Annotated in this window: 66 protein-coding genes, 8 tRNA genes and 2 pseudogenes (1 of these 76 cut by a window edge); 71 read left to right on the forward strand and 5 right to left on the reverse strand. The window is 68.4% G+C overall.

The window, feature by feature from the left end:
* Together VMS22_23385 and VMS22_23390 are read left to right on the forward strand one after the other, a co-directional pair.
* The coding region (locus VMS22_23385) for a hypothetical protein (protein ID HXJ36990.1) at positions 1–360 on the forward strand (360 nt) is incomplete at its 5' end.
* Between the two features lie 70 nt (positions 361–430).
* Complete coding sequence (locus VMS22_23390) at positions 431–754, forward strand: hypothetical protein (GenBank protein HXJ36991.1); 324 nt, start codon at positions 431–433, stop codon at positions 752–754.
* 227 nt (positions 755–981) lie between these two features.
* Here VMS22_23390 and VMS22_23395 read toward each other — a convergent pair whose 3' ends face one another.
* Positions 982–1,773 carry a CHRD domain-containing protein gene (locus tag VMS22_23395; protein ID HXJ36992.1) on the reverse strand — a complete coding sequence of 264 codons (792 nt, stop codon included), beginning with the start codon at positions 1,771–1,773 and terminating at the stop codon, positions 982–984.
* A gap of 188 nt (positions 1,774–1,961) precedes the next feature.
* Here VMS22_23395 and VMS22_23400 point away from each other — a divergent pair, with 188 nt between their 5' ends.
* The 11 genes from VMS22_23400 to VMS22_23450 all read left to right on the forward strand — a co-directional run bounded on the left by VMS22_23400 (position 1,962) and on the right by VMS22_23450 (position 10,211).
* The gene (locus VMS22_23400) at positions 1,962–2,102 is read left to right on the forward strand and encodes a hypothetical protein (GenBank protein HXJ36993.1); all 141 of its coding nucleotides are present in this window, start codon (positions 1,962–1,964) and stop codon (positions 2,100–2,102) included.
* Between the two features lie 9 nt (positions 2,103–2,111).
* Entirely contained in the window at positions 2,112–2,963 is an 852-nt protein-coding gene (locus VMS22_23405) for an ATP-dependent Clp protease proteolytic subunit (GenBank protein HXJ36994.1), read from the forward strand.
* Positions 2,960–3,355 carry a VOC family protein gene (locus tag VMS22_23410; GenBank protein ID HXJ36995.1) on the forward strand — a complete coding sequence of 132 codons (396 nt, stop codon included), beginning with the start codon at positions 2,960–2,962 and terminating at the stop codon, positions 3,353–3,355. Before VMS22_23405 ends, VMS22_23410 begins: the two co-directional genes overlap by 4 nt.
* The gene (locus VMS22_23415) at positions 3,345–3,671 is read left to right on the forward strand and encodes a rhodanese-like domain-containing protein (protein ID HXJ36996.1); all 327 of its coding nucleotides are present in this window, start codon (positions 3,345–3,347) and stop codon (positions 3,669–3,671) included. Before VMS22_23410 ends, VMS22_23415 begins: the two co-directional genes overlap by 11 nt.
* Positions 3,672–3,737: 66 nt before the next feature.
* Positions 3,738–3,820, forward strand: a tRNA-Leu gene (locus VMS22_23420).
* 49 nt (positions 3,821–3,869) lie between these two features.
* Positions 3,870–5,174 (forward strand): trigger factor, encoded by a 1,305-nt coding sequence (gene tig / locus VMS22_23425; GenBank protein HXJ36997.1) that lies wholly within the window; start codon positions 3,870–3,872, stop codon positions 5,172–5,174.
* 44 nt (positions 5,175–5,218) lie between these two features.
* The gene (gene clpP / locus VMS22_23430; GenBank protein HXJ36998.1) at positions 5,219–5,824 is read left to right on the forward strand and encodes an ATP-dependent Clp endopeptidase proteolytic subunit ClpP; all 606 of its coding nucleotides are present in this window, start codon (positions 5,219–5,221) and stop codon (positions 5,822–5,824) included.
* A gap of 10 nt (positions 5,825–5,834) precedes the next feature.
* Entirely contained in the window at positions 5,835–7,088 is a 1,254-nt protein-coding gene (gene clpX / locus VMS22_23435) for an ATP-dependent Clp protease ATP-binding subunit ClpX (protein ID HXJ36999.1), read from the forward strand.
* A gap of 15 nt (positions 7,089–7,103) precedes the next feature.
* Positions 7,104–9,566, forward strand: coding sequence for an endopeptidase La (gene lon / locus VMS22_23440; protein HXJ37000.1), 2,463 nt, complete (start codon positions 7,104–7,106; stop codon positions 9,564–9,566).
* Positions 9,567–9,630: 64 nt separating this feature from the next.
* Positions 9,631–9,903, forward strand: coding sequence for an HU family DNA-binding protein (locus VMS22_23445; protein ID HXJ37001.1), 273 nt, complete (start codon positions 9,631–9,633; stop codon positions 9,901–9,903).
* 236 nt (positions 9,904–10,139) lie between these two features.
* Positions 10,140–10,211: transfer RNA gene (locus VMS22_23450), tRNA-Val, on the forward strand.
* A 27-nt stretch (positions 10,212–10,238) separates the two neighbouring features.
* Here VMS22_23450 and VMS22_23455 read toward each other — a convergent pair.
* Positions 10,239–11,108 (reverse strand): hypothetical protein, encoded by an 870-nt coding sequence (locus tag VMS22_23455; GenBank protein HXJ37002.1) that lies wholly within the window; start codon positions 11,106–11,108, stop codon positions 10,239–10,241.
* A 582-nt stretch (positions 11,109–11,690) separates the two neighbouring features.
* A pseudogene (locus tag VMS22_23460) lies at positions 11,691–11,961 on the reverse strand (IS3 family transposase).
* A gap of 136 nt (positions 11,962–12,097) precedes the next feature.
* Between VMS22_23460 and VMS22_23465 the strand changes: the two are divergent.
* From VMS22_23465 to argC, 6 genes are all read left to right on the forward strand, one after another.
* A complete protein-coding gene (locus tag VMS22_23465) occupies positions 12,098–13,783 on the forward strand; it encodes a hypothetical protein (protein HXJ37003.1) in 1,686 nt (561 codons plus the stop codon).
* A gap of 518 nt (positions 13,784–14,301) precedes the next feature.
* The gene (locus VMS22_23470) at positions 14,302–14,712 is read left to right on the forward strand and encodes a hypothetical protein (GenBank protein ID HXJ37004.1); all 411 of its coding nucleotides are present in this window, start codon (positions 14,302–14,304) and stop codon (positions 14,710–14,712) included.
* Positions 14,713–14,769: 57 nt separating this feature from the next.
* A tRNA-Asp gene (locus VMS22_23475) sits at positions 14,770–14,843 on the forward strand.
* A 27-nt stretch (positions 14,844–14,870) separates the two neighbouring features.
* On the forward strand, positions 14,871–15,320 hold the full coding sequence (gene rplM / locus VMS22_23480; GenBank protein ID HXJ37005.1) for a 50S ribosomal protein L13: 450 nt from the start codon (positions 14,871–14,873) through the stop codon (positions 15,318–15,320).
* Positions 15,321–15,333: 13 nt separating this feature from the next.
* Positions 15,334–15,735 carry a 30S ribosomal protein S9 gene (gene rpsI, locus VMS22_23485; protein HXJ37006.1) on the forward strand — a complete coding sequence of 134 codons (402 nt, stop codon included), beginning with the start codon at positions 15,334–15,336 and terminating at the stop codon, positions 15,733–15,735.
* Between the two features lie 40 nt (positions 15,736–15,775).
* Entirely contained in the window at positions 15,776–16,813 is a 1,038-nt protein-coding gene (gene argC, locus VMS22_23490; GenBank protein ID HXJ37007.1) for an N-acetyl-gamma-glutamyl-phosphate reductase, read from the forward strand.
* Between the two features lie 3 nt (positions 16,814–16,816).
* On the opposite strand, the gene lptG is transcribed toward argC, so the two are convergent.
* Together lptG and lptF are read right to left on the reverse strand one after the other, a co-directional pair.
* On the reverse strand, positions 16,817–17,923 hold the full coding sequence (gene lptG, locus VMS22_23495; GenBank protein HXJ37008.1) for an LPS export ABC transporter permease LptG: 1,107 nt from the start codon (positions 17,921–17,923) through the stop codon (positions 16,817–16,819).
* Positions 17,920–19,110: an LPS export ABC transporter permease LptF gene (lptF, locus tag VMS22_23500; GenBank protein HXJ37009.1), complete on the reverse strand. Its 1,191-nt coding sequence runs from the start codon at positions 19,108–19,110 to the stop codon at positions 17,920–17,922. Before lptF ends, lptG begins: the two co-directional genes overlap by 4 nt.
* Before the next feature lie 34 nt (positions 19,111–19,144).
* Here lptF and rlmB point away from each other — a divergent pair, with 34 nt between their 5' ends.
* The 52 genes and pseudogenes from rlmB to trpE form a co-directional block, all read left to right on the forward strand.
* The gene (gene rlmB, locus VMS22_23505; protein ID HXJ37010.1) at positions 19,145–19,885 is read left to right on the forward strand and encodes a 23S rRNA (guanosine(2251)-2'-O)-methyltransferase RlmB; all 741 of its coding nucleotides are present in this window, start codon (positions 19,145–19,147) and stop codon (positions 19,883–19,885) included.
* Between the two features lie 178 nt (positions 19,886–20,063).
* Positions 20,064–20,139 (forward strand) — tRNA-Thr (locus VMS22_23510).
* Between the two features lie 23 nt (positions 20,140–20,162).
* Positions 20,163–20,245, forward strand: a tRNA-Tyr gene (locus VMS22_23515).
* Between the two features lie 35 nt (positions 20,246–20,280).
* Positions 20,281–20,353 (forward strand) — tRNA-Gly (locus VMS22_23520).
* A gap of 37 nt (positions 20,354–20,390) precedes the next feature.
* Positions 20,391–20,463 (forward strand) — tRNA-Thr (locus VMS22_23525).
* 49 nt (positions 20,464–20,512) lie between these two features.
* The gene (gene rpmG, locus VMS22_23530; GenBank protein HXJ37011.1) at positions 20,513–20,665 is read left to right on the forward strand and encodes a 50S ribosomal protein L33; all 153 of its coding nucleotides are present in this window, start codon (positions 20,513–20,515) and stop codon (positions 20,663–20,665) included.
* A 21-nt stretch (positions 20,666–20,686) separates the two neighbouring features.
* Positions 20,687–20,760 (forward strand) — tRNA-Trp (locus tag VMS22_23535).
* Positions 20,761–20,775: 15 nt separating this feature from the next.
* Positions 20,776–20,985 (forward strand): preprotein translocase subunit SecE, encoded by a 210-nt coding sequence (gene secE / locus VMS22_23540; GenBank protein ID HXJ37012.1) that lies wholly within the window; start codon positions 20,776–20,778, stop codon positions 20,983–20,985.
* Positions 20,985–21,536: a transcription termination/antitermination protein NusG gene (gene nusG / locus VMS22_23545; GenBank protein HXJ37013.1), complete on the forward strand. Its 552-nt coding sequence runs from the start codon at positions 20,985–20,987 to the stop codon at positions 21,534–21,536. The genes secE and nusG overlap by 1 nt, the downstream gene beginning before the upstream one ends.
* 6 nt (positions 21,537–21,542) lie before the next feature.
* Positions 21,543–21,965 carry a 50S ribosomal protein L11 gene (rplK, locus tag VMS22_23550; GenBank protein HXJ37014.1) on the forward strand — a complete coding sequence of 141 codons (423 nt, stop codon included), beginning with the start codon at positions 21,543–21,545 and terminating at the stop codon, positions 21,963–21,965.
* Between the two features lie 8 nt (positions 21,966–21,973).
* Positions 21,974–22,687, forward strand: a complete 714-nt coding sequence (rplA, locus tag VMS22_23555; GenBank protein HXJ37015.1) for a 50S ribosomal protein L1 — start codon at positions 21,974–21,976, stop codon at positions 22,685–22,687.
* Between the two features lie 16 nt (positions 22,688–22,703).
* On the forward strand, positions 22,704–23,231 hold the full coding sequence (rplJ, locus tag VMS22_23560) for a 50S ribosomal protein L10 (protein HXJ37016.1): 528 nt from the start codon (positions 22,704–22,706) through the stop codon (positions 23,229–23,231).
* 38 nt (positions 23,232–23,269) lie between these two features.
* Positions 23,270–23,656 carry a 50S ribosomal protein L7/L12 gene (gene rplL, locus VMS22_23565; protein ID HXJ37017.1) on the forward strand — a complete coding sequence of 129 codons (387 nt, stop codon included), beginning with the start codon at positions 23,270–23,272 and terminating at the stop codon, positions 23,654–23,656.
* Positions 23,657–23,726: 70 nt separating this feature from the next.
* A pseudogene (gene rpoB / locus VMS22_23570) lies at positions 23,727–27,845 on the forward strand (DNA-directed RNA polymerase subunit beta).
* A gap of 46 nt (positions 27,846–27,891) precedes the next feature.
* A complete protein-coding gene (gene rpoC / locus VMS22_23575; GenBank protein HXJ37018.1) occupies positions 27,892–32,034 on the forward strand; it encodes a DNA-directed RNA polymerase subunit beta' in 4,143 nt (1,380 codons plus the stop codon).
* Between the two features lie 79 nt (positions 32,035–32,113).
* Entirely contained in the window at positions 32,114–32,485 is a 372-nt protein-coding gene (rpsL, locus tag VMS22_23580; protein ID HXJ37019.1) for a 30S ribosomal protein S12, read from the forward strand.
* A gap of 70 nt (positions 32,486–32,555) precedes the next feature.
* Positions 32,556–33,026 (forward strand): 30S ribosomal protein S7, encoded by a 471-nt coding sequence (gene rpsG / locus VMS22_23585; protein ID HXJ37020.1) that lies wholly within the window; start codon positions 32,556–32,558, stop codon positions 33,024–33,026.
* Between the two features lie 12 nt (positions 33,027–33,038).
* Positions 33,039–35,144 (forward strand): elongation factor G, encoded by a 2,106-nt coding sequence (gene fusA / locus VMS22_23590; GenBank protein ID HXJ37021.1) that lies wholly within the window; start codon positions 33,039–33,041, stop codon positions 35,142–35,144.
* 24 nt (positions 35,145–35,168) lie between these two features.
* A complete protein-coding gene (tuf, locus tag VMS22_23595) occupies positions 35,169–36,359 on the forward strand; it encodes an elongation factor Tu (GenBank protein HXJ37022.1) in 1,191 nt (396 codons plus the stop codon).
* A gap of 12 nt (positions 36,360–36,371) precedes the next feature.
* The gene (rpsJ, locus tag VMS22_23600; GenBank protein HXJ37023.1) at positions 36,372–36,680 is read left to right on the forward strand and encodes a 30S ribosomal protein S10; all 309 of its coding nucleotides are present in this window, start codon (positions 36,372–36,374) and stop codon (positions 36,678–36,680) included.
* A gap of 2 nt (positions 36,681–36,682) precedes the next feature.
* Entirely contained in the window at positions 36,683–37,351 is a 669-nt protein-coding gene (rplC, locus tag VMS22_23605; GenBank protein ID HXJ37024.1) for a 50S ribosomal protein L3, read from the forward strand.
* Positions 37,348–37,995: a 50S ribosomal protein L4 gene (rplD, locus tag VMS22_23610; protein ID HXJ37025.1), complete on the forward strand. Its 648-nt coding sequence runs from the start codon at positions 37,348–37,350 to the stop codon at positions 37,993–37,995. The genes rplC and rplD overlap by 4 nt, the downstream gene beginning before the upstream one ends.
* A gap of 106 nt (positions 37,996–38,101) precedes the next feature.
* A complete protein-coding gene (locus VMS22_23615) occupies positions 38,102–38,389 on the forward strand; it encodes a 50S ribosomal protein L23 (GenBank protein ID HXJ37026.1) in 288 nt (95 codons plus the stop codon).
* A 4-nt stretch (positions 38,390–38,393) separates the two neighbouring features.
* Positions 38,394–39,218, forward strand: coding sequence for a 50S ribosomal protein L2 (rplB, locus tag VMS22_23620; GenBank protein ID HXJ37027.1), 825 nt, complete (start codon positions 38,394–38,396; stop codon positions 39,216–39,218).
* Positions 39,219–39,231: 13 nt separating this feature from the next.
* A complete protein-coding gene (rpsS, locus tag VMS22_23625) occupies positions 39,232–39,579 on the forward strand; it encodes a 30S ribosomal protein S19 (GenBank protein HXJ37028.1) in 348 nt (115 codons plus the stop codon).
* A 4-nt stretch (positions 39,580–39,583) separates the two neighbouring features.
* A complete protein-coding gene (rplV, locus tag VMS22_23630; GenBank protein ID HXJ37029.1) occupies positions 39,584–39,934 on the forward strand; it encodes a 50S ribosomal protein L22 in 351 nt (116 codons plus the stop codon).
* Positions 39,935–39,936: 2 nt separating this feature from the next.
* Complete coding sequence (rpsC, locus tag VMS22_23635; protein ID HXJ37030.1) at positions 39,937–40,599, forward strand: 30S ribosomal protein S3; 663 nt, start codon at positions 39,937–39,939, stop codon at positions 40,597–40,599.
* Positions 40,600–40,613: 14 nt separating this feature from the next.
* Positions 40,614–41,039 carry a 50S ribosomal protein L16 gene (gene rplP, locus VMS22_23640; protein ID HXJ37031.1) on the forward strand — a complete coding sequence of 142 codons (426 nt, stop codon included), beginning with the start codon at positions 40,614–40,616 and terminating at the stop codon, positions 41,037–41,039.
* Positions 41,036–41,248, forward strand: coding sequence for a 50S ribosomal protein L29 (gene rpmC / locus VMS22_23645; protein HXJ37032.1), 213 nt, complete (start codon positions 41,036–41,038; stop codon positions 41,246–41,248). The genes rplP and rpmC overlap by 4 nt, the downstream gene beginning before the upstream one ends.
* The gene (gene rpsQ, locus VMS22_23650) at positions 41,245–41,577 is read left to right on the forward strand and encodes a 30S ribosomal protein S17 (protein ID HXJ37033.1); all 333 of its coding nucleotides are present in this window, start codon (positions 41,245–41,247) and stop codon (positions 41,575–41,577) included. The genes rpmC and rpsQ overlap by 4 nt, the downstream gene beginning before the upstream one ends.
* Positions 41,574–41,942, forward strand: a complete 369-nt coding sequence (rplN, locus tag VMS22_23655) for a 50S ribosomal protein L14 (GenBank protein HXJ37034.1) — start codon at positions 41,574–41,576, stop codon at positions 41,940–41,942. Before rpsQ ends, rplN begins: the two co-directional genes overlap by 4 nt.
* Complete coding sequence (gene rplX, locus VMS22_23660) at positions 41,942–42,265, forward strand: 50S ribosomal protein L24 (GenBank protein HXJ37035.1); 324 nt, start codon at positions 41,942–41,944, stop codon at positions 42,263–42,265. Before rplN ends, rplX begins: the two co-directional genes overlap by 1 nt.
* Position 42,266: 1 nt before the next feature.
* Positions 42,267–42,809, forward strand: coding sequence for a 50S ribosomal protein L5 (gene rplE / locus VMS22_23665; protein ID HXJ37036.1), 543 nt, complete (start codon positions 42,267–42,269; stop codon positions 42,807–42,809).
* An 11-nt stretch (positions 42,810–42,820) separates the two neighbouring features.
* On the forward strand, positions 42,821–43,006 hold the full coding sequence (locus VMS22_23670) for a type Z 30S ribosomal protein S14 (protein HXJ37037.1): 186 nt from the start codon (positions 42,821–42,823) through the stop codon (positions 43,004–43,006).
* Positions 43,007–43,013: 7 nt separating this feature from the next.
* Complete coding sequence (gene rpsH, locus VMS22_23675) at positions 43,014–43,412, forward strand: 30S ribosomal protein S8 (protein HXJ37038.1); 399 nt, start codon at positions 43,014–43,016, stop codon at positions 43,410–43,412.
* 7 nt (positions 43,413–43,419) lie between these two features.
* Positions 43,420–43,968 carry a 50S ribosomal protein L6 gene (rplF, locus tag VMS22_23680; GenBank protein ID HXJ37039.1) on the forward strand — a complete coding sequence of 183 codons (549 nt, stop codon included), beginning with the start codon at positions 43,420–43,422 and terminating at the stop codon, positions 43,966–43,968.
* Positions 43,968–44,333, forward strand: coding sequence for a 50S ribosomal protein L18 (rplR, locus tag VMS22_23685; protein ID HXJ37040.1), 366 nt, complete (start codon positions 43,968–43,970; stop codon positions 44,331–44,333). Before rplF ends, rplR begins: the two co-directional genes overlap by 1 nt.
* Before the next feature lie 12 nt (positions 44,334–44,345).
* Positions 44,346–44,891: a 30S ribosomal protein S5 gene (gene rpsE / locus VMS22_23690; protein HXJ37041.1), complete on the forward strand. Its 546-nt coding sequence runs from the start codon at positions 44,346–44,348 to the stop codon at positions 44,889–44,891.
* Positions 44,888–45,070 (forward strand): 50S ribosomal protein L30, encoded by a 183-nt coding sequence (rpmD, locus tag VMS22_23695; GenBank protein ID HXJ37042.1) that lies wholly within the window; start codon positions 44,888–44,890, stop codon positions 45,068–45,070. Before rpsE ends, rpmD begins: the two co-directional genes overlap by 4 nt.
* Positions 45,071–45,074: 4 nt before the next feature.
* Positions 45,075–45,515: a 50S ribosomal protein L15 gene (rplO, locus tag VMS22_23700; protein HXJ37043.1), complete on the forward strand. Its 441-nt coding sequence runs from the start codon at positions 45,075–45,077 to the stop codon at positions 45,513–45,515.
* Positions 45,512–46,819, forward strand: coding sequence for a preprotein translocase subunit SecY (gene secY, locus VMS22_23705; GenBank protein ID HXJ37044.1), 1,308 nt, complete (start codon positions 45,512–45,514; stop codon positions 46,817–46,819). The genes rplO and secY overlap by 4 nt, the downstream gene beginning before the upstream one ends.
* An 8-nt stretch (positions 46,820–46,827) precedes the next feature.
* Positions 46,828–47,472, forward strand: a complete 645-nt coding sequence (locus VMS22_23710; protein HXJ37045.1) for an adenylate kinase — start codon at positions 46,828–46,830, stop codon at positions 47,470–47,472.
* Positions 47,469–48,230, forward strand: a complete 762-nt coding sequence (map, locus tag VMS22_23715; protein HXJ37046.1) for a type I methionyl aminopeptidase — start codon at positions 47,469–47,471, stop codon at positions 48,228–48,230. The genes VMS22_23710 and map overlap by 4 nt, the downstream gene beginning before the upstream one ends.
* A gap of 9 nt (positions 48,231–48,239) precedes the next feature.
* Positions 48,240–48,353 carry a 50S ribosomal protein L36 gene (rpmJ, locus tag VMS22_23720; protein ID HXJ37047.1) on the forward strand — a complete coding sequence of 38 codons (114 nt, stop codon included), beginning with the start codon at positions 48,240–48,242 and terminating at the stop codon, positions 48,351–48,353.
* A 21-nt stretch (positions 48,354–48,374) separates the two neighbouring features.
* Entirely contained in the window at positions 48,375–48,758 is a 384-nt protein-coding gene (gene rpsM / locus VMS22_23725) for a 30S ribosomal protein S13 (protein ID HXJ37048.1), read from the forward strand.
* Positions 48,759–48,772: 14 nt separating this feature from the next.
* A complete protein-coding gene (gene rpsK / locus VMS22_23730) occupies positions 48,773–49,204 on the forward strand; it encodes a 30S ribosomal protein S11 (protein ID HXJ37049.1) in 432 nt (143 codons plus the stop codon).
* A gap of 9 nt (positions 49,205–49,213) precedes the next feature.
* Positions 49,214–49,840: a 30S ribosomal protein S4 gene (rpsD, locus tag VMS22_23735; protein HXJ37050.1), complete on the forward strand. Its 627-nt coding sequence runs from the start codon at positions 49,214–49,216 to the stop codon at positions 49,838–49,840.
* Positions 49,841–49,877: 37 nt separating this feature from the next.
* Positions 49,878–50,942: a DNA-directed RNA polymerase subunit alpha gene (locus VMS22_23740; protein ID HXJ37051.1), complete on the forward strand. Its 1,065-nt coding sequence runs from the start codon at positions 49,878–49,880 to the stop codon at positions 50,940–50,942.
* A gap of 3 nt (positions 50,943–50,945) precedes the next feature.
* Positions 50,946–51,422 carry a 50S ribosomal protein L17 gene (gene rplQ, locus VMS22_23745; GenBank protein ID HXJ37052.1) on the forward strand — a complete coding sequence of 159 codons (477 nt, stop codon included), beginning with the start codon at positions 50,946–50,948 and terminating at the stop codon, positions 51,420–51,422.
* A gap of 133 nt (positions 51,423–51,555) precedes the next feature.
* A complete protein-coding gene (locus tag VMS22_23750) occupies positions 51,556–52,674 on the forward strand; it encodes a DALR anticodon-binding domain-containing protein (protein ID HXJ37053.1) in 1,119 nt (372 codons plus the stop codon).
* Positions 52,675–52,682: 8 nt separating this feature from the next.
* Complete coding sequence (locus VMS22_23755) at positions 52,683–53,468, forward strand: SPOR domain-containing protein (protein HXJ37054.1); 786 nt, start codon at positions 52,683–52,685, stop codon at positions 53,466–53,468.
* A gap of 96 nt (positions 53,469–53,564) precedes the next feature.
* On the forward strand, positions 53,565–53,761 hold the beginning of the coding sequence (gene trpE / locus VMS22_23760; protein HXJ37055.1) for an anthranilate synthase component I. It continues 1,237 nt past the right edge of the window; the window shows 197 of its 1,434 coding nt (coding positions 1–197); its start codon is at positions 53,565–53,567; the stop codon falls past the right edge of the window.

Below are 53,761 nucleotides of genomic sequence, written 5' to 3' on the forward strand. Positions count from 1 at the left end.
CGCGCCCACGACGACGACCGCCGCACCGACGACCACGACCGTGGCGCCTACGACGACGACCGCGGCGCCGACGACAACCACGGCGGCGCCCACGACCACGACGGCGGCACCCACGACGACTACTGCCGCGCCGACCACGACGACGGCGGCCCCGACGACCACGACCGCGGCGCCGACCACGACGACCGCCGCGCCGACTACGACGACGGCGGCTCCGACGACGACCACGGCGGCGCCGACGACCACGACCGCGGCACCGACGACCACGACGCTCCCGTCGTCGCCGAGCGGCGCGTACCTCGACTACTGACGCAAGCTAGGGGGCGAAGGCCTGCAAGGGGCCTCGCCCCCGACGTGTAGTCGAGCGTCGTCGCGGGCGCGTATGCCTCGACTCCGCGAGCGGCTCGGCTGATACTGCGCGCCGCGGCGCATGATCATCTCGCTCGTGCTCACGTTGGCGCTGGTGGCTGCCGTCGTCGCGACCATGCGGCGCCGCGGGTATCGCGCCAGGCTTCGCCGCGAGGCGGCCGAGCGGCAAGGCAGCTCGCCGGAGCGGGCCATCTACGTGCGCGGCTTCACCGAGATCGACGATCAGCTCGCCCGCCGCTGGTGCGCGTGCGGGGGCTACCTCGAGCGAATGGGTGAGGGGACGCGGGAGGTGGGGGACCGCCGGTATCGCATCGTGCGGATGCGCTGTCAGGAGTGCGAGGCGGTGGACGAGGTGTTCTTCGATACGACGGAGATCGTGCACTGAGGGGCGGGGGGGCGTGGCCGCGAGGTCGGGGACGAGGCTTCGGCTTCGGCTCCGCGGCGCGACAACACACACGGCTCGTCACGGCCCTTGCATTTCGTCGCGCCGCTTCGCAGGCGCCTCCGCCTCGTCCCCGACCTCGCGTTGCGGCGCGCACGGCACGATCGCGTCGCTCGTTTGAGGCATCCGAGTGCCGCGGCTTTGGCCGCGGCACTCGGTCGGTCGGTTCGCTAGTCGATGAAGGCACCCGACGGCGAAGCCGGTGGGGTGCAGGGGTTGGTCGGGAAGCAGGAGGCGTTGTCCGCGGCGAGGGTGCCGCCGAGCTTCGTGCACTGTGCTTCGGCCTTGACCGGGGCGCAGAGCTTGCCGGAGACGGCGTTCGCGGCCTCGTTGATCGGCAGGCAGCAGGCGAGCGGCTTCTTCTTCGGCGCCTTGGTCTTGCCGCAGGACGATGCGGCGATGGCGCGCTTGAGCGCCTTCACGTCATCGGACTTCTTCTCGGTCTTCGAGAGCTTCTTGATCTCGCCGCGCACGCACTTGAGGAACGTCTTTCGGTCGGAATCGCGGCAGCTGCAGGTTCCGTGGATCGTCTCGAGCCCCGTGATCTGCCCGCGGACCTCGCCAAGACCGTTGGTGCCGGTGTGGACGTTCACGTAGTAGCCACCCGACAGGAGGGTCGTCAGCTGCCCGGGAGTGAGCGGCTCCGTTTCGCCCCGGAAGGTCGTGTCGTCCACCTTGGTGAAGGTGAACACGATCCCGCCCGCCACGCCTGGCGCGCCCTCGTGGATATGGGCTGCCAGGGCGGGGCCGGTCAGATCGTGGACCGTGACCTCGTACTCGATCGCGAGATCGTTGTTGACCTCGATGGTGGCCGTGCCGCCAGTTGCCGCGGTCGTGCCCGTGGGGGCGGGAACCGACTCGGCGGTGGTGAGCGTGATGGTGCCTTCCACCACGTGAGCTCGGGCAGGGGTCGTCGCCGCCAACGCCAGGGCGGCCAGTGAGCAACACACGAACGTGCGCATCGAGGTCCTCCTTCTGCGGTCGACCTATCGGTCGAATCGGGGGGGCGTCAATCCTGGAGTCGACCCGCGCTGGCGCCGATCGTGTTCGCGACGCTGTGGCTGGCGCCAGTGGATCTGCCCACGCCGGCGCATCGGGTCGCCGCGGTGCCTGGTGCGTTGTCGTGCCGTGGGTGACCGAGGCGTTGCCGATGGCGATGACGGCCTTCCTCGGCGTCGCGCTCCTTCGCCGATCCATGATCGTCCTCTTCATCGGCACGTTCATGCTGGCGCAGGCGATCTTCTTCCCGGGCTCGTGCTCGGCAGGTGACAGGAGCGTGTGCGCGCGCTAGCACGGGGTCGTGAGCGGCTTCGACCTGCTCTGGGCCTTCTTCCTCCTGTCGGCGCTCCAGCCCATGGTGCGCCAGCGGATCCTGGACATGAGCCGCGCGCGGTGCCTGCGCGAGCTGGAGGGCAAACGCAAGAGCCGGGTGATCGCGCTCGTCCATCGCCAGGAGACGATGAGCCTGCTCGGCTTTCCGATCGCGCGCTTCATCAACATCGAGGACTCCGAAGCCGTGCTGCGTGCCGTGCAACTCACCGACGCCGACGTGCCGATCGACATGATCCTCCACACGCCGGGCGGGCTCGTGCTCGCGGCCGAGCAGATCGCGAACGCGCTCGTCGCGCACCGCGCGAAGGTGACGGTGTTCGTTCCGCACTACGCGATGTCCGGCGGCACCCTGCTCGCATGCGCCGCCGACGAGATCGTGATGGCACCGCACGCGGTCCTGGGTCCGCTCGATCCGCAGGTGGGCCAGTTCCCGGCCGTGTCGATCCTGCGCGCCGTCGCCCGCAAGGAGCAGACGGGCAAGGACATCGACGACCAGACGCTCATCCTCGCCGACGTCGCGGAGAAGGCCCAGCACCAGGTGCGCGGGCTCGTGGAGCGCATTCTCGTGAGCAACCAGTGGGAGGCGAGCCGGGCGGCGCCGCTCGCGTCCGCGCTCACCGACGGGCGCTGGACGCACGACTACCCGCTCACCGTCGACGAGGCGCGCCAGCTCGGGCTGCCCGTCACGACCGGCGTACCAGACGAAGTCTACCGCTTCATGCAGCTCTTTCCGCAGTCGACGGCACGCCGTCCGAGCGTCGAGTACGTGCCCGTGCCGTACGTGGCCCCGCCGCGTCCGGATGGAGCGTCGAGGACATGAGCAATCCGATCAGGGTCGCCGACCTCGATCACGTGGTGCTCCGCTGCCGTGACCAGGAGCGGATGCTCGACTTCTACACCCGCGTGCTCGGCCTCACCGAGGAGCGCCGACTCGAGGCGATCGGACTCATTCAGCTCCGTGCGGGACGGAGCCTCATCGACCTCGTGCCCGGCACGCCGGCCGGGCTCGAGGGCGCGAACGTCGACCACTTCTGCCTCGCGATCGCGCCGACCGAGATGGACGACGTCGTCCGCTACCTGCACGACCTCGGGGTCGAGACGGTGGGCGATCCCATGATCCGCTACGGGGCATCGGGCTACGGTCTCTCGGTCTACCTGCGCGACCCCGAGGGCAACGTCGTCGAGCTGAAGGTGCCGGGCGATGGGAATTGAGATCGAGCCGCGCGAGCTGGCGGCGCGGCTCGCGGCCGGACAGCCGACGTATCTGGTCGACGTCCGTGAGCCGTGGGAGCACGCGCTCGTGGCGTTGCCTGGGAGTGTGCTCGTACCTTTGGGCGAGCTTCCCGCTCGCCATCGCGAGATCGCGCCGCCGTCCGGTGCGCTCGTCGTCGCCTACTGCCACCACGGCATGCGCAGTCTCGACGCCGCGATGTACCTCGCGTCGAAGGGGATTGCCGACGTCGTCTCGCTCGCGGGCGGCATCGACGCGTGGGCCTGCGAGGTCGAGCCGTCGCTGCCACGCTATTGACGCTGGATTGGCTTGTTTTGGGCAGGGGTGGTTGTTATGGGTGACGCGGTTCTCGAGATGCGCGACGCGAGAGTGGCGGAATTGGCAGACGCACGAGACTTAGGATCTCGCGGGCAACCCCCGTGGGGGTTCGAGTCCCCCCTCTCGCATGCCCACCGCGCGCGGCGCGGTCCCGGCGCGGGACCGGCCTGAGGACGCATGCAGCTCGAGCGCGTCGTCGTCGAGAGCCTATCGCCCGTCCGCAAGCGGGTGGAAGTGGAGGTCGCGGCCAGCGAGGTCGCGGGCGAGCTCGAGCGCGCGTATCAGAGCGTCGGCCGCGAGGCGCGCATCCGCGGCTTCCGGCCGGGGCGGGTGCCGCGCGCGGTCGTCGAGCGCATGTTCGGCGAGCAGATCCGTCGCGACGTGCTGGCGCGCCTGGTCGAGCACTCGTTCCACCACGCGATAGAGGAGCACCGCCTCGACGTCGTCGGCGCGCCCGAGATCGACGCCGATGCCATCACGCCGGGGGCCAACCTCAAGTACTCGGCGACCATCGACGTGCGACCCACGATCACGATCGGGGAGACGAGCGGCATCGAAGTCGGGCGGCCCGACCTCCAGGTGGACGACGAGGACGTGGACCGCGCGCTCGCGTCGCTGCGCGAATCGGTGGCCCAGCTCCGCCCGATCGACGACCGCGCGATCGTCGAATCGGGGGACGTCGTTTCGATCGACGTCACCACGCGCCTCGACGGCGGCGAGCCGCAGCGTCGCGAGGGCGTCCTGGTCGAGGCCGGGAGCGGCACCTTCCCGCTCGCGCTCGAGCGGCAGCTCGTCGGGCAGCACAAGGGCGCCCAGCTGACGCTCGAGGTGCCGTACCCCGCCGACTACGGCAATCCGTCGCTCGCCGGGAAGACCGTCGCCTTCGAGGTCGCCGTCGGCGACCTGAAGGCCAAGGAGCTGCCTCCGCTCGACGACGACTTCGCGCGCGACCACGGTCGCGCCGAGTCGCTCGCCGATCTCCGCGGGCGCATCCGTGCCGACCTCGAGCAGCAGGCGGCCGCCCGTGCCGATGCAGCCGTGCACGATGCGTTGCTCGAGCAGCTCGTCGCGCGCCATCCTTTTGACGTGCCGACGTCGCTCGTCGATCGCCGGTGCGACGCGATGCTCGCCGCGTTCGACGTCCGGCTCCCCGAGGGCCCCGAAGGCGAGCAGGCGCTCCAACAGCTGCGCAACGAGGTGCGACCGCGCGCCGAGCGCGAGGTGCGCGCCGACCTGTTGCTCGACGCCATCGCGACGGCGCGCGGCGTCGAGATCGACGACGACACCTTGGAAGCCGAGATCGGCACGCTGGCCGAGCGGCAGGGTCAAGCGCCTGAACGGATTCGAGCATTCTACGAGCGACCGGAGGCGCGGCGCGCGCTCCGCACGCGTCTCGGGCGTGAGCGGGCGCTTGCCTTGGTGCTCGCGGACGCAAAAGTTGTGCCGCGCGCCGTGCCCAAAGATGTTGCCCGTGCGGAGTAATGCCGGTAGAATCTTTTTCGAGCCCGAGTGGTGAGCCCGCGGCCATGAACGCCAACCTGGTCCCCATTGTCATCGAGCAAACAGGTCGCGGTGAGCGAGCCTACGACATCTATTCCAGGCTCCTCCGCGACCGCATCGTGATCCTCGGCGGAGGGATCAACGACGAGATCTCGAACCTGGTCGTCGCGCAGCTCCTCTTCCTGGAGTCCGAGGACCCTGAGAAGGACATCTTCCTCTACATCAACTCTCCGGGCGGCTCGGTGACCGCCGGTCTCGCGATCTACGACACGATGCAGTACGTGAAGCCCGACGTGTCGACGCTCTGCATCGGGCAGGCCGCCAGCATGGGGGCGTGGCTGCTCGCCTCGGGAGCAAAGGGGAAGCGCTTTGCGCTTCCGCATGCGCGCATCATGATCCACCAGCCGCTCGGCGGAGTGCAGGGCCAGGCGGCGGACATCGACATCCAGGCCCGGGAGATCCTGCGGCTGCGCGAGCAGATGAACAACATCCTCGTGAAGCACACCGGGCAGAGTCTCAAGAAGGTCGAGAAGGACACCGACCGTGACCTCTTCATGACCGGGAAGCAGGCCGCCGAGTACGGCCTCATCGACGAGGTAATCGCGTCGCGACCCGGGAAGGCGAAGGTCTAAGGGGGCAGGTATGGCCAAGCACGGCGACGATCGCACCGGCAACCTGGTGTGCTCTTTCTGTGGCAAGAGCCAGGACGAGGTACGCAAGCTCATCGCCGGACCGACGGTCTACATCTGCGACGAGTGCATCGACCTGTGCAACGACATCATCGCCGAGGAGGTCGATCAGGAAGAGACCCTGTCGGCGACGTCGGCCGTTCCGAAGCCGTCCGAGATCAAGAAGGTCCTCGACCAGTACGTCATCGGTCAGGAGCGCGCGAAGAAGATCCTCGCGGTGGCGGTGCACAACCACTACAAGCGGATCGACTCGCAGCTCGTGACGGGCGACGTCGAGCTGCAGAAGTCGAACATCCTCCTCATCGGCCCGACCGGGTCCGGCAAGACCCTGCTCGCCCAGACGCTCGCGCGCTTCCTGCAGGTGCCGTTCGCCATCGCCGACGCGACGAGCCTCACCGAGGCCGGGTACGTCGGCGAGGACGTCGAGAACATCATCCTGTCGCTCCTCCAGAACGCCGACTACGACGTCGAGAAGTGCCAGCGCGGCATCGTCTACATCGACGAGATCGACAAGATCGCCCGCAAGGGGGACAACCCCTCGATCACCCGGGACGTCTCCGGCGAGGGCGTGCAGCAGGCCCTGCTCAAGATCATCGAGGGGACGACCGCCAGCGTGCCGCCCAAGGGGGGCCGCAAGCACCCCCAGCAGGAGTTCCTGCAGGTCGACACGACCAACATCCTCTTCATCTGCGGCGGGGCCTTCGTGGGCCTGGACGACATCATCCGCCGGCGCATCGGGGTCAAGGGGATGGGGTTCGGTGCCGATATCCGACGCAGGGACGAACGGGCCATGAGTCAACTTCTTGAAGAGGTCCAGACCGAGGACCTGCTGAAGTTCGGGCTGATCCCCGAGTTCGTCGGCCGCCTGCCCGTCATCGCGACGCTCCAGGAGCTGGACGAGCAGGCCCTCGTCCGCATCCTGCGCGAGCCGAAGAACGCGCTGACGCGCCAGTATCAGAAGCTCTTCGAGATGGAGGGCGTGCACCTGCGCTTCACGGACGGTGCGCTCGGCGCGATCGCGCGCGAGGCGCTCAAGCGCAAGTCGGGCGCGCGCGGCCTGCGGGCGATCATGGAGAACATCATGCTCGACGTGATGTACGACATCCCGTCGCAGCCGAACATCAAGGAAGTGTTGATCTCCGAAGAAGTGGTCACCAACCGCGACCAGCCGATCATTCTGTACCAGAAGGCCGCCGAGACGGCCTGAGGGAACGGGGGTTAAATGCTCTTCCGGAACGACAAGCGGGATCCGAACGCGCCTCAGCCGACCGGGCTGCGGGTGCCGCTCCTCCCGCTGCGGGACATCATCGTGTTCCCGCACATGGTGGTCCCGCTCTTCGTCGGGCGGCAGAAGTCCATCCGCGCCCTCGAAGAGGCGATGGCGAAGCAGAAGTCGATCCTGCTCGCCGCGCAGAAGGACGCCAAGACGAACGAACCGGCAGAGGACGACATCTACCGCGTCGGCACCCTCGGGACCGTGGTCCAGCTCCTGCGCCTCCCCGACGGCACCGTGAAGGTGCTCGTCGAGGGCAAGAAGCGCGCGCGCGTCGTGAAGTACGTCGACAGCGGCGAGTTCTTCCTGGTCGAGGCCGAGCCCATCGAAGAGAGCGCGGACAAGACCACCGAGATCGAGGCCCTGGTCCGCAGCGTCAACTCCACGTTCGAGAACTACGTCAAGCTGAACAAGAAGATCCCGCCCGAGATGATCATGTCGGTCGCGTCGATCGATGAGCCCTCGCGGCTCTCCGACACGATCGTCGCGCATCTCGGCATCAAGCTCGAGGACAAGCAGCAGCTCCTCGAGATGCTGAACCCCGCCGAGCGCCTCGAGAAGGTGCTGGGGTTCATGCGGTCCGAGATCGAGATCCTCGAGGTCGAGAAGCGCATCCGCTCCCGGGTCAAGAAGCAGATGGAGAAGACCCAGAAGGAGTACTACCTCAACGAGCAGATGCGCGCGATCCAGAAGGAGCTCGGCGAGAAGGACGAGTTCAAGAACGAGATCCAGGAGCTCGAGGAGAAGATCAAGCAGAAGAAGATGTCGGCCGAGGCTCGCGAGAAGGCCGAAAAAGAGCTGAAGAAGCTGAAGATGATGTCGCCGATGTCGGCCGAGGCGACCGTCGTCCGGAACTACATCGACTGGCTCATCTCGCTTCCCTGGCACGACTACACTGAGGACAAGCTCGACATCACCGACGCCGAGAAGGTCCTGGAAGAGGACCACTACGGCCTCGAGAAGGTGAAGCAGCGCATCCTCGAGTACCTCGCCGTGCAGGGCCTGGTCGGCCACATGAAGGGGCCGATCCTCTGCCTCGTCGGGCCGCCCGGCGTCGGCAAGACTTCGCTCGGCCGCTCGATCGCTCGCGCCACCGGCCGCAAGTTCGTGCGCGTGTCGCTCGGCGGCGTGCGCGACGAGGCCGAGATCCGTGGCCACCGCCGCACGTACATCGGGGCGCTCCCGGGCAAGGTCGTCCAGTCGATGAAGAAGGCCGGCTCGGGCAATCCGGTCTTCCTGCTGGACGAGGTCGACAAGATGTCGACCGACTTCCGCGGCGACCCGTCGGCCGCGCTGCTCGAGGTGCTCGACCCCGAGCAGAACACGACCTTCAACGACCACTACCTCGACGTCGACTACGACCTCTCGAAGGTGATGTTCATCACGACCGCGAACAACCTCGAGCGCATCCCCCGTCCGCTCCAGGATCGCATGGAGATCATCCGGATCGCGGGCTACACCGAGCTCGAGAAGCTCAACATCGCCAAGAAGTATCTGATCCCGAAGCAGCGCGAGGCGAACGGGCTGCAGGAGTCCAACATCACGTTCTCGGACTCGTCGGTCATCTCCCTCATCCGCCACTACACGAAGGAAGCCGGCGTCCGCAGCCTCGAGCGCGAGATCGCGTCGGTGTGCCGCAAGGTCGCCGTCGACGTCGTGAAGAAGGGCCGCGAGACGCACATGAAGGTGACGTCGAAGAGCCTGGTGGGGCTCCTCGGGCCCGTGCGGTTCCGTTACGGCAAGGCCGACGCGGACCACAAGGTCGGCGTCGCGACGGGTCTCGCGTGGACCGATCTCGGCGGCGAGCTGCTCGCCACCGAGGTGCAGGTGCTGCCCGGCAAGGGGAAGCTCACCATCACCGGCCGCCTCGGCGAGGTGATGCAGGAGTCGGCGCAGGCCGCGCTGTCGTACGTGCGCTCGCGCGCGGAGGAGCTCGGGCTCGAGCGGGACTTCTACCAGAAGATCGACATCCACATTCACGTCCCCGAGGGGGCGATCCCGAAGGACGGACCGTCGGCCGGCATCACGATGGCGACCGCGCTCGTTTCGGCCCTCACGCGGATCCCCATCCGGCACGACGTGGCCATGACCGGCGAGGTCACGCTGCGGGGCTTCGTCCTTCCGATCGGCGGCCTCAAGGAGAAGGTTCTGGCAGCCCACCGCGGCGGCATCCACAAGGTGCTGATCCCGGTCGAGAACGAGAAGGACATCCAGGAGATCCCGGCGACGATCTTGAAGTCGATCGAGATCGAGCTGGTCGAGCACATGGATCACGTCCTGCGGAAGGCCCTCGTGCTCGAGAACCCCGAAGAGTACCTGCGCCGGCCGGCCGCGCCGCCCATCGAGGCCGGGGCGCCGCCGACGGAATTCGCGCGTCCGGTCGAGCCCGACACCGATCTAGTTACGCATTGACAGCCCTGGGGGTGGTTGGTAAAGCCGCCACTCCACTGCGGGGAACTTAAAGGGGAGCGGGGCTATGACCAAGGCGGACCTGATCGAGTCGCTCGCGACGAAGCTGGACCTTCAGAAGTCGCTCGCCGAACGTGCGGTGAACACGTTGTTCGACGACATCGAGTCCGCGCTCCAGAAGGGCGACAAGGTCAACATCTCCGGCTTCGGGACCTTCGCAGTATCCGCCCGCAAGGCGCGCACCGGCCGCAACCCCAAGACCGGCGAGGCGATCGACATTCCTGCGTCGAAGTCGGCCAAGTTCAAGGCCGGCAAGTCGCTGAAGGACAAGCTGAACTAGCGGCGGGCGGAGCGGGGCGCGGCGGCAAGGTCGCGGACTTCGCTCGCGGTCCTCGGCGTAGGCGCGCCGCGTCGGTCGCGCATCCTGCCGGACCTCTTGCGCGCGCCAACGCCTGCGGGCTCGCTCCGCCCGCGACCTTGCCGCCGCTCGCGCTGCGCGCATCGCTCGCGAGGGTCCTTCGCTCCTTGCTCTGGCCGTGGGGGAGAGTGTACGTGCGGCGCTCGAACGTTTTGGTCGGGCGGTTAGCTCAGCGGCAGAGCATCGGCCTTACAAGCCGGGGGTCGCAGGTTCGATCCCTGCACCGCCCATTGGTTGTTCGCGCGTGCGGGCGCGGGTTACTGGCACCCCGTAGGGGTGCAGACGGTATTGGGCTCGAAGGTGCCGCCGCCGATGTTGCAGAAGGTCGACGTCGACGACGTATAGACCTCGCAGGCATCGGCTGTGGCCGCCTCGGGAGGGACGCAGCAATCCCCGGGACCCGTCGCCGTGCCGCAGGTACCGTCGCTCCGGCAGACGCCCGAGGCCTGGCTGGCGAGGCAGTCTGAAGCGGTGGGCACCATCCCGCACTTGGCCGGGATCGGAACGCCCATGAAGATGAACCCGGGGTACGAACAGCAGACCGGGTTCGGGATCGTGGTGGTCGTGGTGGTGGTAGTTCCGGTGGGCTCGCTGCACCAGGTGATCGGGACGCGGAAGTCGACGAAGGCCTCGATGAGAGATACCCAGTAGCTACCGGAGGGGAAGGCGCTGTAGCAGGCAGGCTTCTGGTTGCTCGGGTTGATCGACGGCTCGCACACCTTGTCGATCACGAGCGCCGCCTTCGCCTCCGCATGGCCCGGATCGAAGAGGCACGCCTGCGTAGCGGCGTCGCTCGGAACCGGTGGCGAGCAGCTCCCAGGCGCTATCCGGCCCTTGAGCTCGTTCGAGACGCACTTCTGGTAGCACTTGGTCTCCGCGTTCCAGAACTTGCCGAGCGTCTTCATGACGATGTCCTCGCACTTGCCCTCGGCTTGGGTGGGTGTCCCGCCCGCGGCTTCGGTGCAATAGATCAGTGTGCCGAACGGGTCGGTTTGCGACGCGACATCACCGACGAACGGCTGTCCCGAGGAGCAGAGGCTCGGGTCGATCGCCGCATAGCACTCCGGGCAGTCCTTCGCGCACCCCTTCACGATCCCTGAACCGGCCTTCGCCTCGGCTCCCTTCACCGGGGCGTTGATGCAGGCGTTCGTGACCGGGTCAGAGAACCCAGGGCCAAAGCAACCGACGTATGGCCCGGACGTCCGTCGGTGGGTTGCGACGCACTTCTGAGTGCACGCCGCCTGGGAGCTCACGAGCTTCCCCAACGCCTTCGCCGTATTCGCCTCGCACTTCGCCTCGTCGGCGGTGGGATCGGTGATGGGCGGAAACTGGGCCAAGGCGAGTGATACGAAGAGCAAGAGTCCGGTGGCGGCTGCCGCCGCGGGTGTGGAGAATCGTGGCATAATCGCGAACCTCGTTCGCACGATCGCGTCGCGCGTTTTCGCCCAGCTATCTTCGACAGGCAAGGTAGACGCCATGGTGAGGCCGTGTCAACCATTTTCTCGAGAGCGTGGTCGGTGCAGCGCTGCGTTCGGCAGCGCCGCCTCGACAACGCTTTCCTTCGGGATGAGTATCCGGGTGCACGTACGGCTGGCCGATCGCTTCCGCGGCGCGATTCGGCGAGGCCGGCGCGAGGTGCGCGTATCGCTCCACCATCCGCCCCGAGGTGGACTGCCCCCGGTTCGGTGGACGGTTGATGGCTTGCGCGATCAGTTCAGAAGCGGCTGGCTCCGCTCGTAGTTGACGGTTGAGCGGTAGTTGAGGGCGGAGTGACGTCGATGCGGGTTGTACCAGCCCTCGATGTACTCGAAAACGGCGAGACGGCCTCGGCCTGCGTCTGGAAGCGCTGGCGATCGAGCAGCTCGCACTCGATGGTCGCGTCTCGCACATCGCGTTGTCATACGCGTCCCCGACCGAGCCAATCGACGGGCGCACGCCCATCAGCTAGCACCGACGGCCAAACGCGAGCGACGGGTATCGGCGACGCCCTTTTTTGCCCCGGATTTCTTCGTTCAGAGGAATTGCGCCGATCGGGCTGACAGCGGTAGAGTCTCGTCCGTCTCGGGATTGGGTCCGACACGTTTCCGAACTCGCCAACGCGCGTCTGGAGGAGACCATGCTGATCCGAATTCGACGCGGCTACTTTTCGCTGCTTGCCGTCGGGCTCTTCGTCGTCACGCCGGCCGTGGGTCACGCGATCGTCAAATGCTCCGCGAAGGTGAATTCCAAGACCGGAGTGATCGACGTCTACGCCTCGGGCGTCTCCGGCACGCTCTTGTGGGGAGATCGAAGCGGTGCGGAGGCGACCAGCTTCTTCAACGCCACCACCTGCATCGCGGGAGCGTCGGCCAGCCGGTGTGAGCTCGGGGCGGCCGGTTCGGTGCAGGCGATCACGCCTCCCGACCTCTGCACCGTCTACTTGAAGGACAGCGGCCCCGAATGTGCAGCCCACATGAAGGGCTGCACGCCGGGAGTTCGTTTTGCGAGCCAGGAGCAGGCCGACGCGCTCCGGATGCTGGCTGCGGCCATTTCCTTCCACCACAGCGTGCCCACCATCGAGTTCAGCGGCGTCAACATCCAGATCGATTCCGGGTCCGGGGTCACCGACGCATCGCCCAATGGAGCGGGAAATCTCATCATCGGTTACAACGAGCAGCGGTGTGCCGTGGCGGGGAACTCGTGCGCCACGGACGGCGATTGCGCTCCGGCTGCCTGCGCCAACATCGTGGGCGGCCTCGGGCATTGTGCCCTCGAGGCCACCGCTACATGCCTTTCGGACGATGACTGCACGCCGAACACCTGTCCTCGCAGGGACGGCTCCCACAACCTGATCATCGGTTCCAATCATTCGTACTCGAGCTTCGGTGGCCTGGTCGCGGGAGATCGCAACACGGTCAGCGGTACGAACGCGTCGGTCACCGGCGGTCGTCTCAACACGGCGAGCGCACCCATGGCCTCGGTGAGCGGCGGCGTGTGCAACGTGGCGGGGCCGGGGTTCCCATCCTGCCCACGGTTTTCGGTCGACAGCGGTGCCAGTGCAATGTCCATCAGCGGAGGAGCCGAAAACATCGCCAGCGGTAACGTGGCCTGGGTGGGCGGCGGCGGCTTCAACACGGCGAGCGGGGTTTCCGCCTCGGTGAGCGGCGGTACCATAAACACGGCGAGCTGGGATTACGCCTCGGTGAGCGGCGGTTATGAAAACACGGCGAGCCGGAATTACGCCTCGGTGAGCGGCGGTTATCTAAACAGGGCGAGCTCGGATTACGCCTCGGTGAGCGGCGGCTACGGGAACCAGGCAACCGGCGGATCGGCTTCGGTGTGTGGCGGCTGGAGCAACATGGCGAGCGGCGCGTACACCGCGGTGAGCGGCGGCTACGGGAACCAGGCAACCGGCGGATCGGCTTCGGTGTGTGGCGGCTGGAACAACACGGCGAGCGGGGACTATGCCTCGGTCAGCGGCGGGGAATGCAATCAGGCCGGAGCGGGTCCCGCGCCCTGTGTGACTCCCTTGCCCAATGCCGGGGCAGCCGTCAGCGGCGGGTTCTCGAACGTCGCGAGCGGCGAAACCGCCTCGGTGAGCGGCGGCATTGCCAACATGGCGACCGGCCGCGGCGGCTCGGTGACCGGTGGGTACAACAACACGGCGAACGGTCTCGTCGCGTCGGTGAGCGGCGGGGGGACCAACGCCGCCAATACCGACTTCAGCTCGATCAGCGGCGGCGCCCTTCTGACGACTGGGAGTACCACCTTCGAGTGGCATTCGGGGCATTCCTCGGGCTATCCCACCGGCACGGAGTACTGAGCGGTCGAACTGATGTGAACCCCACCTGCCGGTAGTCGCGCGCGGCGCTCGCCGTTCGACCCCATCGCCCATCGTCGCTCGATGGTGCGTGCTCGGGTTGACCCGCGGGGACGGCCGCCGATATGCGGCGCGGCAGGCGGCGCATGCGCGGAGACGGTCTACGCCTGGCGATCGTACTCGTTGTGGCTATCGCGTCGTCCGGTCGGACCGCGGCCGCATCCTGCGACGATCCCGCGGCGGTCGCGGCGACGCGGGCCGATGTCGACGCCCAATGCGACTGCATCGGCGCGCCGACGCGCTCGGCGTGGCTCCGATGCGCCGCCGCCACCGTTCGAGCGCGCGTGCTCGCCGGGACGTTGCCTGCCTCGTGCCGCGGCGTCGTGAAGAAATGCGCATCGAAGTCGACGTGCGGGCGGCCGGGGTGGGTGGCCTGCTGCCGGACGAGCGGGGGGCGCACTTCGTGCCGGACCAGGCGCTCGGCGGCGGCCTGCACGGCACCGGCGGGCGGCTCGGCGTGTGTGAGCTCGGTGCCGAGCTGCTGCGACGCCTGCGTCGGAGCCGGCTGCGTCGTCACCACGACGACGACGCTCGCGACCACCACCTCGACGACGCTGCGTCCGGCCTCCTGCTTCGCCGTCGTCCAGCCGCCGGGGTCGTGCAGCGACGACGACGGGTGCCCGCCCGGGTATGCCTGCGCCGGCGGCGAATGCCGCGCGGGCTCGTGCGCGACCCGGACCGACTGCCCGGCGGGAGGGGAGTGCGTGATCGTCGCCGGAGACCCCGTGGGGACGTGCGTCTGCCGGGGGTGCGACGCCCTCTCGTGCCCGCTCGCCTGCCGGCGGAGCCTCCTTCAGACGGGGTGTCTCTGCGCCTCCGAGCACGACTGCCCGGACGAGGACGACGTGTGCTTCCTTTCCATCTGCTCCTGACCACCGTTGAAAGATCGACGCGGGTGGGCTACTTACGCTCGCTCCAAACCGGGGTACGGGGTCGTAGTTCAGTTGGTTAGAACGCCGGCCTGTCACGCCGGAGGTCGCGAGTTCGAGTCTCGTCGGCCCCGTCATCACCCCCTGCGAGCAGCGAGCACATGTCGACGACACGAACGACGCGAACCCTCACGACCGAAGCAGCCTACGCCGCGCGCCGCTGGTTCATCGCCGACGCGGACGGGCAGGTCCTCGGCAGACTCGCCACGCGCGTGGCGAGCGTGCTCCGCGGCAAGCACAACCCCGGCTACTCGCCCCACGTCGACGCGGGCGACTTCGTGGTCGTCGTGAACGCGAAGAAGGTCCGCCTCACGGGCAAGAAGCTCGACGAGAAGGTCTACGTCCGGCACAGCGAGTATCCCGGTGGCGTGCGTCGCGCCACGGCGGGCGAGGTGCTGGCGAAGCAGCCGACGCGGCTCATCCACGAGGCGGTCGTCGGCATGCTGCCGAAGAACCGCCTCGGCCGGAAGCTCGCGACCAAGCTCAAGGTGTATGCCGGCCCCGACCACCCGCATCAGGCGCAGAAGCCGTTGCCGCTCTCCGAAGCGTAGCGAGGCCATCCGAATGAGTGCAGAGTCGAACGTGTTCGTGGGTACGGGCAAGCGGAAGTCGTCGGTCGCGCGCGTGCGTCTCGCGCCCGGGAGCGGCAGCGCGATCGTCGTCAACACGCGCACGATCGAGAGCTACTTCCCGCGCGAGACGTCGCGGATGGTGATCAACCAGCCCTTCGAGGTGACGTCCACGGTCGGGCAGTACCACGTCGACGTGAACGTCCACGGCGGCGGCAACGCGGCGCAGGCGGTGGCCGTGCGCCACGGCATCACGCGCGCGCTGCTGCTCGCGAACCCGGAGCTCCGGCCGGCGCTCAAGAAGGCCGGCTTCATCACGCGCGACTCGCGCGAGGTCGAGCGCAAGAAATACGGGCGCCACAAGGCGCGCAAGCGGCCGCAGTACTCGAAGCGCTGAGCGTTGCGCCTGCCCCACGTGTCACGTACACGTGGCCACCATGGCGGGAACGAAGCCTGTTCCGGTCGCGGTACTGGGCGCCACGGGATACGTCGGCGCGGAGCTGCTGCGCGTGCTGTCCCGCCATCCCGGGATCACGCTCGCGTTCGTCTCCTCGGAGCAGTACCGCGGCAAGCGGGCCTCCGACGTGTATCCGGCGCTGCTCGGCTACGCCGACCTCGTGCTGGAGGCGCCCGATCCCGCGGCCGCAGCCGCCAAGGCCGACGTCGTTTTCACGGCGCTGCCGCACGGCGCGTCGGCGCCGATCGTGGCCGCGCTACGGCGCGTCGGCAAGATCGTCATCGACCAGTCGGCCGACTTCCGGCTGCGGAACGTCGCAGACTACGCGAAATGGTACGGCGACCATCACGTCGCGCCCGAGCTCATCCGCGAGGCCGTGTACGGCATTCCCGAGATCTATCGGGAGCCTCTGCGGTCGACGAAGCTCGTCGCGGTCCCGGGCTGCTATCCCACCTGCGCGCTCCTGGGGCTCGTGCCGCTCGTGCGCGCGGGGCTCGTGTGCGACCCCGTCGTCATCGACGCGAAATCGGGCACGACCGGCGCCGGACGCGCGGCGAAAGTCGAGCAGCTCTTCGCCGAGGTGAACGAGAACTTCCGGCCCTACGGCGTCGACGGACACCGGCACGGCGTCGAGATCGATCAGGAGCTGCGCGCTGCGGGTGCGCCGCACGGCGCGCTCTTCATCCCGCACTTGCTCCCGATCTCGCGCGGCATGGAGTGCACGATGTACGTCCGCGTCGCGTCCGAGCCCCCGCTCGCGCGCCTGTTCCAGGACGCCTACGCGCGCGAGCCGTTCGTCGTCCTGCGCGGCGCCGAGCCGCCGACCCTCCGCGAGGTGCGCGGCACGAACCGGTGCGCCATCTCGTGGCGGTACGACGCGTCGACCGGCTACGCGGTCGTCATGACGGCGCTCGACAACCTCGGCAAAGGCGCCGCCGGCAATGCCGTGCAATGCATGAACATCGTCCTCGGCCTCCCCGAAACCGCCGGCCTCGACGCCGCGGCACTGGTCCCGTAGCTCCTAGTCGGCCGCGGCGAAGTAGTAGCCGGCCAGGAGCATGAAGATGCCGTTCGCGGTCCACGCCGCGAGCAGCGGCGGAAACGCGTTCGCCTGGCCGAGCGCCCGGGCGAACCCGACGACGAAGAAGTACGTGACGCCGACGGCGAAGCCGAGCCCGAACGCGGCCGGCAGGCTCGTCGCGCGCGTGCCGCGCGCCACCAGCGGGATCGCGAGCAGCATCATGATGAGGCTCGCCGCCGGCGTCGCGATCTTCAAGTGCAGGTCGACCCAGCTCTCCGACGCATCGACGCCCTTGGCGCGCAGGCTCCGGATCTGGCGCCGCAGCATGCTGTAGCTGAACTCCTCCGGCTCGACGGCGACGACGCGGAAGTCGTCGAGCGATTCCGGGAGAACGAAGCCCTGCGGCACGCCAGCTTCCTCCCGCACGCCGTCGGAGCCGAGTCGCATGGTGCGCGCATCGGGGCTGAGCACCCACGCACCGTCCTTCCACTCCGCCTCCTTCGACTCGATGACGCGCGAGGGCCGGAACTCATCGCGCCGCATCTGGTAGATCGTGAGGCCGTACAGCTTGCGGCGCCCGGGGGCGATGCGATTCACGTTGTAGAAGCCGGCCCGGCCGTGGAACCAGACCTCGCGCCCGGCGAACACACCGGCCGGGCCGGTGCGCTTTCGCACCTCCTGGTTCCAGATCTGGTTCCACTGGCGCGCGCTCGCCGGCACGACGGTCTCGCCCCACAGGAAGGTCGCGACGCCGATGCCGATCGCCACGATCGCCAGCGGAACGGCGATCTGCCACAAGCTGACGCCGCAGCTCCGCAGCGCCACGAACTCGTTGTTGCGGGCGAGGAGCCCGAGCCCCGCGAGCGCGCCGGCGAGCACCGCGACCGGCGTGGTCTGGAGCAGGATGGAGGGGATCTTGTAGAGGAACGCCCGCACGATCGTGGAGGCGCTCGCGTCGTGGCGCAGGAAATCGTCGAAGCGGTCGAAAAACTCCGCCAGGATGTAGATCGCGACGAAGGCGACCATGGTGAGCGCGAAGGCGCGCAGGAACTCACCCGTCAGATGGCGCGCGAGCGTGGGGAGGAACAGACGCCGGCGCGCGGTCATCCCGTCGCCCCCGCATAGCCGGTGCGCGCCACCGCGCGGCGCAGGCCCTCGGTGAGACGCTCGAGCCACCGGCCTTCGACGAGGGGCCGCTCGCGGGCGGCGCGGCGGAAGAGCACGAGCCCCAGGATGCCGAGCGCGACGTTCGGCAGCCAGAGGCCGACCACGGCGGGTACGCTGCCCTGCTCGGCGAAGCCCTGCCCGGTCGAGAGCAGGATGTAGTACGTGAAGATCACGACCAGGCTGACGGCGAAGCCGCGCGACCGGACCGCGCGGGCCGGCTGGATGCCGAGCGGCATTGCGACGAGGCCGAACACGACGCAGGCGAAGGGGATCGAGAACTTTCGGTGGTACTCGACCAGCTCGGGGAGCGCCGATTTGCCGGCGGCGGTCTTCGCCTCGATCGCCGCGGTGAGCTGCGGCAGCGTCAGCTCCTTGGGATCGTCGTTGCGTTGCTGGGAATCGGCGAGCGTCGCGCGCAGGTCGAGGTTCACGTCGTAGGACTTGAAGTCGGTCTGGTAGCTCACCTGCTCGGCGGTGTCGCTCGTGTGGATGGTCCCCTCGAGGAGGCGCAGCGTCAGCGTCTCGCGCTCGGGATCGGGGATCATGAGCCCTTCGCGCGCGAAGATCGTGTTCTGCTGCTCCGGGTCGCGCTCGTCGGCGATCAGCACGTGGTCCAGGTGGTCGGTGGCGTCGATCTGCTCGGCGTAGATGATGAGACCGGGGAAGTCGTCGTTGAAGATCTGCGGCTTCAGACCCGCCGTCGCGCGCGTGCGGGCGACGTCCCACATGGCGGTCCGCAGCGCCCGGTTGCCCCACGGGCGCGCGTACCACGCGAGCGCAGCGGTGATGATCGTGACGATGACCACGAACGTGGCGACCGGCGGCACGAGCTGGTAGAGGCTGACGCCGGAGCTGCGAAGGGCCGTGATCTCGGCGTCGGCCGACAGGCGTCCGAATGCGACCAGGATGGCGAGCAGCATCGCCATCGGGACCGTCACCTCGAGGAAGGCCGGCAGGAGGCACAGGAAGATGCGCGCGACGTTGGTGAACGGGACGCCGCGGTTCACCACCAGCTCGATCAGCCGCAGCAGCCGGGCGAGCAAGAGGACGAACGTGAAGATCGACAGACCGAGGCCGAAGGGAACCAGGATCTCCCGGAACAGATACCGATGGACGATCTTCCCCATGGGGGAGGCGCCGCGGCGCGCCGTCTTCTAACCGATGGCACGCGGACGAACAACCGATGGCCCGCTCGTCGTCTACGGAACGAACGCCGTCGAAGGCGCGTTGCGCAGCACGGCGGGCGTCCGCCGCGTCGCGGTGCTGCGCGGACGACCCGCGCCGCGCATCGTCGAGCTCGCGCGTGCGCGGCGCCTGGCCGTCGAAGAGCTCGACCACGCCGGGCTCGAGCGGCTGGCCGGAACGCCGCATCATCAGGGCGCCGTGGTCCTCGGCGATCCGTATCGGTACAGCGCCATCGAGGACGTGATCGCGCCGGAGCGCGGCTCGGTGCTGGCGCTCGACTCGGTCCAGGACCCGCGGAACTTCGGGGCGATCATCCGGACCGCGCGCGCCGCCGGCGTGGGGGGCATCGTCGTCCCGCAGGACCGCAGCGTCGGCGTGACCGGGGTGGTGGCGGCGACCTCGGCGGGCTGTCTCTTCGATCTCCCAATTGCCCGGGTCCCGAACCTCGCGCGGGCCTTAGGTACGCTAAAGGACGCCGGATTTTGGCTCGTCGGTCTGGTCGCGGGAGCCGAGCGATCGGTCTTCGACCTGCCCGACCTCGAGCGTCCGGCGATCGTGGCCGGCGGGGAGGGGGAGGGACTGCGACCACTCGTGCGCCGGGGCTGCGACTTCGAGGCGTCCCTCCCGATGGCTGCCGGGGTCGAGTCGCTGAACGTCTCGGTGGCCACGGCGATCGCCCTCTACGAGATCGTCGTGCGGCGTCGCCGGCGCGGCTAAGGCAGCGCCCGGCCTTCCGTTTCATTGACAGCCCATAGCCCCGGTGTTATCAATCGGCGCTTCGTCACGGTGGGTAAAGGTGTCTTCTCGCCACTTGCCGTTCGGACATCCCGTCCGGACCGGCCGGGGAGGTTTCTCGAACAACTTGGACAACAACGTACCCGAGCGCGGGTGGCGCGCCGATGTAGCTCAGGTGGTAGAGCGGCTGACTTGTAATCAGCAGGTCGTCGGTTCGACTCCGACCATCGGCTCCATGTTCGCCGAGGGAACGAGACGAGGAGAGGTGCCCGAGCGGCCAAAGGGAGCAGACTGTAAATCTGCCGGCGTACGCCTTCGGAGGTTCGAATCCTCCCCTCTCCACTGTGAGCGAGCGAGTCGAACGAAGAACATGCGACGCGGGAGTAGCTCAGTTGGCAGAGCACGAGCCTTCCAAGCTCGGGGTCGCGGGTTCGATTCCCGTCTCCCGCTCGTGGCAGCGAGCGTCGGCAGGATGATCGACGGATATGCCCATGTAGCTCAGGTGGCAGAGCACTTCCTTGGTAAGGAAGAGGTCACCGGTTCGAATCCGGTCATGGGCTCGGGGATGGCGGCCTCGCCGCGAGGGCGGAAGGGCCCAGTGAGGTTTCGATGCGCGATTTGATCAGTCTGGTCTGTGACGGATGCAAACGAAGGAACTACACCAGCACGAAGAACAAGAAGAAGACCACGGAGAAATTGTCGTTCCGCAAGTTCTGCCCGGCGTGCCGCGCCCACACGGTCCACAAGGAGGGCAAGGTCTGAGGGGTGCGCCCCGGCGTGTGGGGGTCAGTAGCTCTAATTGGTAGAGCACCGGACTCCAAATCCGGGGGTTGCAGGTTCGAGCCCTGCCTGACCCGTCTCTGCGAGCTTCTATGAACGGACGCGATTGGAAGCAGCCCCTCGTACGCTCCCAGGCCTTCCTCGAGGAATGCTGGGGAGAGCTCAAGCGGGTTCATTGGCCGACCTGGGAGGAGACTCGGGCGGCGACGATTGCCGTCATCATCGGCGTCGTCTTCGTCGGGTTGTATCTCGGGCTGATCGATTCCGTGCTCTCCTTCGTCTTCACGCGGGTGTTGGGCTGATGGCGACCGCCGCCGACAGACAGTGGTACGTGGTGCACACCTACTCGGGCTACGAGCACAAGGTGAAGACCTCGCTCGAAGAGCGCGTGCGCTCGTGCTCCAGCCCCGATCTCTTCGGCGAGATCCTCGTTCCGTCCGAGAAGGTCGTCGAGCTCGTGAAGGGCAAGAAGAAGACGTCGTCGCGGAAGTTCTTTCCCGGCTACATCCTCGTGAACATGAAGCTCAACAACGAGACGTGGCACATCGTGAAGTCGACGCCCAAGGTCACGGGCTTCCTCGGTGGCGCCACCGACCCGAGCTCCATTCCGCCCATCTCCGAAGCCGAGGTGCGGGAGATCACGCACCAGATGGAAGAGGGCGCGGTCAAGCCCAAGCCGAAGGTGCTCTTCGAGCAGGGCGAGAACGTGAAGGTGGTCGACGGCCCGTTTCAGGACTTCAACGGCGTCGTCGAGGAAGTGAAGCCCGACAAGGGCAAGCTGCGGGTGCTCATCAGCATCTTCGGGCGCGCAACGCCCGTCGAGCTCGACTTCGTGCAAGTGGAGAAAGCGTAGCCGGACATGGCGAAGAAGGTCGTAGCGGAAGTGAAGCTGCAGATTCCGGCCGGGGCGGCGAACCCGAGCCCGCCGGTGGGCCCCGCGCTCGGACAGCGCGGCGTCAACATCATGGAGTTCTGCAAGGCGTTCAACGCCCAGACGCAGTCGCAGGGCGGGCTCATCATCCCGGTCATCATCACGGTGTACGCGGACCGGTCGTTCACGTTCGTGACGAAGACGCCGCCAGCGTCCGTGCTGCTGAAGAAGGCCGCCGGCATCGAGAAGGGCTCCAGCGAACCGAACAAGACCAAAGTCGGCCAGGTGACGCGCAAGCAGGTCGAGGAGATCGCGAAGCTGAAGATGCCCGATCTCACCGCGGCCAGCCTCGAGGCGGCGATTCGCACGGTCGAGGGCACGGCACGAAGCCTCGGGCTCGAGGTCGTCTAGGGGACATCATGGCGAAGGCGGGCAAGCGATACCGGAACGCGGCGGCGAAGATCGATCGGGAGAAGCGCTACCCGATCGACGAGGCGATCGGGGTCCTGCTCGACGCGGGCGGCGCGCCGAAGTTCGACGAGAGCGTCGAGATGGCGATCCGGCTCGGCGTCGATCCGCGTCAGGCCGATCAGAACGTGCGCGGCACCGTGGTGCTCCCGCACGGGACCGGCAAGAGCGTCCGCGTCCTCGTGTTCGCCAAGGGCGACAAAGTGAAGGAGGCGCAGGACGCGGGCGCGGACTTCGTCGGCGCGGACGACATGGTGAAGAAGATCCAGGACGAGCAGTGGCTCGACTTCGACACGGCCATCGCGACGCCCGACATGATGGGGCAGGTCGGCCGGCTCGGTAAGGTGCTCGGTCCGCGCGGCCTCATGCCGAACCCGAAGGTCGGCACGGTCACGTTCGACGTCGGCAAGGCCGTCCGCGACGTCAAGGCGGGCAAGGTCGAGTTCCGCGTCGAGAAGGCGGGCATCGTGCACGTGCCGATCGGCAAGCGGAGCTTCGGCGCCGACAAGCTGCGCGAGAACGCCCACGCGCTCATCGCGAGCCTCACGCGCGCGAAGCCGGCGGCCTCCAAGGGCCACTACCTCCTCAGCATCGCCGTCTCGACCACCATGGGCCCCTCGGTCCGCATCGATCCCGCAACGACGCAATCGGCGGCGGCAGCCTAGAGGAAACGACGACACCATGAATCGCGCTGAAAAGGTCGAAAACGTCGAGTCGCTGCAGGGGGACTTCTCCCGCGCGACCGTCGCCGTGCTGGCGGAGTACCGCGGGCTCACGGCGGGCCAGATGACGCGCCTGCGCCGAGCGCTCCGCGAGGCCGACGGACGGTGCCGCGTCGCGAAGAACCGCCTCGCCAAGCGCGCCATCTCGAACACGCGCTACGCATCGCTCGAAGGCATGCTGAAGGGGCCCACGGCCGTGCTGATCGGCTTCAAAGATCCGGTCGCGCTCGCCAAAGTGGCGATGAAGCTCGCCGACGAGATGCCGAAGCTCGAGATCAAGGGCGCGGTGCTCGACGGCGAAGTGCTGCCGGCTCGCGGCGTGAAGGCGCTCGCCGACCTGCCGCCGCGCGAGGTGCTGCTGGCGCAGCTCCTCGGCCTCCTGCAGGCCCCGGCGAGCCAGGTGCTCAGAACTCTGAACGAACCTGCTGCGCAGCTCGCGCGGCTGGTGGATGCGCTCGCGAAGCGGGCGGACGGCGGCGCGGCGTAGCCGCTTCGCGAATCGGAACACAGCGGAAAGGATTAGCGATGGAAGTGACGCGTGAGCAGGTGAAGGATTTTCTGAAGAACATGTCCCTCATGGACGCGGCGGCGCTCGTGAAGGAGCTCGAGCAGGAGCTCGGCGTGTCGGCGGCGGCGCCCGTGGCGGTCGCGGCAGTCGGCGCGGCTCCGGCCGGCGGTGCAGCGGCTCCCGCGGCCGAGAAGGACGAGTTCACCGTGGTCCTCACGGCGGGCGGCGAGAAGAAGATCCAGGTCATCAAGGTGGTCCGGGAGCTGACGGGCCTCGGTCTCAAGGAAGCCAAGGACCTCGTCGACGGTGCGCCCAAGACCGTCAAGGAAGGCGTGGCCAAGGCGGAAGCCGAGGGCATGAAGAAGAAGCTCGAGGAGGCGGGTGGCACGGTCGAGCTGAAGTGACCGCGAGTCGCACGACGTTCACCCCACGGCCGGTACGGGTCCAGTCGCCAGACGTCTGGCAGGAGCATCGATGAGTCAAAGCGTGGCGCACACTTCACGCGTTCCCAACAACCTCCGCTTCCGGCGGAGCTTCGGTCACATCAAGAAGATCATCGACATCCCGAACCTGATCGACATCCAGAAGCGGTCGTACGAGGAGTTCCTCCAGCGCGACGTCCCGCCGGATCAGCGCAAGGACCAGGGGCTCCAGGCCGTCTTCAAGTCGGTCTTCCCCATCAAGGACTTCAACGAGACGGCGTCGCTCGAGTTCGTGAGCTTCACGCTCTCGGACCCGAAGTACGACGTCGACGAGTGTCATCAGCGCGGCATGACCTTCGCCGCGCCGCTCAAGGTGACCGTGCAGCTCGTCATCTGGGACGTCGATCCCGAGAGCGGCGCCCGCTCCATCAAGAACGTGAAGGAGCAGGAGGTCTACTTCGGCGAGATCCCGCTCATGACGCAGCACGGGACGTTCATGGTGAACGGCACCGAGCGCGTCATCGTCTCGCAGCTCCATCGATCGCCCGGCGTCTTCTTCGACCACGACAAGGGCAAGACGCACGCCAGCGGCAAGCTCCTCTACTCCGCCCGCATCATCCCATACCGCGGCTCGTGGATCGACTTCGAGTTCGATCCGCGCGACATCCTGTTCGTCCGCATCGACCGGCGCCGGAAGTTCCACGCCACGGTGCTGCTCCGCGCCCTCGGCATGACGGGCGAGGACCTGCTCAACTACTTCTATCGCAAGGACACGATCGTCCTCGACGGTCGCAAGGCCGCGAAGCTCTTCAAGCCCGAGCACCTGGTCGGCGTGAAGGCGTCGCGCGACATCCGCCACCCCGGGTCGAACGACCTGATCGTGAAGGAAGGCCGCAAGTTCACGAAGCTGGTCCTGCGCCAGATGGAGCAGGCCGGCATCGACCAGATCCCGATCACGGTCGAAGAGGTCATCGGACGCGTCTCCGCCCACGACGTGAAGGATGCGAAGACCGGCGAGGTCATCCTCGCCTGCAACGACGACATCACCGAGGAGAAGCTGGAGCTCCTGCGCACGCGCGGCATCAGCAAGATCGAGGTGCTCTTCCTCGACGACACGCACATCGGCCCGGCGCTCCGCAACACGCTGCTCCAGGACAAGATCGCCAGCCCGGAGGAGGCGATCCTCGAGATCTACCGCCGCCTGCGCCCGGGCGATCCGCCGACGCCCGAGACGGCGACGGCGTTCTTCAACAACCTCTTCTTCAACCCCGAGCGGTACGACCTGTCGCGCGTCGGGCGCTTGAAGCTCAACCACAAGCTCAAGCTCGACGTCCCCCTGGACCAGGGCACGCTGCGCCGCGAGGACATCCTCGAGGTCGTGCGCTACCTGATCGAGCTGCGCAACGGCAACGGCTCGATCGACGACATCGACCACCTGGGCAACCGCCGCGTGCGCGCGGTGGGCGAGCTGGTCGAGAACCAATACCGCATCGGCCTCGTGCGCATGGAGCGCGCGATCAAGGAGCGGATGAGCCTGCAGGACATCGAGACGCTGATGCCGCAGGAGCTCATCAACTACAAACCGGTGTCGGCCGTCATCAAGGAGTTCTTCGGGTCCTCGCAGCTCTCGCAGTTCATGGACCAGACGAACCCGCTCTCCGAGATCACGCACAAGCGCCGGCTCTCGGCCCTCGGCCCCGGGGGCCTGACGCGCGAACGCGCGGGCTTCGAGGTCCGCGACGTGCATCCCACGCACTACGGCCGCGTGTGCCCGATCGAGACGCCGGAAGGGCCGAACATCGGCCTCATCGCGTCGCTCTCCACGTACGCGCGCGTGAACGACTTCGGGTTCGTCGAGACGCCCTATCGGAAGGTCAAGGACGGGCGCGTCACGGAGGACATCGTCTACCTCTCCGCCCTCGAGGAAGAGGAGCACACGATCGCGCAGGCGAACGCGCCGCTCGACGCGAAGGGGAACTTCACCGCCGACCTGGTGTCGGCGCGCATCGGCGGCGAGTTCACCATGGTGCGGCCGGAAGCGGTCGAGTTCATGGACGTGTCGCCGAACCAGCTCGTCTCGGTCGCGGCGGCGCTCATCCCGTTCCTTGAGAACGACGACGCGAACCGCGCGCTCATGGGCTCGAACATGCAGCGCCAGGCGGTGCCGCTCCTGCGCACCGAGGCGCCGCTCGTCGGCACCGGCATGGAGCGGACGGTCGCGCGCGACTCCGGCGTCACGGTCGTCGCGCGCCGTGACGGCGTGGTCGAGCAGGTCGACGCCGAGCGCATCGTCGTGAAGGTCGACAAGCCGAGCTCGGACGGCCGCGATCCCGGCGTCGACATCTACAACCTGGTCAAGTACCAGCGCTCGAACCAGAACACGTGCATCAACCAGCGGCCCATCGTGGTGGTCGGCGACCGCGTGCGCGCGGGCGACGTCATCGCGGACGGTCCGTCGACCGACATCGGCGAGCTGGCGCTCGGGCGCAACGTGCTCGTCGCCTTCATGCCGTGGGGTGGCTACAACTTCGAGGACTCGATCCTCATCTCCGAGCGGGTCGTCAAGCACGACCTCTTCACCTCGATCCACATCGAGGAGTTCGAGTGCGTCGCACGCGACACGAAGCTCGGACCCGAAGAGATCACGCGCGACATCCCGAACGTCGGCGACGAAGCGCTCCACGACCTCGACGAGTCCGGCATCATCCGCATCGGCGCGGAGGTGAAGCCGAGCGACATCCTGGTCGGCAAGATCACGCCGAAGGGCGAGACGCAGCTCTCGCCCGAAGAGAAGCTCCTGCGCGCCATCTTCGGCGAGAAGGCCGGCGAGGTGCGCGACACCAGCCTGCGCGTTCCGCCGGGCGTCGAAGGCACGGTCATCAACGCCCGTGTCTTCTCGCGCAAGGGCATCCAGAAGGACGACCGCTCGCGCGCCATCGAGGACGAAGAGGTCGCCAAGCTGAAGAAGGACCAGCAGGACGAGATCCGCATCATCCGCGAGAGCGCGCAGCGCAAGGTGTACAGCCTGCTCGTCGGCAAGACGACGACGGCGCGGCTCACCGACGACGCGCGGCGCGTGCTGCTCAACAAGGGCGTCGAGGTCACGGCCGAGCTGCTCGACCAGATCTCCTACCAGTACTGGGGCGACGTGAAGGTCGGCGACGAGAAGGTCGAGGACGAGCTGTCCCGCCTCGTCGAGGGGATGCAGGAGCAGATCGAGACCATCAAGACCACCTTCAACGACAAGATCGACCGGTTGAAGGGCGGCGACGAGCTGCCTCCGGGCGTCATCAAGATGGTGAAGGTCTTCGTCGCCATCAAGCGCAAGCTGCAGGTCGGCGACAAGATGGCCGGGCGCCACGGCAACAAGGGCGTGCTCTCGCGCATCCTGCCCGAGGAGGACATGCCGTACCTCGCCGACGGCACGCCCGTCGACATCGTGCTCAACCCGCTCGGCGTGCCGTCGCGCATGAACGTCGGGCAGATCCTCGAGACCCACCTCGGCTGGGCGGCCCGCACGCTGGGGCGCCAGCTCAACACGGAGCTCGAGGAGAACGGCCGCCCCGACGCCGGCGCGATCCGCAAGATCCTGCGCGAGCTGTACCCCGCGAAGGACGTCGCAGAGTTCATCGACGCGCTCTCCGACGAGGACGTCTTGAAGCTCGCCCGCCGCGCGGTGCGCGGCATGCACGTCGCGACGCCGGTGTTCGACGGCGCGTCGGAGGAGGAGATCTTCAAGCTCCTCGCCCGCGCCACCCTGCCGGCGACCGGACAGACCCGCCTGTGCGACGGCCGGACCGGCGAGGCCTTCGCCCACGAGGTGACCGTGGGCGTCATGTACATGATGAAGCTCCACCACCTGGTCGACGACAAGATCCACGCACGCTCGACCGGCCCGTACTCTCTCGTCACGCAGCAGCCGCTCGGCGGCAAGGCGCAGTTCGGCGGCCAGCGGCTCGGCGAAATGGAAGTGTGGGCGCTCGAGGCCTACGGCGCGGCCTACACGCTGCAGGAGATGTTGACGGTCAAGTCCGACGACGTCGCCGGCCGCACGCGCATGTACGAGGCGATCGTCAAGGGCGAGAACGTGCTCGAGCCCGGATTGCCCGAATCGTTCAACGTGATGGTGAAGGAGCTGCAGAGCCTGGCTCTCGACGTCGAGCTCGTCGAAGACCGGCCGCAGCAGCCATAGGACGGGGGAGAGGACTCGGCGTATGATGGAAGATCTCTTCAGCCTGTTCGAGAAGCCGAAGAACCCGCTCAACTTCAACTCGATCCGCATCTCGATCGCGTCGCCGGACAAGATCCGGTCGTGGTCGCACGGCGAGGTGAAGAAGCCGGAGACGATCAACTACCGGACCTTCAAGCCCGAGCGCGACGGACTCTTCTGCGCGAAGATCTTCGGGCCGACGAAGGACTACGAGTGCAACTGCGGCAAGTACAAGCGCATGCGGCACCGTGGCGTCGTGTGTGAGAAGTGCGGCGTCGAGGTGATCCAGTCCAAGGTGCGCCGCGAGCGCATGGGGCACATCGACCTCGCGACGCCCGTCGCGCACATCTGGTTCCTCAAGAGCCTGCCGTCCCGCATCGGGACGATGCTCGACATGACCCTCAAGGAGCTCGAGAAGGTCCTCTACTTCGAGTCCTACGTCGTGGTCGAGCCCGGCGAGACGCCGCTCCAGGAACGCGAGCTCCTGTCCGAGGGCAAGTACCGCAAGCTCGTCGACGAGCACGGGCCCGACGCGTTCCGCGCCGGCATGGGCGCCGAGGCCATCCGCGAGCTCCTCTCGCGCATGGACATCGACAAGCTCTTCGTCGACCTGCGCGTCGAGATGAAGGAAGCGACGAGCGAGGCCAAGCGGAAGAAGCTCGCCAAGCGCCTGAAGGTGATCTCCGCCTTCAAGAACTCGGGCAACCGGCCGGAATGGATGATCCTCGAGGTCGTCCCGGTGATCCCGCCGGACCTCCGCCCGCTGGTGCCGCTCGACGGCGGCCGCTTCGCGACGTCGGACCTGAACGACCTCTACCGCCGCGTCATCAACCGCAACAACCGCCTGAAGCGCCTGATGGAGCTGAACGCGCCGGACATCATCATCCGGAACGAGAAGCGCATGCTGCAGGAGGCGGTCGACGCGCTGTTCGACAACGGCCGCCGCGGGCGCGCCATCACGGGGCCGAACAAGCGCCCCCTCAAGTCGCTCTCCGACATGCTGAAGGGCAAGTCGGGCCGCTTCCGCCAGAACCTGCTCGGCAAGCGCGTCGACTACTCGGGCCGCTCGGTTATCGTCGTGGGGCCCGAGCTGCGCCTGCACCAGTGCGGGCTGCCGAAGAAGATGGCGCTCGAGCTCTTCAAGCCCTTCATCTACAACAAGCTCGAGGAGCGCGGCTTCGTCACCACCATCAAGAGCGCGAAGAAGATGGTGGAGAAGGAGCGTCCCGAGGTGTGGGACATCCTGGACGAGGTCATCCGCGAGCACCCGGTGCTGCTGAACCGCGCGCCGACGCTCCACCGTCTCGGCATCCAGGCCTTCGAGCCGACCCTCATCGAGGGCAAGGCCATCCAGCTCCACCCGCTCGTGTGCGCGGCCTACAACGCCGACTTCGACGGCGACCAGATGGCGGTCCACGTGCCGCTGTCGGTCGAGGCGCAGGTCGAGGCCCGCGCCCTCATGATGTCGACCAACAACATCCTCTCGCCGGCCAACGGCCGGCCGATCATCGTCCCGACCCAGGACATCGTGCTCGGGCTCTACTTCATGACCCGCGAGCGGCTCGCGGCGCGTGGCGAAGGCAAGTCGTTCTCGAACTTCGGCGAGGTGCGGATCGCGTACGACCAGGACGAGGTCGACCTCCAGGCGCGGATCAAGGTCCGCGCGCCGGGCACCGGCGAGCGCGTCGACTCCACGGTCGGGCGCGTGCTGCTCTACGAGATCGTGCCGACCGAGATCCCGTTCGCCGAAGTGAACAAGGTGATGAAGAAGAAGGAGCTGGGGGGCCTCATCGACCTCGCCTACCGGCACTCGGGCAACAAGGCGACCGTCATCTTCGCCGATCGCTTGAAGGACCTCGGCTACGAGATGGCGACCCGCGCGGGCATCTCGATCGGGATCAAGGACATGGTGATCCCCGAGGCGAAGCACTCGTTCCTCGACGAGGCGAACACCGCCGTCCGCGAGATCGAGGACCAGTACAACAAGGGCCTCATCACCGACGGCGAGCGCTACAACAAGGTCGTCGACATCTGGGCCGAGGTCACCGACCGCATCGCCGACGAGATGCTCCGCGAGCTCGGCACCGACGAGGTGAAGGACGCGCAGGGCAAGTACCAACGCGTGCCGTCCTTCAACCCCATCTTCATGATGGCCGACTCCGGCGCCCGCGGCTCGGCGCAGCAGATCCGGCAGCTCGCCGGCATGCGCGGCCTCATGGCGAAACCGTCGGGCGAGATCATCGAAACGCCCATCACGGCGAACTTCCGCGAAGGGCTGACCGTGCTGCAGTACTTCATCTCGACGCACGGCGCCCGCAAGGGTCTCGCCGACACGGCGCTCAAGACCGCCAACTCGGGCTACCTCACGCGCCGCCTCGTCGACGTGGCGCAGGACTCCATCATCACCGAGCGCGACTGCGGCACGCTCGACGGCATCGAGATGACGCCGCTCGTCGAGGGCGGCGAGGTCATCGAGGGCCTCGGCGACCGCGTGCTCGGACGCGTGGCGCTGGAAGACATCCGCGACCCGTTCTCGGGCAGCGTGATCGTCCACGCGAACGACCTCATCGACGAGAGCAAGGTCGCGCTCGTCGAGGACGCGGGCCTCGAGCGGGTGAAGATCCGCTCGGTGCTCACCTGCCAGTCGCGGCAGGGCGTCTGCGTCGGGTGCTACGGGCGCGATCTCGCCCGCGGGCATCTGGTGAACCTGGGCGAGGCCATCGGCGTCATCGCCGCGCAGTCCATCGGCGAGCCGGGCACCCAGCTCACGATGCGCACCTTCCACATCGGCGGCACAGCGAGCCGGCGCGCCGAGCAGACCACCCTCGAGGCGCGCAACGACGGGTTCTTGAAGCTCATCAACGTCACGACCGTCGAGGGGCGTGAGGGCGATCGCGTCGTCATGAACCGCAACGGCGAGATCGCGATCGTCGATTTCCCGGAGCAGGGGCGCGAGCGTGAGCGCGAGCGCTACCCCATCGTCTACGGCGCGAAGCTGAAGAAGGCCGACGGCGCCAAGGTGAAGGCAGGCGAGATGATCGCCGAGTGGGATCCGTACACGATTCCGATCCTCACCGAGGCCGCCGGTACCGTGAAGTTCGGCGACATCCTCGAAGGCGTCACCATGGAGGAGAAGGTCGACGAGCGCACGGGGCTGTCGACCAAGGTCGTCATCGACACGAAGGAGGTCGACAAGCGGCCGCGCATCTCGATCAAGGGCGCGGACGGCAACACGGCCAAGATCTCGAGCGGCGAGGCGCGGTACCTGATTCCGGTGGGCGCGCACCTGAACGTCGTCGAGGGACAGCCGGTCGCCGCGGGCGACATCGTCGCCAAGATCCCGCGCGAGACCACCAAGACGAAGGACATCACGGGCGGTCTGCCGCGCGTGGCCGAGCTGTTCGAAGCCCGCAAGCCGAAGGAGTTCGCCGTCGTCTCCGAGATCGACGGCGTCATCTCGTTCGGCAAGGACACCAAGGGCAAGCGCAAGGTCATCGTCACCCCCGAGGTGGGCGAGCCGCGCGAGTACCTGATCCCCAAGGGCAAGCACATCAGCGTGCACGAGGGCGACTTCGTGAAGGCGGGCGAGCCGCTCATGGACGGCAGCTCGAACCCGCACGACATCCTCACCATCCTCGGCGAGAAGGCCCTCGCCAAGTACCTCGTCGACGAGGTGCAGGAGATCTACCGCCTGCAGGGCGTGCGCATCAACGACAAGCACATCGAGGTGATCGTCCGCCAGATGCTGCGCCGCGTGCGCATCAAGGAAGTGGGCGACACCGACTTCCTGATCGGCGACCAGGTCGAGAAGTGGCGCTTCGACGAGGAGAACCAGCGCGTGCTGGCGAAGAACGGCCAGCCGGCGGTCGCCGAGCCGTTGCTGCTTGGCATCACCAAGGCGTCGCTCTCGACCGAGAGCTTCATCTCGGCGGCGTCCTTCCAGGAGACGACGAAGGTCCTCACCGAAGCCGCGATCAACGGCAAGGTCGACCGCCTCGCCGGCTTGAAGGAGAACGTCATCATGGGCCGCCTGATCCCCGCCGGCACCGGCGTCGGGAAGTACAACCGCATGGAAGCGGTGACCGACGAGCCGACCGAGCCCACCGAGGCGCTCCCCGCGCCGGCCGAGACCGGGGAGGCCGTCGCGTAGCCCGCACGACGCGCGACTCAAGGTTGACAGGAAGAAGAAGCTTCCCTAAAACAGCGAATTTCCGTCAGGACGAGACACGATGCCGACCATCAACCAGCTCGTGAAGCACGGGCGCCTGAAGCAGAACGTGAAGGGCAAGGCGCCGGCGCTGAACCGCTCGCCGCAGAAGCGCGGCGTGTGCACGCGCGTGTACACGACGACGCCGAAGAAGCCCAACTCGGCGCTGCGCAAGGTGGCGAAGGTCCGGCTCACGAACGGCATCGAGATCATCGCGTACATCCCGGGCGTCGGGCACAACCTGCAGGAGCACTCGGTCGTCCTGATCCGCGGCGGCCGCGTGAAGGACCTGCCGGGCGTGCGGTACCACATCATCCGCGGCACTCTCGACTCGATCGGCGTCCAGGATCGACGGCAGAGCCGCTCGAAGTACGGAGCGAAACGGCCGAAGTAAGGAGTCGGTGAGGCCGACGCGGCGCCCCGGGGCTCGTGCCCGCCGCCGCGAGGTCGCTGGGTGTATCACTATGCCGCGCAAAGGCGAAGTCAAACGCAGGGACATCCTCCCGGATCCCAAGTTCAACGACCGGCTCGTCACGAAGTTCATCAACAGCATGATGAACGGCGGGAAGAAGAGCGTCGTCGAGGGGATCTTCTATCGCGCGCTCGACATCGTGGGCGAGCGCTCGAAAGAGGACGCGGTCGGCGTGTTCCGGCGCGCGCTCGATCAGGTGAAGCCGACGGTCGAGGTGCGCTCCCGGCGCGTCGGCGGTGCGAACTACCAGGTGCCGTCCGAGGTGCGTCCCACCCGACGGACGTCGCTCGGCATGCGCTGGATCGTCCAGAACGCCCGTCTGCGCCCGGAGAAGTCCATGGTCCAGAAGCTCGCGGGCGAGATCCTCGATGCCGCGGCGGGTCGCGGCGGCGCCATGAAGAAGAAGGAGGACACGCACCGGATGGCGGAGGCGAACAAGGCCTTCGCCCACTATCGCTGGTAGCGCGTATCCCCCATGGCCCGCCCCGCACCCCTCGAGCGCACCCGGAACATCGGCATCATGGCCCACATCGATGCGGGCAAGACCACGACGACCGAGCGCATCCTCTACTACACCGGCATCAGCTACAAGATCGGTGAGGTCCACGAGGGCACGGCCGTCATGGACTGGATGGTGCAGGAGCAGGAGCGCGGCATCACCATCACGTCGGCGGCGACCACCTGCTTCTGGCGCGACCACCGCATCAACATCATCGACACGCCGGGCCACGTCGACTTCACGATCGAAGTCGAGCGCAGCCTGCGCGTGCTCGACGGCGCCACGGCGGTGTTCTGCGCGGTCGGCGGCGTCGAGCCGCAGTCCGAGACGGTGTGGCGGCAGGCCGATCGCTACGAGGTCCCGCGCCTCGCATTCGTCAACAAGATGGACCGCGTGGGCGCCGACTTCGGTCGCGTCGTCTCGCAGATCCGCGACCGGCTGAACGCGAACCCGCTCGTGCTCCAGCTCCCGCTCGGCGTCGAGGAGAACTTCCGCGGCGTCGTCGACCTCGTGCGCATGAAGGCCGTGGTGTGGGACGACGAGGCGCTCGGCTCGACGTTCAAGATCGAGGAGATCCCCGCCGACATGGCCGACGCGGCGGCCGCCGCGCGCGAGAAGCTCCTCGAAGCCGTCGCCGACCTCGACGAGTCGCTCATGGAGAAATACCTGGGCGGCCAGGCGCTGACCGAGGACGAGATCCGCGCGACCGTCCGCAAGGGCACGATCGCGATGAAGCTCGTGCCGGTTCTGTGCGGCACCGCGTTCAAGAACAAGGGCGTGCAGACGCTGCTCGACGCGGTCGTCGACTACCTGCCGTCGCCGGTCGACATCCCGGCCGTCAAGGGCGACGACCCGAACACGGGCAAGGAGGTGGAGCGCACCCCCTCCGACGACCAACCGTTCACGGCCCTCGCCTTCAAGATCATGACCGATCCCTACGTGGGATCGCTCACCTTCCTGCGCGTCTACGCCGGTGTCCTCGCGGCGGGGTCGTACGCGTTCAACTCCATCAAGGGACGGCGCGAGCGCATCGGCCGGCTCTTGAAGATGCACGCGAACAAGCGCGAGGAGATCAAGGAAGCGTACGCGGGCGATATCTGCGCCGCCGTCGGCCTTCGCGACACGACGACCGGCGACACGCTCTGCGACGAGGACAAGCCGATCGTCCTCGAGCGCATGCAGTTCCCCGATCCGGTCATCTCGATCGCGATCGAGCCGAAGACGAAGGCCGACCAGGAGAAGCTCGGCGGCGCGCTCGCGCGCCTGGCGAGCGAGGATCCGTCGTTCCGCGTCCAGACGGACCAGGAGACGGGGCAGACGCTCATCTCGGGGATGGGCGAGCTGCACCTCGAGATCATCGTCGATCGGCTCACGCGCGAGTTCAAGGTCGACGCCAACGTCGGCAAGCCGCAGGTCGCCTACCGCGAGACGATCCGCAAGATCGTCGAGAACGAGACGCGCTTCATCCGACAGACCGGCGGCCGCGGACAGTACGGCCACGTCGTGCTCCGCCTCGAGCCGCGCAAGCCCGGCGAGGGATTCGAGTTCAGCGACGGCACGAAGGGCGGCGTGATCCCGCGCGAGTACATCCCGGCGATCGAGAAGGGCGTGAAGGAGGCGATGGAATCGGGCGTCATCGCCGGCTACCCGGTCGTCGACATCAAGGCGATCGTCACCTACGGGTCGTATCACGAGGTCGACTCGTCGGAGATGGCGTTCAAGATCGCGGGCTCCATGTGCTTCAAGGAGGCCGCGGCGAAGGCCGACCCCGTCATCCTCGAGCCCATCATGTCGCTCGAGGTGGTGACGCCCGAGGACTTCATGGGCGACGTCATCGGCGACATCGCACGGCGCCGGGGACGGATCATGGGACAGGAGCCGCGCGGCAACACGCAGGTGATCACCGGCGTCGTGCCGCTGGCGGAGATGTTCGGCTACGCGACCGACCTGCGCTCACGGACGCAGGGACGCGCGACGTTCACGATGCAGTTCTCTCACTACGAACCGGTGCCGAAGGGCGTCGGCCCCGAGGCGGTGCCGCCGAAGGCGGGCAGCCGGTTCGCCGAGGCCCAGGCCGGTTAGTCGGAGCCACGGAGGAAGGAGCTCATGGCGAAGGCGAAGTTCGAGCGCAAGAAGCCCCACGTCAACGTGGGGACGATCGGTCACATCGACCACGGCAAGACCACCCTCACGGCGGCGATCACGAAGACGCAGGCCGCAAAGGGCCTGGGGCAGTTCGTGGCCTTCGATCAGATCGACAAGGCGCCGGAGGAGCGCGAGCGTGGCATCACGATCGCGACCGCGCACGTCGAGTACGAATCCGCCAAGCGTCACTACGCCCACGTCGACTGCCCGGGGCACGCCGACTACATCAAGAACATGATCACGGGCGCCGCCCAGATGGACGGCGCGATCCTCGTCGTCGCCGCGACCGACGGGCCCATGCCGCAGACCCGCGAGCACATCCTGCTCGCGCGCCAGGTCGGCGTGCCGGCCATCGTCGTGTTCATGAACAAGGTCGACATGGTCGAGGACAAGGAGCTGCTCGACCTGGTCGAGCTCGAGGTCCGCGAGCTCCTCTCGAAGTACGAGTTCCCGGGCGACGAGATCCCGATCATCCGGGGCAGCGCGCTGAAGGCGCTCGAGGGCGATGCGGGTGAGCTCGGGACCCAGGCCATCGCGAAGCTGATGGACGCGGTCGACAGCTACATCCCCGAGCCGAAGCGCGAGATCGACAAGCCGTTCCTCATGCCCGTCGAGGACGTGTTCTCGATCTCCGGCCGCGGCACGGTCGCCACCGGTCGCGTCGAGCGCGGCAAGATCAAGGTCGGCGAAGAGGTCGAGATCGTCGGCATCAAGGCCACGACCAAGACCGTCGTCACCGGCGTCGAGATGTTCCGCAAACTCCTCGACGAGGGGCTCGCCGGCGACAACATCGGCTGCCTGCTCCGCGGCACCAAGCGCGAGGAGATCGAGCGTGGTCAGGTGCTCGCCAAGCCCGGCTCGATCACGCCGCACACGAAGTTCCAGGCCGAGGCCTACATCCTCACCAAGGACGAGGGCGGTCGCCACACGCCGTTCTTCAACGGCTACCGGCCGCAGTTCTACTTCCGTACGACCGACGTCACCGGCGTCTGCACGCTGCCCGAGGGCACGGAGATGGTGATGCCGGGCGACAACGTCCAGGTGAAGGTCGAGCTCATCATGCCCATCGCAATGGACGAGGGGCTGCGCTTCGCGATCCGCGAAGGCGGCCGCACCGTCGGCGCCGGCGTGGTGACGAAGATCGCAGAGTAAGCACGCCGTCGGATGAACGAAAAGATCCGCATCAGGCTCCGCGCCTACGACCACCGGCTGCTCGACCAGTCGGTGCGCGAGATCGTGGACACGGTTCGTCGCACGGGCGGCCGTGTCGCCGGCCCCATTCCGCTCCCGACGCACATCGAGCGGTTCACCGTGAACCGCTCGCCGCACGTCGACAAGAAGTCGCGCGAGCAGTTCGAGATCCGCACCCACAAGCGCCTGCTCGACATCCTCGAGCCGACGCAGCAGACGATCGACGCCCTGGGCAAGCTCGACCTCGCCGCCGGCGTCGACGTGGAGATCAAGCTCCAGTAGCCATGGCCACCGCCGTCACAGGGCTCATCGGCCGCAAGCTCGGCATGACCCAGGTCTACACGGCCACGGGCGTGCTCGTGCCGGTCACCGTGATCGAGGCCGGTCCGTGCACCGTCGTCGCCATGCGCAACGCCGAGCGCAACGGCTACGCCGCCGCCCAGCTCGGGTTCGACACCCTCGACGCAAAGAAGCTCTCGAAGCCCCGCGCGGGACAGTTCAAGAAGGCGGGCACCGCCGGCTTCCGCACGCTGCGCGAGTTCCGGCTCGGCGAGGGCGACGTCCCGGCGGTCGGCGCCGCGGTGAGCGTCGCGGACGTGTTCACGCCCGGCGAGCGCATCCTGGTCACCGGTGTCTCCAAGGGCCGCGGCACGGCCGGCGTCATCAAGCGCCACCACTTCAGCGGCTTTCCCGCCACGCACGGCACGCACGAGTACTTCCGGCACGGCGGCTCGATCGGCAACCGCTCCTTCCCCGGTCGGGTGATGGCGGGCAGGCGCATGGCCGGTCGCATGGGCGCCGAGCGAGTGACCACGAGCAACATCGAGGTCGTCGCGATCCGTCCCGACGAGAACCTGCTGCTCGTGCGCGGCACGGTGCCCGGCGCCCGCAACGCGACGGTCCTCGTCCGGCGCGGCAAGGCCCGTGCGGGCGCGACGGAGGCGCGGTCGTGAGCATCGAGACATCGGTCATCGTCCCGGTCGTGTCGCAGACCCGGAAGCCCGCGGGCGAGATCAGCGTGCCGGCAGCCGTCCTCACGGGTCCGGTGCGCGAGAGCCTCCTCCACGAGATGGTGAAGAGCCAGCTCGCGTCGCGTCGCGCCGGAACCCACGCCACGAAGACCCGTCACTTCGTCTCGGGCGGCGGCAAGAAGCCGTGGAAGCAGAAGGGCACCGGGCGCGCCCGCGCCGGCAGCATCCGCTCGCCGCTGTGGGCCGGCGGCGCGGTCATCTTCGGACCGCAGCCGCGCAGCTACGCCTACCAGATGCCGAAGTCGGCGCGCCGCGCGGCCCTCCGCTCGGCGCTCGCCGCGCGGCACGCCGAGGGCAAGCTCGTGGTCGTCGACGCGCTCACGCTCCCCGAGCCGAAGACCAAGAAGATGCTCGAGTGCCTCGCCGGTCTCGGCGTCGAGGGCAGCGCGCTCGTCGTGCTCGCCCAGAACGACGACGCGGTGATGCGCGCCTCCCGGAACCTGCCGCACGTGAAGGCGATCCTCGTGGGCGGCCTCAACGTCTACGACGTGCTGAAGCACGCGACGCTGGTCGTCACGCGCGACGCGCTCGAGCAGCTCGCCGCCCGACTCATGGAGGCCGCGTGAGCGGCCGACGTCCATCGGAGCGCCACGCCCGCGCGTCGAACGGCGCGATGCGCACGGGGACCCCTTGCGGGTGCCCGCCGGTCACCGGTGTCCAACGGGAGGCGGAATGAACGCCGTCGACGTCATCAAGGGCCCGATCGTGACCGAGAAGGGCACGCTCGTGAACGAGCAGGCGAATCAGGTCGTCTTCCGGGTCGACGCGCGCGCAAACAAGGTCGAGATCCGCTCGGCGGTCGAACAGCTCTTCAAGGTGAAGGTCGAGAAGGTCTGCACGACGCGCGTGCTCGGCAAGACGCGGCGGGTCGGCCGCCATGCGGGACGGCGCCCCAGCTGGAAGAAGGCGTACGTGACCCTCGCCGAGGGCAACCGCATCGACTTCTTCGAGGGAGCCTGAGCCGATGCCAGTCATCCAGTACCGGCCCACCTCCGCGGGACGCCGCTTCCAGACGGGCTACGACTTCGGCGAGATCACGAAGAGCACGCCCGAGAAGTCGCTGCTGACGCCGCTGCCCAAGTCGGGCGGGCGCAGCAACACGGGACGCGTCACCGCGTACCACCGGGGCGGCGGCCACAAGCGCCGCTACCGCCAGATCGACTTCAAGCGCAACAAGGACGGCGTGCCGGCGGTCGTGAAGGGCATCGAGTACGATCCCAACCGCTCCGCGCGCATCGCGCTCCTGTTCTACGCCGACGGCGAGAAGCGCTACATCCTGGCGCCGGTCGGCCTCGGCGTGGGCGACCGCGTCGAGACGGGCGCGCAGGCGGACATCAAGCCCGGCAACTCCCTGCCGCTCGCCAACATCCCGCTCGGCTCGGTCGTGCACAACGTGGAGCTGCGCGAGGGCCGCGGCGGACAGCTCGGGCGCGCGGCGGGCACCGCCATCCAGCTGATGGCGAAGGAGGGCGATTACGCGCTCCTGAAGATGCCGTCGGGTGAGCTGCGCAAGGTGCGCCTGGCGTGCCGCGCATCGATCGGCCAGGTCGGCAACCTCGACCACGAGAACATCTCCTTCGGCAAGGCGGGCCGGGTGCGGTGGCTCGGGCGACGGCCGACGGTCCGTGGCATCGCGATGAACCCGGTCGACCACCCGCACGGCGGCGGCGAAGGTCGCTCGAAGGGCAACCACCCGCAGACGCCGTGGGGCAAGCCGACCAAGGGCTACAAGACTCGCCACAACAAGCGCACGAACAAGTACATCGTTCAGCGCCGCAAGGGACGCTGAGGGGGGACGATCGGTGGCACGCTCGGTCAAGAAGGGTCCGTTCGTGGACCTCCACCTCCTGAAGAAGGTTCAGGGGATGGTCGCCTCGGGCGAGAAGCGCGTGGTGAAGACCTGGTCGCGCCGCTCGACGATCACCCCGGACATGGTCGGGTTCACGTTCGCCGTGCACAACGGAACGAAATTCATCCCGGTGTTCGTCACCGAGAACGCCGTCGGGCACAAGCTCGGCGAGTTCTCGCCGACGCGCATGTTCCACGGTCACTCGGGTGACCGCAAGGCCAAGGTCGAGGGCGCCGCGGCGCCGGGCGCTCCGACCGCGCCGGGCGCGCCGGCCGCCGGTGCGCCGCCGAGGCGAGGCTAGGGCGATGGAAGCCCGGGCAATGACGCGCTACGCACGCCTCACCGCGCAGAAGGCGCGCCTCGTGGTCGACATGATCCGCGGCAAGCGTGTCGAGGAGGCGCTCGGCATCCTGCAGTTCACGCCGAAGCGCGGCGCCAAGATCGTCGCCAAGACCCTCAAGTCGGCGGTCGCCAACGCCGAGCACGGCAGCCGCGTCGACGTCGACGCGCTCTACGTGAAGCGGGCGTTCGTGAACGAAGGCCCGACCGCCAAGCGCTCGCTCCCGCGCGCCCACGGACGGGCGACGCCCATCTTCAAGCGGACCAGCCACATCACCATCATCGTCGACGAGCGCCGCCCGGGCGCGGAGGCCTGAGCGTGGGTCAGAAAGTTCATCCGAAAGGCTTTCGCCTGAACGTCACCGAGGGTTGGGACTCGCGCTGGTATGCGCGCCGCGAGTACACCGACCTGCTCCACGAGGACGTGAAGGTCCGCAACTTCCTGAAGAAGCGCCTCTACCACGCCGGCGTCTCGAAGATCGAGATCGAGCGCGCCGCGAACAAGGCGAAGATCAACATCCACACGGCGCGGCCCGGCATCGTCATCGGCAAGAAGGGCGCCGAGATCGAGAAGCTGAAGCAGGAGCTCCAGAAGCTCACCGCCAAGGAGACGTTCATCAACATCCACGAGGTGCGCCGGCCGGACGTCGACGCGCAGCTCGCGGCCGAGAACGTCGCCCTCCAGCTCGAGCGCCGCGTCGCGTTCCGGCGCGCGATGAAGGAAGCGGTCGCGCGGGCCATGCGCATGGGCGCACTCGGCGTCCGCATCCAGTCGTCGGGTCGTCTGGGCGGCTCCGAAATCGCGCGCTGCGAGTGGTACCGCGAGGGGCGTGTGCCGCTGCACACGCTGCGGGCCGACGTGAATTTCGGCTTCGCCGAAGCGAAGACCACCTACGGCGTCATCGGCGTCAAGGTGTGGATCTTCCGCGGCGAGGTGCTCACGCGTCAGGAGGAGGAGCAGCGCGCCGCGCTCGGCGTGTAGCGTAGAGGGAACCCATGCTCGCTCCGAAGAAGGTCAAGTGGCGCAAGATGATGAAGGGGCGTCGTCGCGGGACGGCGTGGCGGGGCAGCTCGCTCACGTTCGGCGACTTCGGGCTCCAGTGCACCGACCGCGCGTGGCTGACGGCGCGCGAGATCGAGGCCGCACGCGTCGCGCTCACGCGCGCCATCAAGCGCGGCGGTCGCGTCTGGGTGCGCGTGTTCCCCGACAAGCCGCTCACGAAGAAGCCGGCCGAGACCCGCATGGGCAAGGGCAAGGGCGCGCCCGAGGTGTGGGTGGCCGTCATCAAGCCGGGCCGCATCCTGTTCGAGATGGAAGGCGTCGAGCGCGAGGCCGCCAAGGCCGCGCTCAAGCTCGCCGCCGCGAAGCTGTCCGTGCCCACGCAGATCCGCGAGCGGCACGCCCAGGTGGCCGGCGCATGAAGGCGAGCGACCTCCGCAACCTCACGGTCGACGAGCTGCGCGTGCGCGAGCGCGAGCTCGTCGACGAGATCTTTCACCTCCGGCTTCGTCGCGCGACGGCGCAGCTCACCAACCCGACGAAGCTCCGCGAGAGCCGTCGCACGCTCGCGCGTGTGAAGACGCTCCTCGGCGAGCGGGCGCGGGCGGCCCAGGGAGTGTCGGCGAAATGAGCGGGCGACGAAAGCATCGCGAAGGCCTCGTGGTGTCGAACAAGATGGACAAGACGGTCGTCGTGATCGTCGAACGACTGGTGCGCCACGCGCGCTACGAGAAGTACCTGCGGCAGCGCGAGCGCTACAAGGCGCACGACGAGCAGAACCGCTGCCAGATCGGCGATCGCGTACGGCTGATCGAGACCCGGCCGCTGTCGCGCGGCAAGCGCTGGGCGGTCGAGGCCATCCTGTCGCGGAGCGAGGCCCTGGCCGACGTGATCGCGGCGGCCGAGGCCGAGAAGAAGGCCGCCCAGGCGGCCGCGAAGGCGGCGGAGCCGACCCCATGATCCAGGCCGAGACGGTGCTCGACGTCGCCGACAACTCGGGGGCCCGCAAGGTCCTCTGCATCAAGGTCCTCGGCGGGAGCAAGCGGAAGTACGCCAGCGTGGGTGACGTCATCGTCGTCTCGGTGAAGGAAGCGATCCCCAACGCGAAGGTGAAGAAGGGCGAGGTCATGAAAGCGGTGGTCGTCCGGACCGCGAAGGAGATCGGCCGCAAGGACGGCTCCTACATCCGGTTCGACACGAACTCGGCGGTGCTCATCGACAACGCGCGCGAGCCGGTCGGGACCCGCATCTTCGGACCGGTCGCCCGCGAGCTGCGAGCGAAGAAGTTCATGAAGATCATCTCGCTCGCGCCGGAGGTGCTGTGATGGCGCTGCAGCGCCTGCGCAAAGACGACACCGTGATCGTGATCGCCGGCCGCGAGCGCGGCAAGACCGGCAAGGTCCTGCGCGTGCTCCGTGAGACGGACCGCGTGATCGTCGAGCGCCTGAACGTGATGAAGCGGCACTTGAAGCCGCGCGGCCAGGTGGCCGGCGGCATCGTCGAGAAGGAGGCCGGCATCCACGTCTCCAACGTGCAGCTCCTGTGCGCGCGCTGCGGGAAGCCCGCCCGCGTCGGCGCGCGGCGACTCGAGGACGGCCACGGCGTGCGGATCTGCCGGCGCTGCGGCGATCAACTGGACAAGGCCTGACATGCCGGCACGAATGCGCGAACGCTACAAGACGGACGTGGTGCCCGGGCTCATGCGGGACCTGGGGTACACGAACGTCCTCCAGGTGCCGAAGCTCGAGAAGATCGTGCTCAACATGGGGCTCGGCGAGGCCGTGCAGAACCCGAAGATCATCGACTCGGCGGTCGAGGAGATGACGGCGATCTCGGGGCAGAAGCCGGTCGTCACCAAGGCACGCAAGGCCATCTCGAACTTCAAGCTGCGCGAGAACATCGCGATCGGGGTCATGGTGACGCTGCGCGGGGAGCGGATGTACGAGTTCCTCGACCGCTTCGTGTCCGCGGCGCTCCCGCGGGTCCGCGACTTCAAGGGCGTGCCCGATCGCGCGTTCGACGGCCGCGGGAACTACTCGATCGGCCTGCGCGAGCAGACGATCTTCCCCGAGATCAACCTGGACAAGGTCGACAAGATCAAGGGACTCACGGTGACCATCTGCACGAGCGCCCGCAGCGACGCGGAGGGCAAGGCGCTGCTCCGTGCGCTGGGCATGCCCTTCCGCGCGTAGAGAGACGACGTATGGCGAAAACCTGTCTCATGATGAAGGCGGCGCGACCGCCGAAATTCAAGGTCCGGGCCTACAACCGCTGCCCGCTGTGCGGCCGTCCGCGCGCATTCTACCGGCGCTTCCGGATGTGCCGCCTGTGCCTGCGCAACCTCGCCCGCAAGGGCCAGATTCCCGGCCTGACCAAGGCCAGCTGGTGAGCACCGCATGCTGACCGATCCCATCGCCGACATGCTCACCCGCATCCGCAACGGCGCCCAGGCGCGCAAGACGACCGTCGACATGCCGTGGTCGCGCCACAAGGAAGCGATCGCGAAGGTGCTGGTCGAGGAGGGCTACCTCGAGAGCGCTGCCGGCGCCGCCACCGACGACGGCAAGCGCGTGCTCCGCATCGGCCTGCGCTACGACGACCGGCGCCGCCCGGTCATCGAGGGCATCAAGCGCATCTCGCGGCCGAGCCTGCGCGTGTACGTCGGGGCGACCGAGATCCCGGCGGTGCGCAAGGGGCTCGGCATCAACGTGCTGTCCACGCCGAAGGGCATCCTCGTCGATCGCGAGGCCCGCAAGCAGGGCGTGGGCGGCGAGCTCATTTGCACGGTGTGGTAGGACGATCATGTCGCGCATAGGACGCATGCCGATCACGGTGCCGAGCGGCGTGAAGGTGCACGTCGCGGACGGCACGGTGCGGGTCGAGGGGCCGAAGGGCAAGCTCACGCGCACGCTGCCGCGCGAGGTCGCGGTCGCGGTCGAGGGCACGACGGTCAACGTGTCGCGCCTCGAGGAGACGCGGCGGGCGCGCGGCATCCACGGCCTCACGCGGAGGCTCGTCTCCAACATGGTCGAGGGCGTCTCGAAGGGGTTCACCCGCACGCTCGAGATCAACGGCGTCGGCTACCGCGCGGATGCGCGCGGCAACCTCCTGCACATGACGCTCGGCTACTCGCACCCGATCGCGTTCCAGCTCCCGCCCGGCGTGACGGCCAAGGTCGACAAGCAGGTCACGATCACGCTCGAGGGCCCGGATCGCGAGATGCTGGGCCAGATCGCGGCCGCCCTGCGCGAGCTGCGACCGCCGGAGCCGTACAAGGGCAAGGGCATGAAGTACGTCGAGGAGACGATCCGCCGGAAGGCCGGCAAGGCCGCCGGAGCGGGAGCACGCTGATGCCGAATCCCCAGAGCCGGATTGCCCGCCAACGCCGCCAGGAGCGGGTGCGGCGTCGCGTCCGCGGCACCGACGGCCGCCCGCGGTTGTCGATCTTCCGCAGCGGCAAGCACATGTACGCCCAGGTGATCACCGACGCCTCCGGGCGCACGCTCCTGGCCGTCTCGACGCTCACGCCCGAGCTGCGCACCCAGCTCCCGAAGACGACCACCGTCGCGGCGGCCAAGGAGGTCGGCAAGCTCGTCGCGCGCCGCTGTCAGGAGAAGGGCATCACGAGCGTGATCTTCGACCGCAATGGCTTCCTCTATCACGGGCGCGTGCGCGCGGTCGCCGACGGCGCGCGCGAAGCCGGTCTGCAGTTCTAGGAGACGCAACAGATGGCGCAAACGGGCGGACAAGGGCAGCGCGGCGGACAGAACCAGCGGCGAATCGTCGACGACCGCGGCGTGGAGCTGAAGGAGAAGGTCGTCCACATCAACCGCGTCGCCAAGGTCGTGAAGGGCGGCCGCCGCTTCAGCTTCAGCGCTCTCGTCGTCGTCGGCGATGCCAACGGTCGCGTGGGCTTCGGGCTCGGCAAGGCGAACGAGGTCCCCGAGGCGATCCGCAAGGGCATCGAGCGGGCCAAAAAGGGCATGCTCGACGTGCCCGTGAAGGACGGCACCATTCCCTACGGGGTGACCGGCCGCTTCGGCGCCGGCGTCGTCATGCTGCGTCCCGCCTCGGAAGGCACGGGCGTCATCGCGGGCGGCGGCGTGCGCGCGGTCGTCGAGCTGGCCGGCGTCGCCAACGTGCTCACCAAGTGCATCGGCTCGAACAACCCCCACAACATGGTGCGCGCCACGTTCGAGGCGCTCCGCGAGCTCCGGCCGCCACAGCAGCTCGCGGCGCTGCGCGGAAAATCGCTCGGAGACCTCGGCGTATGAGCGACAAGATGATCAAGGTGACGCTCCGCAAGAGCGAGATCGGCACCAGCCCCCGCCAGCGGCTCACGCTGCACGGCCTCGGGCTCAAGCGCATCGGCCGCTCGGTCATCTTGAAGGACTCGCCGGCCGTGCGCGGGATGATCGCCAAGGTGGCGCATCTCGTCGAGACGGAGGGATAGCCAGATGGATCTCTCACGCCTGCGTCCGGCGCCGGGCTCGACCCGGCCGATCAAGCGGGTGGGCCGTGGGCCCGGCTCCGGGCATGGCAAGACCGCCGGGCGCGGCCACAAGGGCAAGGGCGCGCGCTCGGGCGGGAACGTCAAGCCGGGATACGAGGGCGGCCAGATGCCGCTGCAGCGCCGGCTCCCCAAGCGCGGCTTCCGTCCCGTCCGACGCTCCGTGTTCGCGGTCGTGAACCTGGGACAGCTCGCGGAGTTCGCCGCCGGCAGCACCGTCGGACCCGAGGAGCTCCGCGCCCACGGGCTCGTCCGCGGCAAGCTACCCGTCAAGTGCCTCGCCGAGGGCGCGCTCGAGCGGGCGCTCACGGTGAGGGCCCACGCCTTCAGCCAGAAGGCACGCGAGCGGATCGAGGCGGCCGGGGGCCGCGTCGAGGTACTCGGGTGATCGAAGGGTTCTCCAACTCCGTCAAGATTCCCGAGCTGCGCAAGCGGCTCGTCTTCACGGCGGTGATGCTCGCGGTCTACCGGCTGGGCGTCCACGTCCCCACGCCCGGCATCGACGGGACGGCGATCGCCGCCTTCATGCGCCAGCAGACGAACAACGTCATGGGCATGGTGCGCATGTTCTCCGGGGGGGCGCTCGAGCGGTTCTCGATCTTCTCGCTCGGCATCATGCCGTACATCAGCGCGAGCATCATCCTGCAGCTCCTCACCGTCGTCATCCCCTACCTGGAGAAGCTCTCCAAGGAGGGCGAGATGGGACGGCGCAAGATCACGCAGTACACGCGCTATGGCACCATCGTCCTCTCGCTGCTCCAGAGCTTCTTCATCGCGTTCGGGCTCGAGAGCGTCGAGGCGCCGGGCGGCGGCGCGGTCGTGTTCCACCCGGGGTGGTACTTCCGGCTCATGACCATGATCACGCTCACCACCGGCACCGCGTTCATCATGTGGCTCGGCGAGCAGGTGACCGAGCGCGGCATCGGCAACGGGATCTCGCTCATCATCTTCTCCGGCATCGTGGCGTCGCTGCCGAGCGCCGTCGGCTCGACGCTCGAGTACATCCGGCTGGGCGAGCTGCCGCTCTTCGTGGCGATCTTCGTCGCCGCGCTCATGGTGGTGGTGGTCGGCGCGATCATCGTCATGGAGCGTGGCCAGCGCCGCATCCCCGTGCAGTACGCGAAACGCGTGGTCGGTCGGCGCATGTACGCGGGGCAGAGCTCCCACCTGCCGCTCAAGATCAACACGTCGGGCGTGATCCCGCCCATCTTCGCCTCGTCGATCCTGCTGTTCCCGGCGACGATCACGAACTTCATCGACCATCCAGTCGCCCAGTGGATCTCGACGCATCTCGCGCCGAACACGTGGATCTACTACCTGACCTACGTCGGGCTCATCATCTTCTTCTGCTACTTCTATACCGCGGTCAGCTTCAACCCGACGGACGTCGCCGACAACCTGAAGAAGTTCGGCGGCTACATCCCGGGCATCCGGCCCGGCCAGCGCACCGCGGAATACATCGACCACGTGCTCGTGCGCATCACGCTGCCGGGGGCCCTCTACGTGGCCGCCGTGTGCGTCTTGCCCACCATCCTCATCGACCGCTTCCGCGTCCCGTTCTACTTCGGCGGAACGGCGCTCTTGATCGTCGTCGGCGTCGCTCTCGACACCATCGCCGCCCTGCAGACGCACATGATCACTCGGAGCTACGAGGGATTCATGAAGCGTGGCCGCATTCGTGGACGCCGCTAGAGGATGTGGTGCGAGTGGTGATGATCGGGCCCCCAGGGGCGGGCAAGGGGACGCAGGCGCGCCTGCTGTCCGAGCGTTTCGGGATCCCCCAGATCTCCACCGGCGAGATCCTGCGCGAGGCGCAGGACGAGGGGACGGCGCTCGGCCGTGAGGCGCAACGCTACATGGACGAGGGACGACTCGTCCCCGACGACATCGTGATCGGCATCGTGGATCAGCGGCTCGGCGCCACCGACTGCACGAAGGGCTTCATCCTCGACGGCTTCCCGCGCACCGTCGCGCAGGCGCAGGCGCTCGACGGAATCCTGCGCCGGCACGGCACGACGCTGGACGCGGTCGTGGCGGTCGAGGTCCCGCGCGCCGAGCTGGTCGAGCGGCTCGCCGGGCGGCTGGTATGCCGGAGCTGCGGAGCGATGTATCACCGCACCTTCGACCCGCCCGGGGTTCCGAACGTATGCGACCGCTGCGGCGCGACGCTCAGCCAGCGCGACGACGATCGCGAGGATCGCATCAGCCGGCGTCTGGATCAGCTCGCCAAGGAGGTCGCGCCGGTCGCGCACTACTACCGCGAGGCCGGGCTCCTGCGACCCGTCGACGGAACGGGGTCTCGCGACGACGTCTTCGCGCGCATCACCGCGAGTCTGCCGGCATGATCGTGCTCAAGTCGCGCGAAGAGATCGAGCGCATGCGGGTGGCGAGCACGATCGTCGCCGAGGTGCTGGCGGCGCTGCGGGAGCGGGCCAAGCCCGGTGTCACGACCGCCGAGCTGGACGAGGTCGCCGAGGAGCTGACGCGCAAGCGCGGCGCCAAGCCCGCCTTCAAGGGCTACGTCGTGCAGGGGCGCGTCTTCCCGGCCACCGTGTGCATCTCGGTGAACGAGGAGGTCGTGCACGGGGTGCCCTCCAAGCGGCGGGTCCTGAAAGAGGGCGACATCGTCGGTCTCGACTTCGGCGTGTCCGTGGACGGCTACTTCGGCGACGCGGCCATGACCGTCCCGATCGGCAAGGTGCCCCAGAAGGCGCAGCGCCTGATGGAGGTCACCAAGGCCGCCCTCGAGGCGGGCATCGACGCCGTCCGGCCCGGCGGCTACATCTCGGACATCTCCGGGGCCATCCAGGACGTGGCCGAGGGCGCCGGCTACTCGCTCGTGCGTGAGTTCGTCGGGCACGGGATCGGACGCAAGCTGCACGAGGACCCGCAGGTCCCGAACTACCGCACGGGGACCCGCGGCGTGCGCATCCAGGAGGGGCTCGTGCTCGCCATCGAGCCCATGGTGAACGAGGGAGGTCCCGAGGTGTACGTCCGGGAGGACGGCTGGACGGCCGCGACCCGCGATGGGAGCCTGTCGGCGCACTTCGAGCACTCCGTTGCGGTGACCGCGAACGGACCGTATATTTTGACGCTTGCCTGAGGCCCCCCAATGAAAGTACGTGCATCGGTGAAGCCCATTTGTCGGAAGTGCAAGATCATCCGCCGGCACGGCGTCGTACGGGTGCTGTGCGAAAACCCGCGCCACAAGCAGCGCCAGGGCTGAGCGGGACGGAGGAGTAGCCGGATGGCACGCATCGCCGGAGTCGACCTGCCGCGCAACAAGCGGATGGAGATCGCGCTCACGTACATCTACGGAATCGGCCGCTCGGCGGCGCTCACGATCTGCACCGGGGCCGAAGTCGATCCCGGGCGCCGGACCGACGATCTCACCGACGACGAGGTGAACCGGATCCGCCGCGAGATCGACACGAACTTCAAGGTCGAGGGCGATCTGCGCCGCGAGGTCACGCAGCACATCAAGCGGCTCGTCGACCTCGGCTGCTACCGCGGTTTGCGGCATCGCAAGAACCTGCCCGTGCGCGGGCAGCGCACGCACACGAACGCGCGCACCCGCAAGGGTCCGCGCAAGACGGTCGCCGGCAAGAAGATGGCGCCGCCGAAGGGCTGAGGAGCACAGCGAGCATGGCCAAAGAGCCCGAGGGAGGCGCCGCCAAGGGCGCCGCGCCGGATGCCACCGCCTCCGCGCGACGGCGCAAGGCGAAGCGCGTCGTCGTGGAAGGCGTCCTGCACATCCACTCGACGTTCAACAACACCATCGTCACCGTCACCGACCAGCAGGGCAACGTGCTCGTGTGGTCGAGCGCGGGCCAGTGCGGATTCAAGGGGTCGCGCAAGGGCACGCCGTTCGCGGCGCAGGTGGCGGCCGAAGCCGCCGCACGCAAGGCGGCCGAGCTCGGCATGCGCCACCTTCAGGTCTACGTGAAGGGCCCGGGGGCGGGGCGCGAGTCGGCTCTCCGCAGCCTGCAGGCCGCGGGGTTCACCGTGAGCATCATCAAGGACGTGACCCCCATCCCCCACAACGGCTGCCGGCCCCCCAAGCGCCGGCGAGTCTGAGGACATAGCGTGGCACGATACACCGGAGCCGTCTGTCGCCAGTGTCGCCGGGAGGGGCTGAAGCTCTTCTTGAAGGGCGAGCGCTGCTACACCGACAAGTGCGCGATCGAGCGCCGCAACTACCCACCCGGGCAGCACGGGCAGGCGCGCCCGAAGTTCTCCGAGTATTCGATCCAGCTGCGCGAGAAGCAGAAGCTCCGCCGGATCTACGGCGTGCTCGAGGGGCAGTTCCGTCGCTATTTCCACATGGCGGACCGCGCCAGGGGCGTGACCGGCGAGACGCTGCTCCAGCTCCTCGAGCGGCGCCTCGACAACATGGTGTACCGGATGGGCTTCTCGACCTCGCGCGCGGAGGGTCGCCAGCTCGTGCGGCACGGCCACTTCACGGTGAACGGCCGCAAGGTCGACGTGCCCTCGTACCTGGTGAAGCCCGGCGACGTGGTCGCGGTGCGCGAGAAGAGCCGGCAGGTGGCCCGCATCCAGGAGGCGCTCGAGCTCGCCACGCGCCGCGGGATCCCGGATTGGCTCGAGGTGACGGCCGATCAGTTCGCGGGACGCGTGAAGGGGCTTCCGTCCCGGTCCGATCTCACCATGCCCATCAACGAGAAGCTGGTCGTCGAGCTCTATTCGAAGTAACGCCCGCGACGGGCGTTTCGACCAGAGGAAGGCGTAAATGGAGTTGCAGGAAAGCGAGATCTCTCCGCCGACGACCGTTCAGCAGAGCAACTGGCGCGAGCTCATCAAGCCGAAGCGTCTCGAGGTGGACGACAAGAGCCTCACCCCGACGTACGGCAAGTTCTTCGCCGAACCGTTCGAGCGCGGCTACGGCACGACGGTCGGCAATGCGCTGCGCCGCGTGCTGCTGTCGTCGCTCCAGGGTGCGGCCATCGCGGCGGTGCGGGTGAACGGGGTGCTGCACGAGTTCTCGACCGTCCCCGGCGTGACCGAGGACGTGACCGACATCGTGCTCAACCTGAAGGAGGTTCGCGTCAAGCTGAACGACGGCGCGACCGAGGAGACCGCGTACATCAAGGTGCGCGGCGCGCGTGAGGTCACGGCCGCGGACATCCAGGCCGGCCCGCGCGTCGAGATCCTGAACCCGCATCAGCACATCGCGACGCTCGCCAAGGACGCGGAGCTCGACATCGAGCTGGCCGTCCGGCTCGGGCGCGGCTACGTCTCCAGCGAGCGCAACCGACGCGAGGGCGATCCCGTCGGCACCGTGCCGATCGACGCGATCTTCTCGCCCGTCACCAAGGTGAACTTCACCGTGACGAACGCGCGCGTCGGGCAGCGCACGGACTACGATCGGCTCGTCCTCGAAGTCACCACCGACGGCAGCGTGCGTCCCGAGGACGCCGTGGCCTACGCGGCGCGCATCCTCCAGGAGCAGCTCAGCATCTTCGTCAACTTCGAAGAGGAAGCGCTCGGCGCCGAGGGCGAGGCCGTGGGCGACATGCCGCTCAACGACAACCTCTTCCGCTCCGTCGACGACCTCGAGCTGTCCGTGCGCTCGGCGAACTGCCTGCAGAACGCCGACATCCGTTACGTGGGCGAGCTCGTGCAGCGCACCGAGCAGGAGATGCTCAAGACCAAGAACTTCGGCCGCAAGTCGCTGAACGAGATCAAGGAGATCCTGCACGACATGGGTCTCGGGCTCGGGATGCGCTTCGAGGGCTTCCCGCCGCGCGAGGAGCTCGACCGCCGGCGGCTGCAGCGCGAGCGGGAGACGACCTGACCCATGCGCCATCGCGTCGCCGGCAAGAAGCTGAATCGCTCGCCCGCGCACCGGCGAGCGCTGTTCCGGAACCTGGTCGCGGCGCTGCTCGCGCACGAGGCCGTGCGCACCACCGACGCCAAGGCGAAGGAGCTGAAGCGCTGGGGTGACCGCATGATCACGCTCGGCAAACAGGGCACGCTCCACGCCCGCCGCCGCGCGGCGGCGCTGGTCGGGAGCCGCACGCTCGTGAAGAAGCTCTTCGACGAGCTCGCGCCCCGCTACCAGGAGCGCAACGGCGGCTACACGCGGGTCGTGAAGCTCGGGGTGCGCCTCGGCGACGCGGCGCCGGTGTCCCTGGTCGAGCTCGTCGACCGCGCCGGCAGCGAGCCGGAAACGGGCAAGAAGAAGCCGCAGCGCCGCCGCACGCCAGCCAAGAGCGAGGGCGCGGCCCCGAAGAAGCGCGCCGCCGCACCGAAGAAGCGCGCCGCGGCCGGCTGAGCAGGCGCCGACGGGCACGGCGCGCAGTTTGACTGGGCCGGGGGCGGCGGCTACAAGCGCCGCATGCTCGCCGGCTCGACGATCCCGTCGCCCATCCGCGGTGAGCGGTGTCTTTGGCGCCGCTTCGGCGGGCATGAAGCGTCCGCTTGAGGCGCTGCTCCAGGACGCGCTCCACGCGGCCATCGCCGCCGGCGACCTCCGGGTGCCCGAGGCGCCCGCCTGCGCCATCGAGGATCCCGAGCTAGCGACCTTCGGCGACGCGACCTGCGCCGTCGCCCGCAAGATCGCGCGGCCCCTCGGGCGGCCCGCGCTCGACGTCGCGCGCACGATCGTGCGGCACGTGCGCGATCCGCACGGCTGGCTCGACGCCGTCGAGGCCGCCGGGCCCGGATTCATCAACCTCACCGCGTCGCTCGCGTTCTGGCGGACGGAGCTCGCGCGGGTCCTGGATGCGGCGGCGCCGGACGCTCGTGAGCCCGCGGCGGTCGTGACGATCGCCGCACCGGACGATCCTTCCGCCGGGCGCGTCGCCGTGGTGGCCGACGCGATCGCACGCCTGCTGGGTCGGGTGGGATGCCGCGTGGAGCGCGTGCGCGCCGACGCGGACGTTCCCGCGGCGCTCGGGACGGCAGCGGACCGGTGCGTGGTGGTCGGCTCGGCGGCGACGGGCGGCGTTCTCGCTCGCGCAAAGCGCCTTCGCGCCGAAGCGGGCGGCGATCCGACCACCACCACCATAGTGACGGTCGCAGCCCTCGGCGCCACGTCGCGGGGTCGATCGCTCGACGCGGCCGGCGTCGCGCGGCTCCTCGCGATGGACGCGGCGCGCTTCGCCCTCCTCGGCGAAGAGGCGGACGTCCCGGTCGAGCTCGACGTCGATCTCCTCGGCGCCGAGCGCATCGACAACCCGCTCTTCGCCGTGCGCTACGCGCTGGTTCGTCTCGCGCGCGCCGCTGGTGCCGAGTTGCCGGCGCCCGACCTCGAGCGACTCGGGGCGGCGGAGCTGCCGTGCCTGCGCCTCGTGGCGCGCCACCGGGACGTGCTCGATCTCGCCGTGCGGCGCGCCGAGCCCCACCTCGTGGTCGCGCACGTCCGGGCGGTCGCGGCGGCGGCGCATCGGTACTACAATCGGCACCATCCGCACATCGGCGACCCGCGCGACGTGGCGGCGCGCGCGGCGATGCTGCGTGGTATCGGGACCGTGCTTCGCGATGGGCTCGCGCTCGCCGGCGTGCGCGTCGCGGAAGGGGGATGAGGGGGAGCATGGCGAAGGCACCGCGTCCGGCGCTCAGGTTCGTGGATCGATTGGTGCTGCTCGTCGCGTGGCTCGTCACGTGCGGCCTCGTGTACGTGCTCGGCTTCTACGTCGGGAACAAGACGCAGGAGCACCGGCCGGGCATGGAGGAGCGCGAGGTGCGCCTGCCCGTGACGTCCGTTCCACCACCCGAAGGCCAGCGCCCCAAGGAGGCGAGGGAGTTCCCGAGCTTCTACCAGGCGCTGCCGGGCGGCGAGCGGCCGATCGAGGTCGCGCGCGCCCCGACGTCGACCACCGTGACGGTCGTTCCGACGACCGTGCGCCCGACGACGACCGTACCGGCGGGCGCCGCCCCGACTGCGACGACGCTCAAGCCCGCCGTGACGACGACGCCGACCACGCGTCCCTCGACGACGACGCTGCCGCGCCCACCCGCCGCGACGCCGAGCCCGCCGCCCGGCGCGACGACGGGCCCGCCGCCCGCGGTGACGTCCGCGCCGCCCGCGGCGCCGCCGGCTGCCACGCCGCCGCCGGCCGCCACCCGACCGGTCGCCCACACGCCGTCGTGGACGGTCGAGGCGAGCCCGACGCGCAGCCGCGTCGAAGCCGAGCAGCTCCAGGCGACGCTCCGAAAGCGCGGCTACGACGCCACCCTGGTGCAGGTCCAGCGTGACGGCGACGCCTGGTATCGGCTGCGGATCGGGCGCTACGCGACCGCGGAGCAGGCGAACGAGGTGATGCGCAAGCTGCGGGACGGCGAGGGCGTGGCGCATGCCTTCGTCGCGTCGGAGTAGCGCGTGAGTCAGCCGACCCCATCGCGGCGCGCACCGGCCGGCGCCACGGTTCGCGCGGGCGCGGTCTTCCCGTCGCGCGAGGACTTCCACGGCCTCGTGCGCCAGGGGAACCTCGTTCCCGTCACGCGCGAGATCCTGGCGGACCTCGAGACACCCGTCTCGGCGTTCCTGAAGGTGCATCGGGGGCCGTACGGCTTCCTGCTCGAGAGCGTCGAGCACGGCGAGAAATGGGGCCGCTACAGCTTCCTCGGCACCGAGCCGGCGCGCGTGCTGCGGCTGCGCGGACGGAGCGT

It is taken from the genome of Candidatus Eisenbacteria bacterium, from assembly GCA_035577985.1.
In the GTDB taxonomy this organism is placed as follows: Bacteria; Desulfobacterota; Binatia; order DP-6; family DP-6; genus DATJZY01.

Coding starts and splice junctions, on each gene's coding strand:
- rplK (HXJ37014.1), top strand. CDS start 21,543: ATGGCGAAGAAGGTCGTAGCGGAAGTGAAGCTGCAGATTCCGGCCGGG.
- rplO (HXJ37043.1), top strand. CDS start 45,075: ATGGATCTCTCACGCCTGCGTCCGGCGCCGGGCTCGACCCGGCCGATC.
- tuf (HXJ37022.1), top strand. CDS start 35,169: ATGGCGAAGGCGAAGTTCGAGCGCAAGAAGCCCCACGTCAACGTGGGG.
- rplA (HXJ37015.1), top strand. CDS start 21,974: ATGGCGAAGGCGGGCAAGCGATACCGGAACGCGGCGGCGAAGATCGAT.
- nusG (HXJ37013.1), top strand. CDS start 20,985: ATGGCGACCGCCGCCGACAGACAGTGGTACGTGGTGCACACCTACTCG.
- rpoC (HXJ37018.1), top strand. CDS start 27,892: ATGGAAGATCTCTTCAGCCTGTTCGAGAAGCCGAAGAACCCGCTCAAC.
- VMS22_23670 (HXJ37037.1), top strand. CDS start 42,821: ATGGCGAAAACCTGTCTCATGATGAAGGCGGCGCGACCGCCGAAATTC.
- rplF (HXJ37039.1), top strand. CDS start 43,420: ATGTCGCGCATAGGACGCATGCCGATCACGGTGCCGAGCGGCGTGAAG.
- VMS22_23415 (HXJ36996.1), top strand. CDS start 3,345: ATGGGAATTGAGATCGAGCCGCGCGAGCTGGCGGCGCGGCTCGCGGCC.
- clpX (HXJ36999.1), top strand. CDS start 5,835: ATGGCCAAGCACGGCGACGATCGCACCGGCAACCTGGTGTGCTCTTTC.
- VMS22_23445 (HXJ37001.1), top strand. CDS start 9,631: ATGACCAAGGCGGACCTGATCGAGTCGCTCGCGACGAAGCTGGACCTT.
- rpsQ (HXJ37033.1), top strand. CDS start 41,245: ATGAGCGGGCGACGAAAGCATCGCGAAGGCCTCGTGGTGTCGAACAAG.
- rpmJ (HXJ37047.1), top strand. CDS start 48,240: ATGAAAGTACGTGCATCGGTGAAGCCCATTTGTCGGAAGTGCAAGATC.
- rplN (HXJ37034.1), top strand. CDS start 41,574: ATGATCCAGGCCGAGACGGTGCTCGACGTCGCCGACAACTCGGGGGCC.
- lon (HXJ37000.1), top strand. CDS start 7,104: ATGCTCTTCCGGAACGACAAGCGGGATCCGAACGCGCCTCAGCCGACC.
- VMS22_23615 (HXJ37026.1), top strand. CDS start 38,102: ATGAACGCCGTCGACGTCATCAAGGGCCCGATCGTGACCGAGAAGGGC.
- rpmG (HXJ37011.1), top strand. CDS start 20,513: ATGCGCGATTTGATCAGTCTGGTCTGTGACGGATGCAAACGAAGGAAC.
- lptF (HXJ37009.1), bottom strand. CDS start 19,110: ATGGGGAAGATCGTCCATCGGTATCTGTTCCGGGAGATCCTGGTTCCC.
- rpmD (HXJ37042.1), top strand. CDS start 44,888: ATGAGCGACAAGATGATCAAGGTGACGCTCCGCAAGAGCGAGATCGGC.
- VMS22_23740 (HXJ37051.1), top strand. CDS start 49,878: ATGGAGTTGCAGGAAAGCGAGATCTCTCCGCCGACGACCGTTCAGCAG.
- rplB (HXJ37027.1), top strand. CDS start 38,394: ATGCCAGTCATCCAGTACCGGCCCACCTCCGCGGGACGCCGCTTCCAG.
- rlmB (HXJ37010.1), top strand. CDS start 19,145: ATGGCACGCGGACGAACAACCGATGGCCCGCTCGTCGTCTACGGAACG.
- rplV (HXJ37029.1), top strand. CDS start 39,584: ATGGAAGCCCGGGCAATGACGCGCTACGCACGCCTCACCGCGCAGAAG.
- clpP (HXJ36998.1), top strand. CDS start 5,219: ATGAACGCCAACCTGGTCCCCATTGTCATCGAGCAAACAGGTCGCGGT.
- VMS22_23750 (HXJ37053.1), top strand. CDS start 51,556: ATGAAGCGTCCGCTTGAGGCGCTGCTCCAGGACGCGCTCCACGCGGCC.
- rpmC (HXJ37032.1), top strand. CDS start 41,036: ATGAAGGCGAGCGACCTCCGCAACCTCACGGTCGACGAGCTGCGCGTG.
- rplJ (HXJ37016.1), top strand. CDS start 22,704: ATGAATCGCGCTGAAAAGGTCGAAAACGTCGAGTCGCTGCAGGGGGAC.
- rplR (HXJ37040.1), top strand. CDS start 43,968: ATGCCGAATCCCCAGAGCCGGATTGCCCGCCAACGCCGCCAGGAGCGG.
- VMS22_23400 (HXJ36993.1), top strand. CDS start 1,962: ATGGCGATGACGGCCTTCCTCGGCGTCGCGCTCCTTCGCCGATCCATG.
- rpsL (HXJ37019.1), top strand. CDS start 32,114: ATGCCGACCATCAACCAGCTCGTGAAGCACGGGCGCCTGAAGCAGAAC.
- rpsE (HXJ37041.1), top strand. CDS start 44,346: ATGGCGCAAACGGGCGGACAAGGGCAGCGCGGCGGACAGAACCAGCGG.
- rplX (HXJ37035.1), top strand. CDS start 41,942: ATGGCGCTGCAGCGCCTGCGCAAAGACGACACCGTGATCGTGATCGCC.
- argC (HXJ37007.1), top strand. CDS start 15,776: ATGGCGGGAACGAAGCCTGTTCCGGTCGCGGTACTGGGCGCCACGGGA.
- VMS22_23755 (HXJ37054.1), top strand. CDS start 52,683: ATGGCGAAGGCACCGCGTCCGGCGCTCAGGTTCGTGGATCGATTGGTG.
- VMS22_23395 (HXJ36992.1), bottom strand. CDS start 1,773: ATGCGCACGTTCGTGTGTTGCTCACTGGCCGCCCTGGCGTTGGCGGCG.
- rplL (HXJ37017.1), top strand. CDS start 23,270: ATGGAAGTGACGCGTGAGCAGGTGAAGGATTTTCTGAAGAACATGTCC.
- VMS22_23465 (HXJ37003.1), top strand. CDS start 12,098: ATGCTGATCCGAATTCGACGCGGCTACTTTTCGCTGCTTGCCGTCGGG.
- map (HXJ37046.1), top strand. CDS start 47,469: ATGATCGTGCTCAAGTCGCGCGAAGAGATCGAGCGCATGCGGGTGGCG.
- rpsJ (HXJ37023.1), top strand. CDS start 36,372: ATGAACGAAAAGATCCGCATCAGGCTCCGCGCCTACGACCACCGGCTG.
- rplQ (HXJ37052.1), top strand. CDS start 50,946: ATGCGCCATCGCGTCGCCGGCAAGAAGCTGAATCGCTCGCCCGCGCAC.
- rplP (HXJ37031.1), top strand. CDS start 40,614: ATGCTCGCTCCGAAGAAGGTCAAGTGGCGCAAGATGATGAAGGGGCGT.
- rpsH (HXJ37038.1), top strand. CDS start 43,014: ATGCTGACCGATCCCATCGCCGACATGCTCACCCGCATCCGCAACGGC.
- VMS22_23410 (HXJ36995.1), top strand. CDS start 2,960: ATGAGCAATCCGATCAGGGTCGCCGACCTCGATCACGTGGTGCTCCGC.
- rpsG (HXJ37020.1), top strand. CDS start 32,556: ATGCCGCGCAAAGGCGAAGTCAAACGCAGGGACATCCTCCCGGATCCC.
- fusA (HXJ37021.1), top strand. CDS start 33,039: ATGGCCCGCCCCGCACCCCTCGAGCGCACCCGGAACATCGGCATCATG.
- secE (HXJ37012.1), top strand. CDS start 20,776: ATGAACGGACGCGATTGGAAGCAGCCCCTCGTACGCTCCCAGGCCTTC.
- rplM (HXJ37005.1), top strand. CDS start 14,871: ATGTCGACGACACGAACGACGCGAACCCTCACGACCGAAGCAGCCTAC.
- tig (HXJ36997.1), top strand. CDS start 3,870: ATGCAGCTCGAGCGCGTCGTCGTCGAGAGCCTATCGCCCGTCCGCAAG.
- lptG (HXJ37008.1), bottom strand. CDS start 17,923: ATGACCGCGCGCCGGCGTCTGTTCCTCCCCACGCTCGCGCGCCATCTG.
- rpsI (HXJ37006.1), top strand. CDS start 15,334: ATGAGTGCAGAGTCGAACGTGTTCGTGGGTACGGGCAAGCGGAAGTCG.
- rplE (HXJ37036.1), top strand. CDS start 42,267: ATGCCGGCACGAATGCGCGAACGCTACAAGACGGACGTGGTGCCCGGG.
- VMS22_23390 (HXJ36991.1), top strand. CDS start 431: ATGATCATCTCGCTCGTGCTCACGTTGGCGCTGGTGGCTGCCGTCGTC.
- rplC (HXJ37024.1), top strand. CDS start 36,683: ATGGCCACCGCCGTCACAGGGCTCATCGGCCGCAAGCTCGGCATGACC.
- rpsK (HXJ37049.1), top strand. CDS start 48,773: ATGGCCAAAGAGCCCGAGGGAGGCGCCGCCAAGGGCGCCGCGCCGGAT.
- rpsM (HXJ37048.1), top strand. CDS start 48,375: ATGGCACGCATCGCCGGAGTCGACCTGCCGCGCAACAAGCGGATGGAG.